57 protein-coding genes (1 of these 57 cut by a window edge) are annotated in these 56,005 nt (G+C 62.2%); 24 read left to right on the top strand and 33 right to left on the bottom strand.

Annotation, left to right across the window (positions count from 1 at the left end; genetic code table 11):
- Positions 1–293: hypothetical protein (locus Q0936_RS19460; protein WP_299296227.1), on the bottom strand; the 293-nt coding region annotated here is incomplete at its 3' end.
- Between the two features lie 100 nt (positions 294–393).
- Positions 394–1,065, bottom strand: coding sequence for a uroporphyrinogen-III synthase (locus Q0936_RS19465; RefSeq protein WP_299378365.1), 672 nt, complete (start codon positions 1,063–1,065; stop codon positions 394–396).
- Positions 1,066–1,147: 82 nt separating this feature from the next.
- Between Q0936_RS19465 and tsaD the strand changes: the two genes are divergently transcribed.
- The 5 genes from tsaD (at position 1,148) to Q0936_RS19490 (ending at position 4,330) form a co-directional block, all read left to right on the top strand.
- Complete coding sequence (gene tsaD / locus Q0936_RS19470; protein WP_299296223.1) at positions 1,148–2,242, top strand: tRNA (adenosine(37)-N6)-threonylcarbamoyltransferase complex transferase subunit TsaD; 1,095 nt, start codon at positions 1,148–1,150, stop codon at positions 2,240–2,242.
- Positions 2,239–3,177: an NAD(P)H-dependent glycerol-3-phosphate dehydrogenase gene (locus Q0936_RS19475; protein ID WP_299296221.1), complete on the top strand. Its 939-nt coding sequence runs from the start codon at positions 2,239–2,241 to the stop codon at positions 3,175–3,177. The genes tsaD and Q0936_RS19475 overlap by 4 nt, the downstream gene beginning before the upstream one ends.
- A 1-nt stretch (position 3,178) precedes the next feature.
- Positions 3,179–3,454: a YciI family protein gene (locus tag Q0936_RS19480; RefSeq protein WP_299139885.1), complete on the top strand. Its 276-nt coding sequence runs from the start codon at positions 3,179–3,181 to the stop codon at positions 3,452–3,454.
- Entirely contained in the window at positions 3,451–3,870 is a 420-nt protein-coding gene (locus Q0936_RS19485) for an EVE domain-containing protein (protein WP_299296219.1), read from the top strand. Before Q0936_RS19480 ends, Q0936_RS19485 begins: the two co-directional genes overlap by 4 nt.
- Before the next feature lie 61 nt (positions 3,871–3,931).
- Positions 3,932–4,330 (top strand): DUF1761 domain-containing protein, encoded by a 399-nt coding sequence (locus Q0936_RS19490; RefSeq protein WP_299296217.1) that lies wholly within the window; start codon positions 3,932–3,934, stop codon positions 4,328–4,330.
- Positions 4,331–4,559: 229 nt separating this feature from the next.
- On the opposite strand, the gene Q0936_RS19495 is transcribed toward Q0936_RS19490, so the two are convergent.
- The 12 genes from Q0936_RS19495 to Q0936_RS19550 all read right to left on the bottom strand — a co-directional run bounded on the left by Q0936_RS19495 (position 4,560) and on the right by Q0936_RS19550 (position 16,731).
- A complete protein-coding gene (locus tag Q0936_RS19495) occupies positions 4,560–4,901 on the bottom strand; it encodes a DUF2853 family protein (RefSeq protein WP_299296216.1) in 342 nt (113 codons plus the stop codon).
- A 177-nt stretch (positions 4,902–5,078) separates the two neighbouring features.
- The gene (locus Q0936_RS19500; RefSeq protein WP_299296214.1) at positions 5,079–5,663 is read right to left on the bottom strand and encodes a hypothetical protein; all 585 of its coding nucleotides are present in this window, start codon (positions 5,661–5,663) and stop codon (positions 5,079–5,081) included.
- 93 nt (positions 5,664–5,756) lie between these two features.
- Positions 5,757–6,446 (bottom strand): nitroreductase family protein, encoded by a 690-nt coding sequence (locus tag Q0936_RS19505; protein ID WP_299139898.1) that lies wholly within the window; start codon positions 6,444–6,446, stop codon positions 5,757–5,759.
- A gap of 110 nt (positions 6,447–6,556) precedes the next feature.
- Positions 6,557–8,974 carry a DNA topoisomerase (ATP-hydrolyzing) subunit B gene (gene gyrB / locus Q0936_RS19510; protein WP_299166162.1) on the bottom strand — a complete coding sequence of 806 codons (2,418 nt, stop codon included), beginning with the start codon at positions 8,972–8,974 and terminating at the stop codon, positions 6,557–6,559.
- An 80-nt stretch (positions 8,975–9,054) separates the two neighbouring features.
- Positions 9,055–9,675 carry a LysE family translocator gene (locus Q0936_RS19515; RefSeq protein ID WP_299296211.1) on the bottom strand — a complete coding sequence of 207 codons (621 nt, stop codon included), beginning with the start codon at positions 9,673–9,675 and terminating at the stop codon, positions 9,055–9,057.
- On the bottom strand, positions 9,672–10,772 hold the full coding sequence (gene recF, locus Q0936_RS19520; RefSeq protein ID WP_299296209.1) for a DNA replication/repair protein RecF: 1,101 nt from the start codon (positions 10,770–10,772) through the stop codon (positions 9,672–9,674). Before recF ends, Q0936_RS19515 begins: the two co-directional genes overlap by 4 nt.
- A 48-nt stretch (positions 10,773–10,820) precedes the next feature.
- Positions 10,821–11,939, bottom strand: coding sequence for a DNA polymerase III subunit beta (dnaN, locus tag Q0936_RS19525; protein WP_299166168.1), 1,119 nt, complete (start codon positions 11,937–11,939; stop codon positions 10,821–10,823).
- Between the two features lie 192 nt (positions 11,940–12,131).
- Complete coding sequence (dnaA, locus tag Q0936_RS19530) at positions 12,132–13,517, bottom strand: chromosomal replication initiator protein DnaA (protein WP_299296207.1); 1,386 nt, start codon at positions 13,515–13,517, stop codon at positions 12,132–12,134.
- A 486-nt stretch (positions 13,518–14,003) separates the two neighbouring features.
- Positions 14,004–14,267, bottom strand: a complete 264-nt coding sequence (gene rpsT / locus Q0936_RS19535; protein ID WP_299139909.1) for a 30S ribosomal protein S20 — start codon at positions 14,265–14,267, stop codon at positions 14,004–14,006.
- 89 nt (positions 14,268–14,356) lie between these two features.
- Complete coding sequence (locus Q0936_RS19540; protein WP_299139911.1) at positions 14,357–15,133, bottom strand: enoyl-CoA hydratase; 777 nt, start codon at positions 15,131–15,133, stop codon at positions 14,357–14,359.
- 63 nt (positions 15,134–15,196) lie between these two features.
- Positions 15,197–16,048, bottom strand: a complete 852-nt coding sequence (gene mutM, locus Q0936_RS19545) for a bifunctional DNA-formamidopyrimidine glycosylase/DNA-(apurinic or apyrimidinic site) lyase (RefSeq protein ID WP_299139914.1) — start codon at positions 16,046–16,048, stop codon at positions 15,197–15,199.
- 59 nt (positions 16,049–16,107) lie between these two features.
- Positions 16,108–16,731 (bottom strand): hypothetical protein, encoded by a 624-nt coding sequence (locus Q0936_RS19550; RefSeq protein WP_299296205.1) that lies wholly within the window; start codon positions 16,729–16,731, stop codon positions 16,108–16,110.
- A gap of 96 nt (positions 16,732–16,827) precedes the next feature.
- Here Q0936_RS19550 and ubiE point away from each other — a divergent pair, with 96 nt between their 5' ends.
- Together ubiE and ubiB are read left to right on the top strand one after the other, a co-directional pair.
- Positions 16,828–17,580, top strand: coding sequence for a bifunctional demethylmenaquinone methyltransferase/2-methoxy-6-polyprenyl-1,4-benzoquinol methylase UbiE (gene ubiE / locus Q0936_RS19555; RefSeq protein WP_299139918.1), 753 nt, complete (start codon positions 16,828–16,830; stop codon positions 17,578–17,580).
- Between the two features lie 94 nt (positions 17,581–17,674).
- Positions 17,675–19,207, top strand: a complete 1,533-nt coding sequence (gene ubiB, locus Q0936_RS19560) for a 2-polyprenylphenol 6-hydroxylase (RefSeq protein WP_299296203.1) — start codon at positions 17,675–17,677, stop codon at positions 19,205–19,207.
- 40 nt (positions 19,208–19,247) lie between these two features.
- Here ubiB and Q0936_RS19565 read toward each other — a convergent pair whose 3' ends face one another.
- Complete coding sequence (locus tag Q0936_RS19565) at positions 19,248–20,429, bottom strand: acetyl-CoA C-acyltransferase family protein (protein ID WP_299296201.1); 1,182 nt, start codon at positions 20,427–20,429, stop codon at positions 19,248–19,250.
- A gap of 95 nt (positions 20,430–20,524) precedes the next feature.
- Between Q0936_RS19565 and Q0936_RS19570 the strand changes: the two genes are divergently transcribed.
- The 3 genes from Q0936_RS19570 (at position 20,525) to tdh (ending at position 23,401) form a co-directional block, all read left to right on the top strand.
- Positions 20,525–21,085: an XRE family transcriptional regulator gene (locus tag Q0936_RS19570; RefSeq protein WP_299296199.1), complete on the top strand. Its 561-nt coding sequence runs from the start codon at positions 20,525–20,527 to the stop codon at positions 21,083–21,085.
- 94 nt (positions 21,086–21,179) lie between these two features.
- Positions 21,180–22,364, top strand: a complete 1,185-nt coding sequence (locus Q0936_RS19575) for a glycine C-acetyltransferase (protein ID WP_299296197.1) — start codon at positions 21,180–21,182, stop codon at positions 22,362–22,364.
- Positions 22,364–23,401 (top strand): L-threonine 3-dehydrogenase, encoded by a 1,038-nt coding sequence (gene tdh, locus Q0936_RS19580; RefSeq protein ID WP_299296194.1) that lies wholly within the window; start codon positions 22,364–22,366, stop codon positions 23,399–23,401. Before Q0936_RS19575 ends, tdh begins: the two co-directional genes overlap by 1 nt.
- 236 nt (positions 23,402–23,637) lie before the next feature.
- Here the strand turns inward: tdh and Q0936_RS19585 are convergent, their stop codons facing one another.
- The 4 genes from Q0936_RS19585 to Q0936_RS19600 all read right to left on the bottom strand — a co-directional run bounded on the left by Q0936_RS19585 (position 23,638) and on the right by Q0936_RS19600 (position 28,007).
- Positions 23,638–24,366: a metallophosphoesterase family protein gene (locus Q0936_RS19585; RefSeq protein WP_299296192.1), complete on the bottom strand. Its 729-nt coding sequence runs from the start codon at positions 24,364–24,366 to the stop codon at positions 23,638–23,640.
- A 40-nt stretch (positions 24,367–24,406) separates the two neighbouring features.
- Positions 24,407–25,162, bottom strand: coding sequence for a Stf0 family sulfotransferase (locus Q0936_RS19590; protein ID WP_299296191.1), 756 nt, complete (start codon positions 25,160–25,162; stop codon positions 24,407–24,409).
- Positions 25,163–25,205: 43 nt separating this feature from the next.
- Complete coding sequence (gene serA, locus Q0936_RS19595; protein WP_299296189.1) at positions 25,206–26,798, bottom strand: phosphoglycerate dehydrogenase; 1,593 nt, start codon at positions 26,796–26,798, stop codon at positions 25,206–25,208.
- Positions 26,799–26,864: 66 nt separating this feature from the next.
- Entirely contained in the window at positions 26,865–28,007 is a 1,143-nt protein-coding gene (locus Q0936_RS19600) for a phosphoserine transaminase (protein ID WP_299296187.1), read from the bottom strand.
- Positions 28,008–28,166: 159 nt separating this feature from the next.
- Between Q0936_RS19600 and serB the strand changes: the two genes are divergently transcribed.
- Positions 28,167–29,045 (top strand): phosphoserine phosphatase SerB, encoded by an 879-nt coding sequence (gene serB, locus Q0936_RS19605; protein WP_299296185.1) that lies wholly within the window; start codon positions 28,167–28,169, stop codon positions 29,043–29,045.
- Between the two features lie 7 nt (positions 29,046–29,052).
- Here serB and Q0936_RS19610 read toward each other — a convergent pair whose 3' ends face one another.
- A complete protein-coding gene (locus Q0936_RS19610; RefSeq protein ID WP_299296182.1) occupies positions 29,053–30,045 on the bottom strand; it encodes an asparaginase in 993 nt (330 codons plus the stop codon).
- A 176-nt stretch (positions 30,046–30,221) separates the two neighbouring features.
- Between Q0936_RS19610 and Q0936_RS19615 the strand changes: the two genes are divergently transcribed.
- From Q0936_RS19615 to Q0936_RS19630, 4 genes are all read left to right on the top strand, one after another.
- Positions 30,222–30,752, top strand: coding sequence for an invasion associated locus B family protein (locus Q0936_RS19615; protein ID WP_299139943.1), 531 nt, complete (start codon positions 30,222–30,224; stop codon positions 30,750–30,752).
- 203 nt (positions 30,753–30,955) lie between these two features.
- On the top strand, positions 30,956–32,131 hold the full coding sequence (gene rlmN / locus Q0936_RS19620) for a 23S rRNA (adenine(2503)-C(2))-methyltransferase RlmN (protein WP_299296179.1): 1,176 nt from the start codon (positions 30,956–30,958) through the stop codon (positions 32,129–32,131).
- 79 nt (positions 32,132–32,210) lie between these two features.
- Positions 32,211–33,011 (top strand): hypothetical protein, encoded by an 801-nt coding sequence (locus Q0936_RS19625; protein WP_299296177.1) that lies wholly within the window; start codon positions 32,211–32,213, stop codon positions 33,009–33,011.
- Between the two features lie 113 nt (positions 33,012–33,124).
- Positions 33,125–33,337: a hypothetical protein gene (locus Q0936_RS19630; RefSeq protein WP_299139951.1), complete on the top strand. Its 213-nt coding sequence runs from the start codon at positions 33,125–33,127 to the stop codon at positions 33,335–33,337.
- On the opposite strand, the gene Q0936_RS19635 is transcribed toward Q0936_RS19630, so the two are convergent.
- The 3 genes from Q0936_RS19635 to Q0936_RS19645 all read right to left on the bottom strand — a co-directional run bounded on the left by Q0936_RS19635 (position 33,338) and on the right by Q0936_RS19645 (position 35,945).
- Entirely contained in the window at positions 33,338–34,114 is a 777-nt protein-coding gene (locus tag Q0936_RS19635) for a creatininase family protein (protein WP_299296175.1), read from the bottom strand.
- Positions 34,111–35,031 carry a 2-oxoglutarate and iron-dependent oxygenase domain-containing protein gene (locus Q0936_RS19640; RefSeq protein WP_299296173.1) on the bottom strand — a complete coding sequence of 307 codons (921 nt, stop codon included), beginning with the start codon at positions 35,029–35,031 and terminating at the stop codon, positions 34,111–34,113. The genes Q0936_RS19635 and Q0936_RS19640 overlap by 4 nt, the downstream gene beginning before the upstream one ends.
- A gap of 71 nt (positions 35,032–35,102) precedes the next feature.
- Positions 35,103–35,945, bottom strand: a complete 843-nt coding sequence (locus tag Q0936_RS19645; RefSeq protein ID WP_299296171.1) for a TIGR00730 family Rossman fold protein — start codon at positions 35,943–35,945, stop codon at positions 35,103–35,105.
- Between the two features lie 122 nt (positions 35,946–36,067).
- On the opposite strand from Q0936_RS19645, the gene dapD reads away from it, so the two are divergent.
- Complete coding sequence (dapD, locus tag Q0936_RS19650; RefSeq protein WP_299139962.1) at positions 36,068–36,895, top strand: 2,3,4,5-tetrahydropyridine-2,6-dicarboxylate N-succinyltransferase; 828 nt, start codon at positions 36,068–36,070, stop codon at positions 36,893–36,895.
- A 15-nt stretch (positions 36,896–36,910) separates the two neighbouring features.
- Here the strand turns inward: dapD and Q0936_RS19655 are convergent, their stop codons facing one another.
- Positions 36,911–37,966 (bottom strand): transporter substrate-binding domain-containing protein, encoded by a 1,056-nt coding sequence (locus tag Q0936_RS19655; protein ID WP_299296170.1) that lies wholly within the window; start codon positions 37,964–37,966, stop codon positions 36,911–36,913.
- 153 nt (positions 37,967–38,119) lie between these two features.
- Between Q0936_RS19655 and Q0936_RS19660 the strand changes: the two genes are divergently transcribed.
- Positions 38,120–38,476: a hypothetical protein gene (locus Q0936_RS19660; RefSeq protein ID WP_299296168.1), complete on the top strand. Its 357-nt coding sequence runs from the start codon at positions 38,120–38,122 to the stop codon at positions 38,474–38,476.
- Here Q0936_RS19660 and Q0936_RS19665 read toward each other — a convergent pair.
- A complete protein-coding gene (locus Q0936_RS19665; protein ID WP_299296165.1) occupies positions 38,473–39,549 on the bottom strand; it encodes a Hint domain-containing protein in 1,077 nt (358 codons plus the stop codon). The two genes, Q0936_RS19660 and Q0936_RS19665, sit on opposite strands and share 4 nt — an antisense overlap.
- A complete protein-coding gene (locus Q0936_RS19670) occupies positions 39,546–41,147 on the bottom strand; it encodes a Hint domain-containing protein (RefSeq protein ID WP_299296163.1) in 1,602 nt (533 codons plus the stop codon). The genes Q0936_RS19665 and Q0936_RS19670 overlap by 4 nt, the downstream gene beginning before the upstream one ends.
- 243 nt (positions 41,148–41,390) lie before the next feature.
- Here Q0936_RS19670 and dapE point away from each other — a divergent pair, with 243 nt between their 5' ends.
- The 4 genes from dapE to rnr are packed head-to-tail and all read left to right on the top strand — an operon-like array spanning position 41,391 to position 45,805.
- The gene (gene dapE / locus Q0936_RS19675; protein ID WP_299296161.1) at positions 41,391–42,536 is read left to right on the top strand and encodes a succinyl-diaminopimelate desuccinylase; all 1,146 of its coding nucleotides are present in this window, start codon (positions 41,391–41,393) and stop codon (positions 42,534–42,536) included.
- Positions 42,533–42,955 carry a GNAT family N-acetyltransferase gene (locus Q0936_RS19680; RefSeq protein WP_299296158.1) on the top strand — a complete coding sequence of 141 codons (423 nt, stop codon included), beginning with the start codon at positions 42,533–42,535 and terminating at the stop codon, positions 42,953–42,955. Before dapE ends, Q0936_RS19680 begins: the two co-directional genes overlap by 4 nt.
- On the top strand, positions 42,952–43,521 hold the full coding sequence (locus tag Q0936_RS19685) for a TIGR04282 family arsenosugar biosynthesis glycosyltransferase (protein WP_299296155.1): 570 nt from the start codon (positions 42,952–42,954) through the stop codon (positions 43,519–43,521). The genes Q0936_RS19680 and Q0936_RS19685 overlap by 4 nt, the downstream gene beginning before the upstream one ends.
- Positions 43,522–43,552: 31 nt before the next feature.
- Positions 43,553–45,805, top strand: a complete 2,253-nt coding sequence (gene rnr, locus Q0936_RS19690; protein WP_299296153.1) for a ribonuclease R — start codon at positions 43,553–43,555, stop codon at positions 45,803–45,805.
- Here rnr and Q0936_RS19695 read toward each other — a convergent pair.
- Positions 45,802–46,494 carry a glutathione S-transferase family protein gene (locus Q0936_RS19695; protein WP_299296151.1) on the bottom strand — a complete coding sequence of 231 codons (693 nt, stop codon included), beginning with the start codon at positions 46,492–46,494 and terminating at the stop codon, positions 45,802–45,804. The genes rnr and Q0936_RS19695 overlap by 4 nt on opposite strands.
- A gap of 87 nt (positions 46,495–46,581) precedes the next feature.
- Here Q0936_RS19695 and Q0936_RS19700 point away from each other — a divergent pair, with 87 nt between their 5' ends.
- Both Q0936_RS19700 and Q0936_RS19705 read left to right on the top strand, forming a co-directional pair.
- Entirely contained in the window at positions 46,582–47,301 is a 720-nt protein-coding gene (locus Q0936_RS19700; RefSeq protein ID WP_299166189.1) for a YafY family protein, read from the top strand.
- Positions 47,302–47,358: 57 nt separating this feature from the next.
- Positions 47,359–48,726 carry a lytic murein transglycosylase gene (locus Q0936_RS19705; RefSeq protein ID WP_299296149.1) on the top strand — a complete coding sequence of 456 codons (1,368 nt, stop codon included), beginning with the start codon at positions 47,359–47,361 and terminating at the stop codon, positions 48,724–48,726.
- Positions 48,727–48,821: 95 nt separating this feature from the next.
- Here Q0936_RS19705 and Q0936_RS19710 read toward each other — a convergent pair whose 3' ends face one another.
- The 6 genes from Q0936_RS19710 to Q0936_RS19735 all read right to left on the bottom strand — a co-directional run bounded on the left by Q0936_RS19710 (position 48,822) and on the right by Q0936_RS19735 (position 55,646).
- Positions 48,822–49,706, bottom strand: coding sequence for an ABC transporter permease (locus Q0936_RS19710; RefSeq protein ID WP_299139989.1), 885 nt, complete (start codon positions 49,704–49,706; stop codon positions 48,822–48,824).
- 6 nt (positions 49,707–49,712) lie between these two features.
- Positions 49,713–51,347 (bottom strand): ABC transporter permease, encoded by a 1,635-nt coding sequence (locus tag Q0936_RS19715; RefSeq protein ID WP_299296147.1) that lies wholly within the window; start codon positions 51,345–51,347, stop codon positions 49,713–49,715.
- A gap of 3 nt (positions 51,348–51,350) precedes the next feature.
- A complete protein-coding gene (locus Q0936_RS19720; RefSeq protein ID WP_299139993.1) occupies positions 51,351–51,638 on the bottom strand; it encodes a DUF1330 domain-containing protein in 288 nt (95 codons plus the stop codon).
- A gap of 70 nt (positions 51,639–51,708) precedes the next feature.
- Positions 51,709–52,818, bottom strand: coding sequence for an extracellular solute-binding protein (locus Q0936_RS19725; protein ID WP_299296145.1), 1,110 nt, complete (start codon positions 52,816–52,818; stop codon positions 51,709–51,711).
- Between the two features lie 80 nt (positions 52,819–52,898).
- A complete protein-coding gene (locus Q0936_RS19730) occupies positions 52,899–53,999 on the bottom strand; it encodes an ABC transporter ATP-binding protein (protein ID WP_299139997.1) in 1,101 nt (366 codons plus the stop codon).
- 249 nt (positions 54,000–54,248) lie between these two features.
- Positions 54,249–55,646 carry an aspartate aminotransferase family protein gene (locus Q0936_RS19735; protein ID WP_299296143.1) on the bottom strand — a complete coding sequence of 466 codons (1,398 nt, stop codon included), beginning with the start codon at positions 55,644–55,646 and terminating at the stop codon, positions 54,249–54,251.
- Positions 55,647–55,795: 149 nt separating this feature from the next.
- On the opposite strand from Q0936_RS19735, the gene Q0936_RS19740 reads away from it, so the two are divergent.
- A protein-coding gene (locus Q0936_RS19740) for a polyamine ABC transporter substrate-binding protein (protein WP_299296141.1) crosses the window boundary here: on the top strand, positions 55,796–56,005 show its start. 873 nt of this gene lie beyond the right edge of the window; 210 of the gene's 1,083 nt are visible here — the first part of the coding sequence; its start codon is at positions 55,796–55,798; its stop codon lies beyond the right edge, outside the window.

Raw genomic sequence — 56,005 nt, forward strand, 5'->3', positions numbered from 1 at the left:
GGCTCAGGCTCAGGCTCAGGCTCAGGCTCAGGCTCAGGCTCAGGCTCAGGCTCAGGCTCAGGCTCAGGCTCAGGCTCGGTTGGCGTGTCCTCGGTCAACGGCTCGGTCACGTCTTCTGCGGTCGCATCATCCGGTTCAGCAGCAATATCCTCGGCGGGAACGGTATCTTGCGCGTCTGAAACACTGTCCGCGTCGATTTCGGTGGCTTCGGTCACATCCTTGGCGGTGCCGTCAATGACGTCCTTGTCGAAGTCTGCCTTGGACTTGTCACTCGGGCTTTTGCGTTTTGCCAAGGTCTTCCCCCTCCGAATCTGCGACGGCGGCGATTGCGCCACACTGATGTTTACTCTGCCGTCCCGCGCCCCTCAACCCGCAGAGGTCGAATACAGCGGCTCACAGCAATTCCGCGATGGCATCGCCCATTGCAGAAGCGTTTGGCGCGCGTGCGACAAAAACGCGGTCCTGCGCAACGGCGGTCATGCCTTCGGCGACCGCTGCGCTGATCGCCACCACATGGATGGATGTGGCGCGCGGCGCCGTATTGGCAAATTGCTGTGCCGTTCTGGGCGAGAAAAGGGGAACGATCACCTTGTTTTCCCGGCGGATGACATCCCGCGCCGCATCCGACAGCGCGACAAGCCGCTGATCATAGACAACGATGCCCGTGATGTTCAGTCCAGCCGATGACAGGTGTTCAACGATGTGTCCGCGCCTGTGTGCGCCCGCCAAATGATGCAACGGCGCCTGCGGTGCCATACGGGTCAGACTGGCAACAAGGCTTTGCGCATCTGTACCCACCTGTTGCGCGTCCCACCCGTGGCTGTGCGCCGCCTCGGTGGTGGCGGGACCCACACAATAGGCCACACGCCCGTTGCCCGCAGGTGCATGGCGCACGCCGTTTGCAGAGGTGAACACAGCGGCATCTGTCGCATCCATTTCGACCGCGGCGGGTATCGGCACAATGTCGATGAGCGGGCTAAACACGGGCAGCAACCGGGACTGCACCGCAGGTTCCAACCCGGCAAGGAATGCCTGCGCCGCGTCTATCGGGCGGGTGAGGATCATGGGGATCTGCGTGTTCTGTGCATTGTTTGCCACGGCCGAAACTGTTACCCGGACCCGCCCGCACGCGCAACGGAGCACGATCATGGATCGGCCAGTCACCCTTTTGGGAATTGAAAGCAGTTGTGACGACACTGCCGCCGCCATTGTGCGCGGCGTGCCCGGTGACATGCAGGTGCTGTCCTCTGTCGTGCTTGGTCAAACCGATCTGCATGCGGCCTTTGGCGGTGTTGTGCCAGAGATTGCCGCGCGCGCCCACGCAGAGCGGTTGGACATCAGTGTCATGGGTGCGTTGGAGCAGGCCAAAGTTGCGTTGACCGATCTTGATGGCATCGCCGTCACATGTGGTCCCGGCCTGATCGGTGGTGTTGTGTCGGGCGTGATGACGGCCAAGGGGATTTCTGCCGCGACCGGCCTGCCCATGTACGGCATCAACCATTTGGCCGGTCACGCGCTGACCCCGCGTTTGACCCATGGCGTCGCCTTTCCCTATTTGATGTTGCTGGTGTCCGGTGGGCATTGCCAATTCCTGATCGCCCACGGCCCGGACCGGTTTGAACGGTTGGGCGGCACCATTGACGACGCGCCGGGCGAGGCATTTGACAAAGTCGCGCGCCTGATTGGTCTGGGACAGCCCGGCGGTCCCGCGATCGAGGCCGCCGCGCATGACGGCGATGCCCGACGGTTCGCATTTCCCAGACCCCTGTCGAACAAGCCGGGTTGCGACATGAGCTTTTCCGGCCTCAAGACGGCTGTGTTGCGCGCCCGCGATGATCTGGTGGCTCAGGCCGGTGGGCTGCGCGCGCAGGATCAATTGGACCTCGCCGCCTCGTTCCAGGCCGCGGTGAGCGACAGCCTGACCGGCAAGAGCGCCCGCGCGTTGGAACAGTATTTGGCGCTGAAACCGTCCCATCCGACATTCTGTGTCGCCGGCGGCGTGGCGGCAAACATGAGCATTCGCGCTGGATTAGAGACGATTTCTGCCACTCATGGTGCCACCTTCCTCGCACCTCCGCTGGCCCTGTGTACCGACAACGCGGCGATGATCGCGGCGGCAGGCATCGAACAGATGCAAACACGCGCACCGGATGGCATGGGCCTGTCAGCACGGCCACGTATGCCGCTCGACACCCAAAGTGTGGCGATGCTGGGCTCTGGCAAAAAGGGCGCCAAAGCATGAGCGTTGCAGTGATCGGCGCTGGCGCGTTTGGTACCGCCTTGGCCGTTACTTTGGCACGCGTTCAACCCATCACACTCTGGGCGCGCGATGCCCGTGACATGGCTGCGCAGCGCGAGAATACGGCACGATTGCCGGGGGTGCGTTTCCCGGATGGCCTGAGTATTTCCGCTGAATTAGAGACTGCTTTGGCATGTGATGTGATCCTTTTGGCCGTTCCGATGCAGGGGTTGGGCGGCTTTGCCGATGCCCATGACCTCACCGGGAAAACGGTGGTGGCCTGCTGCAAGGGCATCGACATCACAACCGGGCGCGGCCCGTCTGCCATCCTGCACCAAGCGCAGCATATTGCCGTCCTGACTGGTCCCAGTTTCGCCGCCGACATCGCGGCGGGGTTGCCGACGGCGCTGACGCTGGCATGTGCTGATCCGGACGTAGCCGCACATCTCCAACAGACGTTGTCGACGCCAAGCCTGCGCTTGTACCGGACCGGCGACGTTGTGGGCGCGGAACTGGGTGGCGCGCTCAAGAACATCATCGCCATTGGTTGTGGCGCTGTGATGGGCGCAGGGCTGGGCGACAGCGCACGCGCCGCTTTGATGACGCGCGGTTTTGCCGAAATGCAGCGTGTCGCGGCGACTTTTGGCGCAGATGCAGAGACGTTGATGGGGCTGAGCGGGCTGGGCGATTTGACGCTCACGTGTACGTCAGATCAGTCGCGCAACTACCGTCTGGGCCTTGCCCTCGGGGCCGGTGCAGACTTTGATACCCGCATCACCGTCGAAGGGGCCGCCACGGCGCAGGCGCTGCGCAAGGTGGCACAGGAACGGAACCTGGATCTACCGGTGTGCAACGCAATTGCGGGCCTGGTGGACGGAACATTGGATATGACAAGGGCGATGGATCACTTGCTGGCGCGCCCGCTCAAGGAGGAATGACATGATCTTTGCATTGATGGCTTGGGACAAGGACGGCGCGCTGGACGTGCGCATGGAAAACCGCCCCGCACACCTCGACTATCTCAAAGGGTCGGACGCCGTGCGCAAGGCGGGTCCGTTTCTGGACGCGGATGGCAAACCCTGCGGATCGCTGATCGTGCTGGAACTGGACGATATGGCCGCCGCACAGGCCTGGGCCGACAACGATCCCTATGCCAAGGCGGGCCTGTTCCGCGAGGTGACCATCACCGCATGGAACCAGGTGATCGGCGCATGAACTATTGGCTGTTCAAATCCGAGCCCTCCACCTGGAGCTGGGATCAACAGGTGGCCAAAGGCGACGCAGGCGAGGAATGGGACGGCGTGCGCAACTATCAGGCCCGCAATTTCATGCGGACCATGGCCGTTGGCGACCGGGGGTTCTTTTACCACTCGCAGACCGAAAAGGCCGTCGTAGGCATCGTCGAGGTCATCGCCGAGGCGCATCCTGACAGCACGACCGACGATGACCGCTGGGACTGTGTGGACATCAAGGCGATTGGGCCTGTGAAAACGCCCGTGACGCTGGATATGGTCAAGACGGATGAACGTCTGGCTGACATGGCGCTGATCCGAAATTCGCGCCTGTCGGTTCAGCCGGTCACCCCGGAGGAATGGCGGATCGTCTGCGAAATGGCGGGTGTACCGCAATAATCCCTATGGATTTCCCGCATCCTCTGGCAAGTTGGCACTAAAATGCCAACAGGAGGGACAAATGGGATATTTGGCAGTGATCGTCGCCGGGATCGGCGGCTTTATGTTTGGGGCAATCTGGTACACGGTGCTGGCCAAACCGTGGATGGCGGCGTCTGGCGTCGCCTTGAACGAGGCGGGCACAGCACCCGCCAATCAGTCAAATCCGATTCCTTATATCACCAGCTTTGTCGGCGCGGTTGTCGTGGCTGGCATGATGCGCCACGTGTTTGTCCTGAGCGGGATCGACACATTCGGCGAGGGGCTGGTGTCCGGCTTTGGCGTTGGTCTGTTTTTGGTCACACCCTGGATCGCGACGTTCTACGCTTTTGGGGCTCGCCCGTTTCGACTGACCCTGATTGATGGTGGATACGCGACCTTTGGCTGTACCGTTATCGGCGCGGTTCTGATGCTGTTCTGAAAAGGAAAAAGGGTCTGACTGCACTCAGCCAGACCCCGTCTCACCCCATCGTGCACTCCACAGAGCCACCGCACGTATTGGTTAATTTCGGATCTGACCATTCTGGTCGGACACTCTCGTGATACGAGCATATCCGAAATATAGCAATTTTATTGTACCTTGCATTGCGCCGAAAACAGAAACACCCGCTTAACCAGCGGGTGTCTCAATATCCGGAATGTCCGTTGGCTCAGCCGTAGACGGCCTCTTTGCCAAAGTGCTTGGTCAGCATGTAGTAGACAACGGCGCGGTACTTGTTGCGCTCGGATTTGCCATAGGTCTCGATCACGGAATTGATCGCTTCCATGAGTTGCGGGCCGTCAGACAGGCCCAGCTTTTTCATCAGAAAGTTGTTTTTGACGGTTTCCAGTTCGGAAGGTTGGCTTCCGGCGACAGTCGACGCATCCGCGTTGTAGATCGCAGGGCCGCAGCCGATTGTGACCTTTGTCAAAAGGTCCATATCGGGCGTCATCCCGCATTTGTTTTTCAGATCGTCCGCGTATTGTGCGATCAAGTCGTCCCGTTTGCCCATATTTAGTCTCCCACCGTTTGGTCACGCCGATATGTTGTGATCGGCGCAAGGCATTGCGTCACTGTGCAGGCACGTTAACGGCAAAGTGATGTAGGACAAAGGAAATTTCGCGGGGAAAACCGCGCGCAACACGTCACCGCCGATGCGCGCGATAGTGCGGGGAATGACGCGGTGCCTCTAGCCGCGATTGATCTTGATCTCGGGTTTGGATGTAGGAATGGACGGATCGGTGTTCACCGGCTCGGCCTCAGGCGCTTTGTCATCCAGGGTAAAGCTCATCCCGCGGAAAAAGATCGACTTGGGTTCTGTCATCTCAACGGTCCGTTCAACCCATTCCGGCGAGAACGCATTGGCCCAGGTCATCGGATAGGCGTGGACAAGGTTATGCATACAGGTCAGCGCAATCCAGATGCCCGCCGTCTTGCAGGCCAGGTGTTCCTTGGACGACATGTTCAGCGCGTTGCGCAGCACAAAGGCAATGGCAAGCGCCAGCCCACCGTCCATCAACATGGTCAGGTCGGCATCACCATCGGGATCAGGCGCGCCGTTCATGTGGAACATCACATAACGGGACAGGATCACAGTCAGAATACCGACGAAACAGGCACCCACCAGCGATCCCGGATAAACCATGTTACGGACCCAATCCGGTGTCCGTCCCCTTGCGGCGCGTGCGGTCGCGGTCTGTTGTTCCTGCCTGTGGCCGTGCGTGTCGTTCAGCCGCGCCAACCGTTCTGCGAATATGTCTTGCCCATGTGCCATAATGCACCTCTTGGTTCCAATAACGCGACCAAGGTGATCGACATTGGTGACCAAAATTGGGCATGTCTCGGGAACAACCGTGGCGTGTGCTGGTCAGCGGACAGACAGGATTTCGTTCAGCGGTTTCTTGAGCTTGGCCACCGCAGGCACGGTCGCATCCTCTGCGGCGTGGCCAACCGCGATGATCATCGTGGCTTTTTCGCTGTCCGGACGGCCCAAAAGGTCGCCAAGGAATTTCATTGGGTTCGGTGTGTGCGTCAACGTCACCAATCCCGACATGTGCAGCGCAGTCAGCAACATGCCAGTGGCGATGCCGACGCTTTCGGGGACGTAGTAATTCTTGTACCGCGTGCCGTCATCAAAGGTGCCGTAGCGCTGGGCAAAAACGACGATCAGCCACGGCGCATCCTCCAGGTGAGGCTTGTGGTCATTGGTGCCGATCGGTTCCAGCGCTTTGATCCACTCGTCACTGGCGCCACCGGCATAGAACTTGCGCTCTTCCTCCTCGGCGGCGTCGCGGATCTGTTTCTTGATCGCGGGGTCCTGAATGGCCACGAAATGCCATGGCTGGTGATTGGCCCCAGACGGCGCAGTGCCTGCGGCTGACACGCAGGCCTCGATCACCGCCTGATCCACCGGGCGGGTGGAATAGTCGCGCACCGTGTGCCGCTTGGCCATCAAGTCGCGATAGGCTTCCGCCTGTTGCAGCATTTCTGCATCGCTCAGGTCCTGACGGTCGGGCAGGGGCAGTTGCGTGTATTCAAGCTGGTCTTTGGAGAACATGGCTCGTGTCCTTTCAGATGTTCCGCCCGGCGGAAACGCCGGGCAGCGCCCGACCTCCCCCACGGGAGGGCGCTTTACGCCCACCCGAGGTCGGGTGATGCCCTCAGGCCTTAGAAATCTAGGTTCTCGACACTCAAGGCATTCTGTTGGATGAACTCGCGCCGCGGCTCAACCACGTCGCCCATCAGCTTGGTGAACAGATCGTCCGCCTCTGCCATATCCTCGACCCGCACCTGCAACAGCGTGCGCGCATCCGGGTCCAGCGTCGTCTCCCACAACTGATCCGGGTTCATCTCGCCCAGACCCTTGTAGCGTTGCAGCGACAGACCGCGCTCCCCTTCTTCAAGGATCGCATCCAACAGGTCCATCGGCCCCATGATCAACTGGCTGCGATCTTTGCGGTGCAGCGTTGCGGGCAGGCCATAAACATCCTGCAAGGACTGCGTGAACGTCCCGGTCTTGCGCGCCTCACCGGACCGCAGCAACGGACCGTCCAGCGTTCGCACCTCTTCGACACCGCGCAGGATACGCGCCAACCGCACGCCCTTGTCCTGCGTGATCCGACCAACCCAGCCGCGCTCCCATTCCAGCGCAATCAGGTTCAGCCGCTCTGCCACTTTGTCGGCCACACCTTGCAGGTCGGCATCCACCGCGCCGGGCACAAACGCCCCGGCAATCGCCGCCTGTTCCAGAATGTGCCGCGGATAATGCGTCGGGAACGCCTGAAACACCCGCTTGAGCTGCCGCGCCTCTTCGACCACCCGCACAAGGTCCTGACCAACGATTTCTTCGCCATTGCCTTGGCGCAGCATCGCACCCTCGGTGCCCTGCTCGATCAGGTAATCCTCAAGTGCGGTCTGGTCCTTGAGGTACACCTCGGACTTGCCCCGCGCCACCTTGTAGAGCGGCGGCTGCGCGATATAGAGATACCCGCCCTCGATCAGCTCCGGCATCTGCCGATAGAAGAACGTCAGCAGCAGCGTCCGAATGTGCGCGCCGTCCACGTCCGCATCCGTCATGATGACGATCTTGTGGTAGCGCAGCTTCGAGATGTTGAACTCGTCCCGTCCAATCCCGGTCCCCAGTGCCATGACAAGGTTGCCGATCTCCTGACTGGACAGCATCCGGTCAAACCGCGCGCGTTCGACGTTCAGGATCTTGCCGCGCAGGGGCAACACCGCCTGCGTCCGTCGATCCCGACCCGTCTGTGCCGATCCACCAGCCGAGTCACCCTCGACGAGGAACACTTCGGTCTTGCTCGGGTCCTTCTCCGAACAATCCTTCAGCTTGCCGGCAAGGTAATTCACGTCCATCGCCGTCTTGCGCCGTGTGAGCTCACGCGCCTTGCGCGCCGCCTCACGGGCCAATGCGGCCTCGATGATCTTGCCAACGATAATCTTGGCCTCGTTCGGGTTCTCCTCGAACCACTCGGCCAGCTTTTCGTTCACAAGCCCCTCGACCGCCGGGCGCACTTCGGACGACACCAGCTTGTCCTTCGTCTGAGACGAGAACTTCGGATCAGGCACTTTCACCGACAGCACACAGGTCAGACCCTCGCGCGCGTCGTCGCCGGTAAAGTTCACCTTCTCCTTCTTCGCGATCCCGCTGGACTGGGCATAGTTGTTGATCGTCCGCGTCAGCGCGCCACGAAAGCCCGCCATATGCGTGCCGCCATCGCGCTGCGGGATGTTGTTGGTAAAGGGCAGGACGTTCTCGTGATAACTGTCGTTCCACCACATCGCGACCTCGACGCCAATCTCGTCACGCTCACCGGTGATGAAAATCGGCTCCGGCATGACGGACGATTTCGACCGGTCCAGATATTTCACGAATTCCTTGACGCCGCCCTCATAGAACAGCTCGGACCGCAGGTGTTCCACGGGCCGCTCATCCACCAGAATGATCCGCACACCCGAGTTCAGGAACGCCAGCTCGCGCAGACGCTTTTCCAACGTGTCGAAAGAGTATTCGAGGTTCGAAAACGTCTCGGTCGAGGCGAGAAACCGCACCTCGGTCCCGGTCCGTCCACCGGCGTCGCCAACAACCTTCAGATGCTCAACCGTGTCACCATGGGCAAAGCGCGCCACGTGTTCCTTGCCATCGCGCCAGATGCGCAAGTCCAGCGACACGGACAGGGCGTTCACAACCGACACACCCACACCGTGCAGACCGCCCGACACCTTATAGGAGTTGCTGTCGAACTTACCGCCCGCATGCAGTTGGGTCATGATAACCTCCGCCGCCGACACGCCCTCTTCCTCGTGAATCCCCACCGGAATCCCGCGCCCATTATCGCTGACAGACACTGATGAATCCGCGTGGATCGTCACCGTCACGGCGTCTGCATGACCGGCCAGCGCCTCGTCGATCCCGTTGTCGACAACCTCGTACACCATGTGGTGCAGACCGCTGCCGTCGTCCGTGTCACCTATATACATTCCCGGACGCTTGCGAACTGCCTCCAAGCCCTTGAGAACCTTGATAGAATCCGCGCCGTATTCTTCGGGGATTTGCTCGTTATCTGCCATGTATGGGCCCCTTGAGTGGTTGCACCAAATATACGGTTTTTCAGGGGGAATGTCACGCAACTGACACAAGATTTTGCGTGTCAGGTCAGGGGGATGATCAGGCCCACACAGATCAGCAAACCGCCCGCAATCAGGTTCATCCGGCGCAAGGCGCGGGCCGAGGTCAAAAGCCGCCGCGCCCGGTCGATAAACAGCGCCATGACAAGGTTTCCAACCAGCGGCACGACCATCGACAACAGGACAATGATCACCACGTCCCAAACGGTCAGCCGGGTCAGATCAAAGAACCCCGGCAGCATCCCCATATAGAACAGGATGGCCTTGGGATTGCCGAGGATCACCGCCAAACCCGCAAGGAACCCCGCCCACATACCAGGCCGCGTCAGGCGGTTGTCCGTATCGATGCCCTTGTCCGCACCGCGTATCACCAGCGCGCCCATCAGCAGGAAAATACCTGCCGCGACCCACTTCAATGCCGCCAGAAACCCGCCATAGACCGACAGGATCCACGTGATACCAAAGATCGCCAGCAGCGACCACAGCACGTCCCCCACCACAACGCCCAGCGCCAGCGGCCACGCCGCCTGAAACCCGCCTGACAGGCTGCGCGCGATCAGGCCAACCCAAACAGGGCCCGGCGTCAGGAACAGAACCGCCAGCGCGCCTGCATAGAGCGCGATGTCCCAAGGGGCCAATGTCACAGCGGCCTCGCCGTGCTCAGACCGTCCGTGTCGGTGACTTCGACATATTGCGCCCGGTCCCCCAGACTGTCGAACAACGCAGTCTCGGTCCCCGTCATCCACGCCTGTGCGCCCAGCGCGCAAATCTCATCGTACAGCGCCGCACGCCGGTCCGCGTCCAGATGCGCCGCCACCTCATCCAGCAACAACAGCGGCGGCGCCCCGAAATCCTGTGCCAGCGCTCGCGCATTGGCGAGGATCAACGACACCAGCAATGCCTTCTGCTCACCTGTGGAGCAGTCCTTGGCCGGAACACCCTTGGCCGCATAGGCCCCGTATAAATCTGCCCGGTGCGGGCCGATCAACGTCCGCCCGGCGGCCAGATCACGCATCCGCCCATCTGCCAGTGCCGCCCGCAGATCCTCAACTGTGTCCGGCATGCCCATCTCGCCGGGTTGCAGGGTCAGGTCCGCCGCAGGGAACGCGGTCTGCGCCCCGCTCTGCGCCGCGGCGAGGTCTGATAACGCCTGCAACCGGTTGGCATGAATGGCCGACCCCGTCTCCGCCAATCGCAATTCCAATGCGGCATACCAATGCGGGTCCCGCACCATGTCTTTCAGCAACCGGTTCCGCTCCCGCATCGCCTTGTCATATTCCAACGACACCTGCGCATGATCCGGAATAAACGACAGCGTCATGCGGTCCAGAAACCGCCGCCGCCCCTCGGCCCCTTCGATCCAAAGCCGGTCCATCGACGGAATTAGCCACAGCACCCGCGCAATGCGCCCCAAGGCCGTCTGCGCCGCAGCCTTGCCATCAATCTTCACCTGCCGCGCCGCACCCGCATCGGACCAGGTGTCGACCTCATGGACCTGGCTCAAAGACTGCAATACCCCCGACAGCTTCCACCCCAACGCCTCAGGCCGCCGCGCCATATCCTCCGCGGACGACCGGCGCAGACCACGCCCGGGCGAAAACAGCGACACCGCTTCTAGAATGTTGGTCTTGCCCGCACCGTTCGGCCCAAAAATCGCAACCGGACGCCCATCAAGCGCCAGCCGCGCCACCTTGTGTGACCTGAAATGCGACAGGGCCAGCGATGTCAGATGCAACACCACGACCGCCCCTTCATTGTTCTAAAAGTATGCCCGCCGGAGGCGAAAAGATCACACGCGCATCGGCATGACGACATAGACCGCCGACTGGTCGCTGCCTTCACGCATCAGGGTCGGATCACCGGACGAATTGAACATGAACACCGCGTTCTCGCGATCCACCTGGGATGCGATCTCCAGCAGGTATTTCGCGTTGAACCCGATCTCCAACCGCTCGTCCGCATAGGCCACGGCCAGCTCTTCTTCGGCGGCACCGCTGTCGGGCGCATTCACCGACAGGACCAACCGATCCTCGTCCAACTGCAACTTGACCGCGCGCGACCGTTCGGACGACACCGTGGCCACACGGTCCACAGCCTTGGCAAAATCGCTGGCATCAACCTCCAGCTTGCGCGTGTTGCCCACAGGGATAACGCGGGTGTAGTCGGGGAATGTCCCGTCGATCACCTTCGAGGTCAGCGTGATGTCCGGCGTGGCAAAGCGCACCTTGGTCTCAGACACCGACACGGCGATCTTCATCTCGTCATCATCCAGCAGCTTGCGCAACTCTCCCACGGTCTTGCGGGGCACGATCACGCCGGGCATATCCGCCGCACCTTCAGGCAGATCGCTGTCGATCCGTGCCAACCGGTGCCCATCCGTCGCCACACAGCGCAGCGCCTTACCGTCGTCGCCATCGGCCACGTGCATGTAAACGCCGTTCAGGTAATACCGCGTCTCTTCGGTCGAGATCGCAAATTTCGACTTGTCGAACAACCGGCGCAGCTTGGGCGCATCCACCGAGAAGTTCGAGGCATATTCCGACGACGCCATGACAGGAAAATCTTCCTTGGGCAGGGTCGCCAACGAGAAATTCGACCGACCCGCCTCAACCGTCAAACGCCCGGCCGCCGTGTCCGCCGTCAGCGTGACCAGCGCCCCATCGGGCAGCTTGCGCACAATCTCATGCAGGGTCGTCGCGGCTACGGTTGTCGCCCCGGCGCGCTCGACCTGTGCGGGCGCCTTGTCCACAACTTCGATATCCAGATCGGTCGCGCGGAATGTCACATCGGACCCTTCCGCCTCGATCAGCACGTTGGCCAGGATCGGAATGGTGTTGCGACGTTCGACCACGGATTGAGCCTGGCTGACCGCTTTCAGCAGCACACCGCGTTCAACACTGATTTTCATGGTCTGTCTCCCCACTCGCATCTGACCCGGACACCGGGACAGGCACCCTAGCCCAACGCGCCAGCATCACAAGTATTTTATTGCCACATAGATGCTTGTCGGGTGCGCACGCGGCGGCGTCAAGGCACGCAAAGCGCGAAAATGCAAAAGGGCGCCGGTTGGGGCGCCCTGTGTGGTCTGAATGCGGCAACACTAGGCTTCGAGGGCGCGCCGCAGCAATTCCAGATCTTCGGCAATCTGTCCGTCGGATTGCTTCAACTCTTCGATCCGACGCACGCCGTGCATGACCGTGGTGTGGTCACGCCCGCCAAAACGGCGGCCAATCTCAGGCAGGCTGCGCGATGTCAGATGCTTGGACAGATACATCGCCACCTGACGCGGACGCGCATAGCTGCGCAGACGCTTGGGGCCAATCATGTCGCTCAGACGGATGTTGTAGTGCTCGGACACTTTGCGCTGGATTTCCTCGACGGTGATCTTGCGTTCCGAGGCGCGCAATACGTCGGCCAGACAATCCTGCGTCAGGTCCATGTTGATCTTGCGACCCACAAGGCTGGCAAAGGCGAACAACCGGGTCAGCGCACCCTCCAGCACACGCACATTGGTCGAAATCCGATGGGCCAGAAATTCCAGCACGCCAGGCTCAACATTCAGATCGGAATAGACGATCTGCTGCTGCTCCACCTTGGACTGCAGAATGCCCAGACGCAGCTCGTAATCCGTGGGGTGCAGGTCCACGACCAGACCACACTGCAAACGCGACTTCACCCGGTCCTCAAGGTCCTTGATCTCACCGGGCGCGCGGTCGGCGCTGATGATGATCTGCTTGTTCTGATCCACCAGCGCGTTGAACGTGTGAAAGAACTCTTCCTGCGTGCTGTCTTTGCCGGCGATGAACTGAACGTCGTCCACCATCAGCACGTCGACAGAGCGGAACATCTCTTTAAAGTCCATCATCTTGCGATCGCGCAGGGCCTGCACAAAACGGTACATGAATTGCTCGGCGGACAGGTAGAGCACGTTGAGATCGGGGCGACGGCTCTGCAATTCCCAGGCGATGGCGTGCATCAGGTGCGTTTTGCCCAAACCAACGCCACCATAGAGGAACAGTGGGTTGAAAGTGACGGGACCACCTTCGGCGACGCGCTTGGCGGCGGCATGGGCCAGTTCGTTCGGTTTGCCGACGACAAAGCTGTCAAATGTGAAACGCTTGTCCAGTGGCGCGGCGGACAGAGCGGATTTCGTGGGCGTGTTCGAATGCGCATACGAAGAAGAAGACGGGGCAGAGGCTGCAGCTTCGGGCGCATCAATGGCAGAGGCGGGGCGCCCGGACGCATTGGCGGGCACGGCAAAGCTCAGGCGGCGCACGTCATGCGAATCCGATTTCAGTTCGTGCAGGATGAGGTCCGAAAAATTCTGGCTGACGTAGTTGCCCAAAAAGTTCGTGGGTACGTCAAATGTCGCGATACCATCCTGAAGTGCCCGGAACTCAAGCGGCTCGATCCAGTTGGTATAGTTGTTTTGTCCGACGGTCTTAAGCAGCCGTTGTCTCAGCTGTCCCCATTCTTGTTGTGTCATATGCGTCCTATGATCCCCGCTGCCTATCTCGCCCGGCGCCTTTGGCCCGCCGGTTGGCCTGTCCCAAGTCAAAGCAAATCTGAACCACCCCACTGCCTGATGGCGCAGGTCCGATTTACGTCGGTATTTTACAGATTAGGCGCCCCGTCGTGCCGGGGTCCCACCCCGGATAACGTGACATGCCGTCCGCACACCAAATTTTACGACAGGTTGGTCACCAGCATGACATGCCGTTCCCAAATGCAGTACGCACAAGGCGCATTTTCCGCTCCCTCCACCGTGGCAACTGACATTGCCGTGGCGCAGGGCCTGTCCCCCCAAGGCGATTCCTGATCGCATGTTCGGTGGTATCAATTTCGTCTGCGGGCCGTCCACAGAACTTCGATGTTGACTCACACAAGAATCGCAGCAGGCCTTGTTTTCATAGGAAAAACAAAAAAAGCGCCGCAAAAATGCGACGCTCCTGTGTCACAGCCAAGCAACACCTTAGCCGAGGGATTTCACCCGTGCCGACAGGCGGGACATTTTCCGCGAGGCGGTGTTCTTGTGATAAACACCCTTTGTTACACCGCGCATCAATTCAGGCTGTGCCGCCTTCAATGCTTCGGTTGCGGCGTCCTTGTCACCCGAGGCAATCGCCTCTTCGACACGGCGCAGGTATGTCCGGATGCGCGAACGACGCGCCTTGTTCACTTGAAAGCGTTTTTCGTTTTGACGGGCCCGCTTTTTGGCCTGAGGCGAATTTGCCATGTTATCTCGTCCCAATCTATTGGTGCGGTAGTTTCAGAAGTCGCGTCCATAGGCGCGACCGCGAAGCGAGTCAAGCCAATGCGCCGCCGTTACTTGTCGCGGAACTGCGCCTCGCGCTTTTCAAGGAAGGCGGCCATGCCTTCTTTCTGGTCTTCGGTGGCAAACAGCGCGTGGAACAGGCGCCGTTCAAACAACAAACCCTCGCGCAGCGGCACCTCGAACGACCGGTTCACCGATTCCTTGACCGCCATCACAGACATCATGGATTTCTCAGCGATCTTGGCCGCAGCCCCCATCGCTTCTTCCATCAGCTTCTTGGCGGGCACAACGCGGCTGACCAGCCCGGCGCGCTCTGCCTCCTGGGCATCCATGAAACGGCCCGTCAGGTTCATGTCCATCGACTTGGCCTTGCCCACCGCGCGGGTCAGACGCTGGCTGCCGCCGATGCCCGCCATAACGCCTAGGTTGATCTCGGGCTGGCCGAATTTCGCAGTGTCGGATGCAATGATAAAATCGCACATCATCGCCAACTCGCATCCACCGCCCAGCGCATAGCCGGACACCGCCGCAATCACCGGTTTGCGCACACGTGTGATGGCATCGGTTTCAGGACCAAACAGATCCTCGCTGAACACTTCGACATAGGACTTGTCCTTCATCATCGCGATGTCGGCCCCGGCGGCGAACGCCTTGTCCGACCCGGTGATCACGATGCACCGCACCTTGTCGTTGGCCTGAGCAGCACCCATGGCATCCGCCAGTTCGCGCATCAATTCATCATTCAGGGCATTCAACGCCTTGGGCCGGTTCAGGGTCACCTTGGCGATGTGGTCTTCGACGTCGACGATGATCGTCTCATAGGCCATGGGAATGCTTTCATCTGTTGCCGTTGAGGGCCGAGCATTACCATGCGCCCCGCCCGTTTCAAGCTATGATTGGCAGCACCTGCAATAGAAGGACGACCGCCCAGACTGCACAATCCGCGTGATATCAGACGAACACCCATCGGTACGACATGGTTCCCCCTCGCGGCCATAAACATCGAACCTGTGCTGGAAATATCCAAGCTCTCCATCGGCTTGGCGGAAATCCCGCAATGACGATCCACCGGCCTCTATCGCCTCGGCCAGCACGTCCCGAATGATCGGAACCAGCGCCGCAACACGGCCCGCCGCGATCCGCCCGGCCTTGCGAGTGGGGGAAATACCTGCCCGAAAAAGCGCCTCACACACATAGATATTGCCCAATCCCGCGACGATTCTCTGATCCAGCAGCGCGGATTTCACGGGTGTGTTCTTGCCCTCAAAGGCGGCAATCAGATGTTCCTCGCTGAACGCGTTGCCCAGCGGTTCGGGCCCCAGCACAGCCAACAGCTTGTGTTGGTCCGCCGTCGCCGTGTTCATCAGGTCCATCGCCCCGAACCGGCGCGGATCGTTGAAGGTGATGCGCGCACCGTTGTCCATATGCAGGACCACGTGGTCATGCTTTTCCGGCGCAGGGTGGTCATGCACGAACTGGCCCAATGGATCGCCCGACACCAACATCCGCCCCGACATGCCCAGATGGATCAACAGCGTCTCGCCAGACCCCAGATCGGCCAGGATGTATTTCGACCGCCGCCGCAGACCCAGCACCTGTTGCCCGGTCAAACGCGCCGCCATGCGTTCAGGGAACGGCCACCGCAAGTCGGGCCGGTTCACATCAGCCTGTGCAATCACGGCACCTTCCATGGCGGGGGTCAGACCACGACGAACAGTTTCAACTTCGGGCAATTCGGGCATCGGCAGACGGTCCTTGCTGGCAACCGCTCTGGGATAGGCCGCCGGGGCGCCGCATGCAATCAGTAGCCGTTGTCTTCCAACTGCTCGATCAGAAACGCCTTGAGCAGGTCATGCCCCTCAAGGAAACGCGGGATGCCAATGCGGCGCCCATCGTCAAAGTACAGCTTGTAGCCATCGCGTGTGTTCTTGGCGCTCGTCATCCGCGACAGATCAAAACGCCGCTGCATCAAGAGGCCGGATGTGCAGGTCATGTCGACCCCGTCCACAACCAAGCGGAACTTCCACATGTAGACCCCGCACCAGACGAGCATCCCGGCGATCAATAGATACATATCCAATGGCGTCTGTCCGGACAGGCCGGATGACAACTCGAGGTAGATCGCGAACCCGATCACAAAGGGCATCAAGGCAAGGTAGCCATACCGCCAACCCGCCGTCGCACGGAAAACGATCGCATCGCCCTCTTGCTGCGGCAGAGACCGCCCCACGGAAAAGATGGTGGCGATATTGTCCTCGGGATTGCCCACCGGCGAAAACGTCTCGATCCCCGCCTTGATCAGGCGAAAGATCAGGCTTTCGCCTTTGCGGATGTCCCGCTCACCGCCCAGATGCCCGCCGATGAACCGCTGCACCCGCGACATACCAAAGGAAACAAACACTAACAGGAGGATATAGCTAAGCATGGCCTGCGTCCTTTGCGCCGATTGACGATTTGTTTCTTGCCCCTCACCTATTTAAGGACAAATGAGACGATCAAGAGACGCAATTGGACCCTTTGCATGACTGAAGCGCCTGAGAAAAAGACCCATTTTGGGTTCACCGAAGTCCCCGAAGGCGAAAAGGCGGGCCGCGTGCAGGGCGTCTTTAACTCTGTTGCCTCCAAATATGACGTGATGAACGATGTGATGAGCGTCGGTATTCACCGCATCTGGAAAGAGGCGATGATGGACTGGCTTGCGCCCCGTCCCGGTCAGAAACTGCTCGATGTGGCGGGCGGTACCGGCGACATCTCGTTCAAGTTTCTGAAACGTGCAGGCCACGGCCACGCGACCGTTCTGGACCTGACCGAACCCATGCTGGTCGAGGGCCGCAAACGTGCCGAGGCCGATCAGATGCAGGACAGCCTTGATTGGGTGGTTGGCGATGCGATGGCGCTGCCCTTCGACGACAACACCTTTGACGTCTACACGATCAGCTTTGGCATCCGAAACGTGACCCGCCCCCAAGAGGCCCTGAACGAAGCCTACCGCGTTCTGAAACCCGGCGGGCGTCTGATGGTGCTTGAGTTCTCGCAACTGCCCAATGATGGCATGCAAAAGCTTTATGACCTCTACAGTTTCAACGTGATCCCCCGCATGGGCCAGATGATCGCGGGTGACCGTGACAGCTATCAGTACCTGGTCGAAAGCATCCGCCAGTTCCCGGATCAAGAGACGTTTCTGGGCATGGTTCGCACGGCGGGCTTTGAGAATGCCAAGTACCGCAACATGACAATGGGTGTGGCGTGCCTGCACTCCGGGTGGAAAATCTGATGTTTTTTCAACACTTGGTGGTTAACCGGGCGTTAACCACAAGTGTCCCCGCGGGGACACGCCCCAAAACATTTGTCCCCGCGGGGACAGCGGCATGAGAGGCCCGCACAATATCATCCGCCTGATCCGCACAGGCGCGACGCTCGAACGGACGGGCGCGATGAATGTTGTCCTCGACGCGTTCGAGGCACCACCCGCCCTCCGCTTTGTCGCCAAGGCGCTAGGCAAACCGTTCCAGTGGCTGGGCTACAAGGGCGATCCGTCCATGCCCCCCGCCACCCGCGCGCTGACAGCACTCGGCCCCGCCTACATCAAGTTCGGACAGGTCCTGTCGACCCGCCCTGATGTCGTGGGTGATGAGCTCGCCGTGCAACTGCGCGTCCTGCAAGACAAGCTGCCCCCCTTCTCGATCGAAGAAGCCAAGGCCGAAGTGCAGCGCGAATTGGGTCAGCCCGCCGACGAAGTGTTCTCTGCCTTCAGCGAACCGGTTGCCGCCGCCTCCATCGCGCAGGTGCACAAGGCGACGCTGGCCGATGGCGGTGACCAGGTTGCGGTCAAGGTGCTGCGCCCCAACATCGAACGCGCCTTCAAAAAGGACGTCGACGCCTTCTACCTCGCCGCCCGCATCGTCGAAATCTTTGCCCCCGGCGCGCGCCGCTTGCGCCCGTTGGAAGTGATCGAACACTTCGACGGCGTCGTGCAGGGTGAGTTGGACTTGCGCCTCGAATCCTCTGCCGCGGGTGAGTTCGCCGCCAACACTGAAAAAGATGCCGGTTTCGCTCTGCCGAAAATCCGCTGGGAATACTCCGCCCGCCGCGTGATGACGCTCGAATGGGCGGACGGCGTACCCATGGGCGACAACGCCGCCATCGATGCAGCAGGCCACAACCGCATCGACCTCGGCGAACGGGTGCTGAAACTCTTTCTCCTGCACGCCCTGCGCGACGGTTACTTCCACGCCGACATGCACCAGGGCAACCTCAAGGTCGCGCCCAACGGGGACATCATCGCCTACGATTTCGGGATCATGGGCCACATCGATGAATACACCCGCCGCGTCTACGCCGAGATTCTGTTCGGCTTTATCCGCAAGGACTACAAACGCGTCGCCGAAGTCCACTTTGAGGCAGGCTATGTGCCCGCCGACAAGGATGTCGATGAATTCGCGCGCGCCCTGCGCGCCGTGGGCGAGCCGATCTTTGGCATGGACGCGTCCAAGATCTCCATGGGCCGCTTGCTGAACTACCTCTTCGAAGTCACCGAACGCTTCGGCATGGAAACCCGCACCGAACTGATACTGCTGCAACGCACCATGGTCGTCGTCGAGGGCGTCGCGCGCTCCCTCAACCCCAACATCAACATCTGGCAGGTCGCCTCACCGGTCGTCACCGACTACATCCAGAAATCCATCGGCCCCAAGGCCGTGATCACGGACCTCTACAAAACCGCGCGCGTGCTCACCCGCTTTGGCCCACGCCTGCCGCGCCTTGTCGAACAGGCCCTGATCGCCCAATCCAACCCGGCCCCGGAAAAACACCGCGGCTTTTGGCGCTGGATCATCCTCACGGGCATCATCGGCCTGGCCGCAGGCGGCGGGCTGACGCTCCTGATCGAAGCGTTCGCCTGACACCTTCATTGTTCTTCAAATATGCAAACGCAACGCCGCCTCAGGCGATGCGTTCGATCGCCAGGGCGATCCCCTGACCACCGCCAATACACATGGTGATCAACGCCTTGGACCCCTGGATTCGCTCCAACTCATAGAGCGCCTTGACCGTTATGATCGCACCGGTCGCCCCCACCGGATGGCCCAACGCAATTGCACCACCATTGGGGTTCACGCGCGCCGGATCAAAGCCCAGATCATTCGACACCGCCAGCGCCTGCGCGGCAAAGGCCTCGTTCGATTCCACCACGTCAAAGTCACCGGCAGACAACCCCGTCCGGTCCAGCAGGTTGCGCACCGCCGGGATCGGCCCGATCCCCATTACTTCGGGGCGCACCCCCGCATGGGCATAACCCAGAACACGGGCACGTGGCGTCAGGCCGGCCTTCTCTGCCGCGTCCGCCGTGGCCAGCACAATCGCGCCCGCACCATCATTGATGCCAGACGCATTGCCCGCCGTCACCGACCCGTCTTTCTGAAACACCGGACGCAACCCGCCCAGCGCATCGAGGCTTGTCGCCTTGGGGTGCTCATCCGTGGCGAACTGTAGGGTGTCGCGTTTCACGCGCACCTCGACCGGGGCGATCTGGCTGTCGAACCGCCCGTCCGCGATGGCGGCTGCAGCGCGCTCCTGGCTTTGCATCGCAAAGGCGTCCTGATCCGCGCGGCTGATCCCGTGCTCGGCGGCCACGTTCTCTGCCGTCACCCCCATATGACCTGTGCCAAACGGACAGTTCAGCGCGCCCAGCATCATGTCGAGCGTGCGCACATCGCCCATCTTGGCGCCCCAGCGCTGGTCGGGAATGATAAAGGGCGAGCGCGACATGTTCTCGGCCCCGCCTGCCAGGCCAAAGTCGGCATCGCCCAGCATCAGAGACTGAATCACGCTCACAATCGCCTGAACGCCCGACCCGCACAGACGGTTCACATTCATCGCCGGTGTCGTGTCCGGCACACCCGCCTGCATCGCCGCCACGCGGGACAGGTACATGTCGCGCGGTTCGGTGTTGATCACGTGACCAAAGGCGACGTGGCCGATCTGTCCGCCTTCGACCCCGGACCGTTCCAGCGCCGCCTTGGCCGCCACGGTGCCCAGGTCGATGGGGCTGGTCCCGGCCAGCGATCCGCCGAATGTACCAATGGCGGTGCGCGCGCCGTCGAGTATAACGATGTCTTGGGTCATGGTGCTTTCTCCCTTTGGTCCGATATGGCCGGGGGCGCGGGTAAAGTCAGCCCCATGGCTTGACTTCGACGCAACGGCACGGGCATCTCTCCGTCATGACGGATGAAACAGACGCAATCTTGTCCCTGCTGCCCGCCCGCCTCAAGGAGGCACGGCGCGCGCAGGGTCTGTCGCTGGACGCGGTGGCCAAGCTGTCCGGTGTGAGCCGGTCCATGGTCAGCCAGATCGAGCGCGGCGAATCCTCGCCCACCATCGCGACGCTGTGGAACCTGACCCGCGCCTTGCAGGTGGATTTCGCGGGCCTACTGGACGAGGCCGCGGTTGAACGGATCGAGGTGCTGCGCACGGGTGATGTGCCGAACATCGAGAACCGGGGCGCGGGCTGCACCATCCGCATTCTCAGCCCGCCCGAAGATGCCGGGCGGCACGAGGTGTACGAGCTGCGGTTTATCGCTGGCGGCGCGCTGGACAGCCAACCCCACAGGCGCGGCGCGCGCGAGCATCTGACCGTGATCGAAGGCGCCTTGCAGGTCCAAAGCGGTGCGGCATCCGAGACCATAGGACCCGGTGACACCGCACGATACGCGGCGGATGTCGCGCACCGGATTGCGGCCGATGCACCTGCGCGGGCGTTTCTGGTGGTACAGGACGCATAAATCCGATTTCACGGATTTTTGTCCGATATTATGAAATCCTGTATTTCGGAATCTTATCCGACATGTTAGATACTCCGATCGAAGGAGCCCTGACATGACCCAAGCGTTTTTGACCGATGTTGCCGACACCCTCGCCCGGATCGAGGCCGATGGGATGATGAAACGCGAGCGCATGATCACCTCGCCCCAGGGCGGGCGGATCGATGTGGGTGACCGCGCGGTTCTGAACCTGTGTGCGAACAATTACCTCGGGTTGGCGGATCACCCCGATCTGGTGGCGGCGGCGCGCGGTGCGATGGACAGCCACGGGTTTGGCATGGCGAGCGTGCGGTTCATCTGCGGGACGCAGGACCTGCACCGCGAACTGGAGCAACGGCTGGCGCGGTTTCTGGGCAAGGACGATTCGATCCTCTTTGCCGCGTGTTTTGATGCGAATGGTGGGCTGTTCGAGCCGCTGTTCGGCCCCGAGGATGCGATTGTATCGGACGCGCTGAACCATGCGTCGATCATTGATGGCATCCGGCTGTGCAAGGCCAAGCGGTACCGCTATGCCAACTCCGATATGGCCGATCTGGAGGGGCAATTGCAGCTGGCCCGCGACGAGGGCGCGCGGCATGTGGTGATTGCGACGGACGGAGTTTTCTCCATGGATGGTTATCTGGCAAAGCTGCCTGAAATCAATGCGTTGGCGCAGAAATACGACGCACTTGTGATGGTGGATGATTGTCACGCCACGGGGTTCATGGGGCCGAAGGGCGCGGGCACCCCGGCCCACGCGGGTGTCGAGGTTGATCTGCTGACGGGCACGCTGGGCAAGGCGCTGGGCGGATCCATTGGCGGCTATATCGCGGGGCCGCAGCCCGTGATCGACCTGCTGCGCCAGCGCGCGCGGCCGTATCTTTTTTCCAACTCCTTGCCGCCCGCGATTGTGGCGGCGGGGATCGAGGCGATCCGGCTGGTCGAAGAGGGCGACGCCCTGCGTGCGCAGCTGTTCGACAACGCCGCCTATTGGCGTGCCGGGCTGACCGCGCTGGGGTTTGAACTGCTGCCCGGTGAGCATCCGATCATCCCCGTCATGCTGGGTGAGGCGCAGCTGGCGCAGGACATGGCCGCGCGGCTGTTTGACGAGGGTGTATATGTGTCCGGGTTCTTCTTTCCCGTGGTGCCGCGCGGGCAGGCGCGGATCAGGACGCAGATGAATGCGGCACTGACCCGTGCGGATCTGGACCGGGGGCTGGCGGCGTTCGAGACGGTCGGCACCGCGCTGGGGGTGATCTGATGCGGAACACGATGCTCGCGCTTGAGAAGACCCACGCACGCGAGGGGCTGTGGCAGGTGACGGCTCCGGTGCCGGAGATCGGCCCGGATGATGTGCTGATCCGGGTTAACAAGACCGGGATTTGCGGCACCGATATTCACATCTGGAACTGGGACGATTGGGCAGCCGATACCGTGCCGACACCGATGATCACCGGGCACGAGTTTGCCGGGGAGATCGTTGAAACAGGCTCAAACGTTGAGGGTTTGGCGTTGGGGCAGCGCTGTTCCGGCGAGGGGCATTTGATCGGCAAGACATCGCGCCAGAGCCGTGCGGGCAAGTTTCATCTGGACCCCGCCACGCGGGGGATCGGGGTGAATGAGCAGGGGGCCTTTGCTGAATACCTGCGCCTGCCTGCGTTCAACGTGGTGCCGTTGCCTGATGAGATCAGCGACGATATTGGCGCCATTCTGGACCCGCTGGGCAATGCGGTGCACACCGCCTTATCCTTTGATTTGATTGGAGAAGACGTGCTGATCACTGGGGCCGGGCCCATCGGGATCATGGCGGCGGCTGTGGCCCGGCATGTGGGTGCGCGCAATGTGGTGATCACGGATATCAACCCGGATCGTCTGGCGTTGGCAGCGCGTGTGGCGGACGTTGTGCCGGTCAATGTGGCCCAGGAAAACCTGGCCGATGTGATTCCGTGGCTGAAGATGACGCAAGGCTTTGACGTGGGTCTGGAGATGTCGGGCAATCAGGCCGCGCTGGATCAGATGGTCGAGGCGATGACCATGGGCGGGCGCATCGCGATGCTGGGGATTCCGCCGGGCAAGTCGCCGGTGGACTGGAGCCGGATCGTGTTCAAGGCGATCACGATCAAGGGCGTCTATGGCCGCGAGATTTTCGAGACCTGGTACAAGATGATCGCGATGTTGCAGAACGGGCTGGATGTGTCCGGTGTCATCACGCACAGGTTCAAGGCGTCGGAGTTCGAGGCCGGATTCGCCGCGATGAAATCGGGGTCGTCGGGCAAGGTTGTGCTGGATTGGACCTGAAGGGCGTGCGGTGCGTTAACCATGATCTTGCGCCGTAGGTGCGGGGCTGATCGTGCGTGGAAGTGTGCAGTTTGGCCGGGAAACTGTGCAGTTTTGATGCCGTATCCGGCGGGTGTTTCACGTCGATTTGGCGAAAACGTACAGTTTCGACCTGAAACCGCACGTTTTGCGAGCAGACGTCATAAATCACTGATTCTAAAGGTTAATCCGCGGCGGTATGTCGCGGATTGTTCGCGCTAGGGAAGGAGCGGCACGCGCCCCTCTGCCGTCAGGGTCCAGACCTTGCCCCCTTCGAACACGGCGGCGGTCAACGGCTTGCCATAGCCTGCGCCGGTGTCGAGGTTCACGCGGTTGCCGTAGTGCGTCGCCGCATCGACGGGCGTGTGGCCGTGCACGATCAGTTTGGGGTGCGGCCCGGTGTGATCGTGGAATTCCTTGCGGATCCAGAGCAGGTCTTCTTCGGTCTGGTCCTTGATCGCGACGCCGGGGCGGATGCCAGCGTGCACGAACATCAGGTCGCCGCGCACATGGGTCATCCGCAGATCACGGAGAAAGCTGAGGTGGCTGGCGGGAACGGCGGCCAGCGCGTCGGCCTGCACATCCTGTTCGCGCCTGCGCCCGCCCGCGTCGACGCCGTAGGACGCGAGTGTCGTGTCACCGCCAAGGCGCGGATGCAGCCAATACAGCTCGACCATCATGTAGGGGTCGTGGCGCAGCGGGTCGGACATGAACCAGTCGAACATGCGGTCATGGTTGCCCCTGAGGAACGTCCAGTTGCGCCCCGCATCGCGCCCGTCGATCAGCGTATCGATCACCGCGCGGCTGTCGGGGCCGCGGTCGGTGTAGTCGCCGAGAAAGACGACCTCCGCACCCGTCCCGCCATCGGTCTGGATCAGGTCCAGCACACGGTCCAGTTCGGCCTTTTGGCCGTGGATGTCGCCAATGGCATAGAGGGGGCTGGGCATAGGGGTACTCGGTTCTGGCTGCGGATGGGTAGGCAGACGCTTAGGCGAAATCGCCGCCTTTGGCGAGGACGTCGGCCCGGTAGCGCGCGGTCCAATTGTCGCTGGTGGCGTCGGCGAGTTTGCGGGTTGGGGGTGTGATGTCGTCCGCGATGTCCTGGTCGAGGCCCAGGTGGATGAGGATCATGCGCAGAGAAGTCTGCGGGTCGTCGACGAGCGTTTCGTAGGTGAGGGACCATGGCGTGATCCCGTGCGTCGAGAACCAGTTCAGCCAAGTGCGGTCAGACGCGGTAAAGGCGTTGATCTGAGCGGTGATGGCCTCCGCATCGTATCCGTCATCGCGGCTGGGCGTGATCCGTTCGAGGTCGGTGCCGTCAGCATTGCCGTGCCAGAGCCCGGTCTGTTCGGCGCGCAGGACCGAGATGGCCTGGGCCAGCTTGTCCGTGCGGCGGAGCCAGATGTAGCGGGTGGGTCCAAACGCGGCCTCGATCCGCTGGGGGTCGGTCGGGCCGTATTGCGCCAGCTTGTCCATAAGGAAAGCGCGGCTGTGATCCTGAAGGCGGATGCCGGTCAGACCGTGGGTGCCGGTCCCGTGCACGGCGGAGATTATGTCGGCGAGGGGAGCGTTATCCGGGAGGTCCATTCCACGGGCCCAACTGGAGATGTCGGGCCGGTGGAAATAGCTTTGTGGTGCACCTGCGACGCCCGTGGCGGCCAGCATTCCGCACAACATGGTGCTGCCTGAACGCGGGCTTGTGCACAGCATGTATGTGCGGGGTGCGGCCTGTAGGGTGCGCATTTACTGCGCACCTTTCGCTAGTGATGTGCCGCGAGGGCGCACCCTATGCCACATCGAATTCCAGCGGTTTGACCTGCGTGAACTGGCCTGTGCCTTCGAGCGTTTTGAGCACGTCCGCCGGGATCGGGTTGTCGACATAGAGAAGCGCGATGGCCTCGCCCCCGACGGCGGCACGGCCCAGGGTAAAGTTCGCGATGTTGACGCCGTTGTGGCCCATAGTGTTGCCCAAGAGGCCGATGATGCCCGGCACGTCCTCGTTCGTGGTGTAGAGCATGTGCGCGCCGATCTCGGCGTCGATGTTGATGCCCTTGATCTGGATAAAGCGCGGTTTGCCGTCCGAGAACACGGTGCCTGCGACCGACCGTTCGCGTTTGTCGGTCACAACTGTCACCTTGATATAGCCGTCGAAGGCACCGGATTTGTCCTGATTGGTGGTCGAGATCTGGATGCCGCGTTCCTTGGCGATGACGGGGGCGGAGACCATGTTTACGTCCGGGTTGGCGCGTTTCATGATGCCCGCGACCACGCCGCAGTTCAGCGCCTCGAGGTTCATTTCGGACACGACGCCGTCATAGAGGATGTTGATCGCCGTGATCGGCTCGTCCGTCATCTGGCCGATAAAGCTGCCCAGGTGGCCGGCGAGCTTGACCCAGGGGCCCATGACCTTGGCCTCTTCGGCCGTGACGGAGGGCATGTTGAGGGCGTTTTCGACCGCACCGGTGAGCAGGTAGTTGGCCATCTGCTCGGCCACTTGCAGGGCGACGTTTTCCTGCGCCTCGGTGGTGGCGGCGCCCAGGTGGGGTGTGACAACCACGTTGGGCAGGTTGAAGAGCGCGTTTTCCTTGGCGGGTTCTTCGGCGAAGACGTCAAAGGCGGCACCGGCGACGTGGCCGGATTTGAGTGCTTCGGCAAGTGCTGCTTCGTCCACGAGGCCGCCGCGGGCGCAGTTGATGATGCGCACACCGGGTTTCATCATCGCGATGCGTTCGGCGGTGATCATGTTGGCGGTCTGTTCGGTCTTGGGGACGTGCAGGGTGATGAAGTCGGCGCGCTTGATCAGGTCGTCGAGTTCGACCTTTTCCACGCCCATCTTGTCGGCCTTTTCCTCGCCCAGGAAGGGGTCAAAGGCCAGCACTTTCATCTTGAGGCCGCGGGCGCGGTCGCAGACGATGCCGCCGATATTGCCCGCACCGATGACGCCCAGCGTCTTGCCGGTCAATTCGGTGCCCATGAACTTGGACTTTTCCCACTTGCCCGCGTGGGTGGAGGAGGAGGCCTCGGGGATTTGGCGGGCGACGGCGAACATCATGGCGATGGCGTGTTCGGCGGTGGTGATCATATTGCCGAAGGGCGTATTCATGACGATCACGCCTTTTTTGCTGGCGGCGTCCTTGTCGATGTTGTCGGTGCCGATGCCTGCGCGGCCGATGACCTTGAGGTTGGTGGCGTTCTTGAGGATCGTCGGGGTCACGCGTGTGGCGGAACGGATGGCGAGGCCGTCATATTGGCCGATTACTTCGGCCAGCTTGTCCTTGTCCTTGCCAAGATCGGGTTCGAAGTCGACCTCGATGCCGCGGTCGCGGAAGATCTGAACGGCGGCTTCGGAGAGTTTGTCGGAGATGAGTACTTTGGGCATTTTCTTGTCCTTGCGGGTGGCGGGGTGAACCCCGCCCTACGGATGAAAAGAGGGGTAGGGCGGGCTTCAGCCCGCCGCGATTTCGGCCTCGAAGGCGTGGGCGAGCCAGGGGAGCATCGCCTGGATGTCCGATGTTTCCACCGTCCCGCCGCACCAGATGCGCAGGCCCGGAGGGGCGTCGCGGTAGGCGCCGATGTCGAGCGCCACGTTTTCATCCGCGAGCCGTTTGGCCACGGCCTTGGCGAATGCCGCGCCGTCGGTGATCCGGTCGTCGGTAAACTTGAGGCAGACGGATGTTGTAGACCGTGTCGCAGGATCAACGGCGAGGTTGTCGATCCAGTCGTGCGCGTCGCAGAAATCCCAGATCGCCTGCGCATTGGCATCTGCACGGGCGATGAGGCCCTTGAGCCCGCCCACGTTGCGCGCCCAGTTCAGCGAGAACAGGTAATCCTCAACCGCCAGCATCGAGGGCGTGTTGATCGTTTCGCCGACAAAGATCCCTTCGATCAGCTTGCCGCCCTTGGTCAGGCGGAAGATTTTGGGCAGGGGCCATGCGGGCGTGTAGTTTTCCAGCCGTTCCACCGCGCGGGGCGACAGGATCAGCATGCCGTGCGCCGCCTCGCCGCCCAGCACCTTTTGCCAGCTGAAGGTCGTCACATCCAGCTTGTCCCAGGGCAAGTCCATGGCAAAGGCGGCAGAGGTCGCATCGCAGAGCGTCAGCCCTGCGCGGTCGGCGGGGATCGCGTCGCCGTTTGCCATGCGCACGCCGGAGGTGGTGCCGTTCCAGGTAAAGCAGACATCGTTGTCGTAGTTCAGGGCGGCCATATCCACGATCTCGCCATAGGCGGCGGTGTGGACGGTGTGTTCGATTTTCAGCTGTTTGGCCACGTCGGTGACCCAGCCTGCGCCAAAGCTTTCCCAGGCGACCATGTCGGCGTGGCGTTCGCCCAAGAGCGACCACATCGCCATCTCATAGGCGCCGGTGTCGGAGGCGGGCACAATGCCGATGCGGTAGTCGGCGGGCACGCCGAGGATGTCGCGGGTGTCTTCGATGGCCTGCTTGAGCTTGGCCTTGCCCACAGCCGCACGGTGCGAGCGGCCAAGGGGCGCATCAGCCAGAGCGGTCAGATTGTGGGTGGGGGGTTTGGCACAGGGGCCAGAGGAAAAACGCGGATTGGCCGGCCGCGTCGCCGGTTGTGTCATAGCCATGTCTGCTATCCTTACAGATAATCGCCCTTCGTTGGGGAAGGGTGTCCCACCGCCGGATGTATGGAGGTTGGTGGGGTGGTGCAACCGGGAAAGCAGAGCTATAGCGCCGCTTGAACATTAAATTGCGACATCTGCGTCGCCTATCGGAAACGACACCATATGTTTGTTTGCACGCTTTTGACCGACCCGTCGAACCCGGCGCTGGACCCCGCATTGATCGACAACCTGCGCAATGCGTGGGGCGGTGGCGATGTGCAGTGGTTGGCTGTGGATGAGGCAGCGGCCTTTGCGCTGGAGCGCGTTCCGGACAATCAGTGGGAGGTTTGGTCGGACCTGCAGGCGCTGGGCGTTGATTTGGTGGTTTTGCCCGCCGAAGGGCGGCGCAAAAAGATGCTGTTGGCGGATATGGACAGCACGATGATCCAGCAGGAGTGCATCGATGAGCTGGCCGATGTCGCCGGAGTGGGCGCGCGGGTCAAGGACATCACGGCGCGGGCCATGAACGGCGAGCTGGATTTCGAGGCGGCCATTCGTGAGCGGGTTGGATTGCTCGCCGATTTGCCGGAGGCGGTGATTGGGCAGGTGCTGGAGACGCGGATCACCTTGATGCCCGGTGGCCCTGCCTTGTTGGCGACGATGAAGGCGCATGGTGCCTATGCGGCGTTGGTGTCGGGCGGTTTCACCGCCTTTACCGCGGCTGTTGCGGCCAAGCTGGGGTTTGATGAGAACCGGGCCAACACGTTGGTGACCGACAATGGTGTTTTGACCGGTGAGGTGGGCGTGCCGATCCTGGGTCAGCAGGCCAAGGTGGATGCCTTGGAAGAGATCACGGCGCGCCTTGGGATTGCGCAGGCGGATGTTCTGGCCGTGGGGGACGGGGCCAATGATCTGGGCATGTTGGGTCGCGCAGGCATGGGCGTTGCGCTGCATGCCAAGCCTGCGGTTGCGGCGCAGTGTGATGTGCGTGTGAACTTTGGTGACCTGACGGCGCTGTTGTATTTGCAGGGCTATGCCAAGTCCGAGTTTGTGACGCCCTAGCGCGCCGTCACAGCAGGGTTGGCGCGGCGCGCAGTGCGCCGGTGGTCAGCCCATCCCAGTTCTGGATCGGGCCGTTGGTATAGGCCAGCGCCTCGGGATGATCGGGGTCAAGCGCGCCCAGTTTCACGAGGATTTGGGCAATGGCACATTCGCTGGCGCGGGTGGCGCCATCCGTGATCTTAAGTGCGACGCCAAGTTTCTGTTCGGGCAGCATGGCGACAAAGTACCCTTCGGCCCCTGTTTTGATCGCGGTGCCGTTGTTCATGGCCCGCATCAGGCGGGTGCAGGCGCGCCCTTCGCCTGCGACGAGGTCGGGGTGCAGCGCCATGGCATTGCGCAACTGGCCCTGGGGGCTGTCATTGTCGGCGCTGGCATAGCGGGCCATGGCGCGGGCCATGCCGTGCATTGTGGCGGCGTAGTTGGGGGCCGAGCAGCCGTCGACGCCGAAACCGGGGGAGGTTTCGCCGGTCATTTCTTCGAACGCCTCGAGGCAGGCGGTTTGGACCGGGTGGGCCGGATCGACATAGTCGGGGCCTGCGTCCAGATGTTTGCCCAGCGTCAGAAAGCCCGCGTGTTTGCCGGAACAGTTGTTGTGGATGCGGCAGGGCGCCTCATGCGCGCGGATCATCGCGTCACGCACATCGTCGTCGCGGGACACCTGCGGGCCGCAGCGGAAATCGTCGTCAACGCAGCCGATGTGGTCGAGCCATGCGCCGACCTTTTGGCTGTGGATAGCGGCCCCCTGATGCGAGGCGCAGGCCAGTGCCAGGTGTTCGGGTGTCAGCCCGTTTGCGGCGGCGGCACCGCTGCGCAGCAGGGGCAGCGCCTGGATCATCTTGGAGGATGAGCGGGGCAGGACCATGGCGTCGGGATTGCCCCAGGATTGCACGATTTGGCCGGTGTCATCGCAGATCACTGCGTGGCCCTGGTGCGCGCTTTCGAGGAAGGGGCCACGCCAGACTTCGGCCAATGTTACGGCTCCGTGGGCTGGATGCGTCATCTTTTCCCTCACTTCTGCGCGAAATCCCGCCAATTCGGGTTTCCTGCATCGCGCGTTTCGCGCTAATGTGCCACTTGTCGAGAAGAATTGCCGTCCTTGCAAGAGAATGCGCCGAAAATGGCGCGCCCGAGGTGCGGTGCAGGTGTTGAGGTTTGGACAGCTTGGAGGCTGTGACTATGGGAATGATCAAGAATTTCGTGGTGGGTTTGGGCGTATTGTCGCTGACCGCGGGCATGGGCCTTGCGCAGGAGCAGAGCACCAACCGTGTCGCGGCCAAGACCGACTGGAGCGTGTTCGTCGAGGACAACCCGACCGAGTGCTGGGGCGTGGCCACACCCAAGGAAACGGTGAACACCCGCGAGGGCCGCGTTGTGGCGGCGACCCGTGGGCAGATCCTGTTGATGGTGTTCTATCGTCCAAGCGCCGGGGCCAAGGGGCAGGTTGCCTTTACCGGCGGCTATCCGTTCCGGTCCGGGTCGACCGTGAACATCAACATCAGCGGCAACGAGTTCGAGCTGTTCACCGATGGTGAGTGGGCGTGGCCCGCAACCGTTGCGGATGACGCCAAGATCGTGACCGCCATGAAGCGTGGTGCGGAGGCCGTCGTTACCGGCATTTCCGGGCGCGGTACAACGACGACCGATACGTTTTCCTTGCTTGGGTTTACGGCTGCGGTTGAGGATGCCGAGGGCCGCTGCGGCGGCTGAGGCGTGATACCGGTGTGACTGTGCAGCAGGTCAGTGTCGCGACGCATTGAACCGTTGAGGGGGCCAGCCCCCGCCCTTCGGGCCCCCCGGAGTTTATTTGGCAAGATGAGGGGAGCGGTGGCGTTCCAATCGCCCGGCGAATCCTTTTGATTGTCGGCGGGTTTCCTATATAGGGGCGCATCACCCCAGGACTGGATACCGCTATGGCTGACGCGCCGATCACGCAGGATGTATTGACGATCCCCCGGAAATTGCCGGAGGGGCCTGTGAACCTTGTTGGTATGACCCGCGCGGCGATGCGGGAGGCGTTGATTGCGCAGGGCACGCCGGAGAAGCAGGCGAAGATGCGCGTGGGCCAGATCTGGCAGTGGATATACCAGTGGGGCGTGCGCGATTTCGCGGAGATGACGAACCTGTCCAAGGCGTATCGTGCGCAATTGGCTGAGACGTTTGTGATCGAGATCCCGGAAGTGGTGTCCAAGCAGGTCAGCACTGATGGCACCCGCAAGTGGCTGGTGCGGATTGCGGGGGGCCATGAGGTCGAGGTTGTCTACATCCCCGAGGAGGGGCGCGGGACGCTGTGCATTTCGTCTCAGGTCGGGTGCACGCTGACCTGTTCGTTCTGTCACACGGGCACGCAAAAGCTGGTGCGGAACCTGACCGCCGGAGAGATCATCGGTCAGGTCATGATGGCGCGCGACGATCTGGACGAGTGGCCGGTGCCCGGTGCGCCCAAGGACGAGACGCGGCTGTTGTCGAACATCGTGCTGATGGGCATGGGTGAGCCGCTCTATAATTTTGAGAACGTGCGCGACGCGATGAAGATCGCGATGGACGAGGAAGGCATTCAGCTGAGCCGTCGCCGCATCACCCTGTCCACCAGCGGTGTGGTGCCGGAGATCGAGCGCACGGCAAACGAGATTGGCTGCCAGTTGGCGGTGTCCTTCCACGCGACCACGGACGAGGTGCGCGACAAGCTGGTGCCGATCAACAAGCGCTGGAACATCGATGTGCTGCTGGAGGCGTTGCGCGCCTATCCGCGCGGGCGCAATTCGGAGCGTATCACCTTTGAATACGTGATGCTGGACGGGGTGAATGACAGCGATGCGGATGCGCATCGTCTGGTCAAGCTGATCGAGGGGATTCCCGCCAAGATCAACCTGATCCCGTTCAACGAATGGCCCGGCGCGCCCTACAAACGGTCGTCGAACAACCGCATCCGCGCCTTTGCCAACATTGTCTATCAGGCGGGCTATGCCAGCCCGATCCGCACGCCGCGGGGCGAGGACATCATGGCGGCCTGCGGGCAGCTGAAGTCGGCCACGGAACGGGCGCGGAAGTCGCGCAAGGAAATCGCAGCCGAGGCCGGCCTGAGCTAAATTTCCCACATAATTGTGGTTTGCGCGGCGGCGCTGGTTTTGTTTCCATGGTGGATATTGTCACCATGGGAATTGAACGATGAAACTTGGAAAACTGGAATTCGACCTTGAGCCGTTTGAGACGGGTGTGGGCGGCATGGGTGGCGGACACGTGCCGTTTTATCCGCGCACCGATCCGCGCTGGTTGGCGTCCTTTGCCCTGAGCCAGGAATCGCGTTGGACCGTTCTGGAATACGACTGCGTCAGCCAGACGGAAAAACGCCGCAAGATAGACGCGCAGGGCCGGTTGCAGATTGGTGCGGTTCTGGTGATTTACGGTACCGGGACCGCCACCAAACCGCCCACACGTCAGAGCAAGGTTGATCTGTTCAAGGCGCTGATTACTCAGTCCGGTTTGCAGAACGTGGCCAAGCTGGATGACGCGGTGAACACTGCTATTGGGTTGGACAGCATTGCGGTGCCGTTGGCCAAGATCAAAAGCCGGTATTCCAAGACGACGAGCTATCAGGTGGATGTGGACGTCGACATGGCCGCGTTTGAATTGAAACCCAAGGGCGTGAAGCTGCCGGGGGCTGTCTATCTGCTGGTGCCGATCCGGGCGCATTTTGACTCATTTTCACCGGGGGTCTGTGTGGATGGCACGTTCCATCCGTATCTCAATGGAAACGAGTTCTTTGAGGAGCAGACTGTCAATCTGAGCAAGGACCTGGGCAAGGACCTGCAAAAGGCCGAGCGGAAAAAGCGGAAGAAAGCGTTGGAAGAGCTGCTGAAGGAATTTGAGGGCGCGCTGGGCGACAAGCTGCAGGAGGCGCGGCGGGATCAGATCAAGGAAGACATTGAACGCATCCAGCGGGAGATCGAGGAGCTGTCGAAACGCTGAGACTGTTCCCAAGCGCGCCACAATTGGCCCCAATAATTTCCAGATCGTGAACGATTGATGCCACGCTGACCGGCAAATGTGCCTCCAGTCGAAATCCAACTGGAGTGGAAAACATGTCGATCTTTATTTCACAGGACCGTTTTGCCGAGGCGCAGGTTCTTGATCTTGTCAGCCGTGAGCGGGCCAAGGCGTTGTCGCGTCGCGAGTGGAAGCACCGTCTGGCGGGCTATGGGTATGGCATCCGTGAGACATCCGCCGGGGATGTTGTGGAAACGCTGCCGCATGGTGTGGCTGTGTGCACGTTGCCTGCGGCGCTGTCGGCCTGATCAATCGTCTGAAAAGAGCGGTGTGGATTTGACCCTGTAGAGCAGGTCGATGAACCCCGCGACCTGGTGCTGTGCCGTTGCGCGCCCCTTGTCCGCTGTGGCGAGGCTGGCATCGCCAACGACGCCTGCATCATTGAGGTCGGATGCGATCCAGCCATAGCTGATCGGTCCGATGGGCGAGAGTGCCGTTGTTTCCGCCGAGGAGCGGAAGTTGCGTGCCGCCGTCATGTCGACTGTGTCGGGGCGGAAGGCAAGCATGAGTGACGTTTCCACGTCGCCGCCGTGGAGGCCGTAGGTGTCTTCGGCTGATGAATAGAGGCCATCGGGCGCGCCAAAGCTGCCCCATTGGCATTTGACGGCCAGCATATTGGCCTGCACGCGCAATTCCCGCGCGAGGATCGAGATCAGGTCAAGGTTGCCGCCGTGGCTGTTGACGATGACGATCTTGCGGATGCCTGCCCGCGCCACCGACAGGCCCAGTTCCGTCCATGCCGCCAGCGCCGTTGTGGCCGTCAGGGTCAGGGTGCCCTGTGCCCAGAGATGTTCGTTGGATTTGCCGACCGCCTGTATGGGCAGGATGCGCACGTCCAGATCGTCGGGGCAGGTGGCGCGGAACGTGTCCAGCATGCCATCCGCGATCATCGTGTCGGTGCCCACGGGCAGGTGCGGCCCGTGCTGTTCAATGGCGGCGGTGGGCAGGATGGCGATGGTGTCCATCGGGGTGATGTCGGCAAATTCGTGGGCGCGGTGGTCGGCCCAGTCGAGGCGGCGGGTCATTGGAGATCCTTTGGGGCGTAGGTCGCGTCGAGGCGAGACATCAGGTAGTCCGCCGCGCGGATGGGCGCGTATTTGGGCGTGCCGGTGCCGGGCAGGGCCTGGACCACGGTGTCGGGGTTCGCCTCGATGAACATGGCGACGGACCGGCGGCGGCGTTTGGGCGGGATGACCCGGTGCGGGGTGGAGACGTAGATGTCGTTTGTCCAGCGCATCATGCAGTCGCCGATATTCACCACATAGGCGTCCGGCACGTGCGGTACGTCGATCCAGTCGCCGCCGCGGGGGCGGACCTGTAGGCCCGGTTCGCCGTCGGTCATCAGCAGGGTGATCGCGCCGTAGTCGGTGTGGGCGCCTGCGCCGATTTCGTTGTCAGCGCCGGTGCCGGGTGGATAGCTGAGCAGGCGCAGGGCGGAGAGCGGATCGTGGAAAGACGGGGTGAAGTGGTCCGAAGCCAGCCCCAGATCGCGGGCGATGACGCGCAGGAGGGAGATGCCCAGATTTTGCGCGGCGTCGTAGTAGGCGCGCATCGTTTCGGCAAAGCCCGGCAGGTCGGGCCATTGGTTCACCCCGCGAAAGGGTTCGCCCGCAACGACGCGGGGGTCGTCGGTGGGCAGGTCGAGGCCGATGTTGAAGGTCTCCTTGGTGTCGACCTGTGCGGTGGTCTCGTCGAGGCTTTCGTCGCCGGGTTTGGCCCAACCGCGAAAATGAGGGGTGTTGAGGATGGACACGCGCGCCTTGTCTTGCTGCGGCAGGGCAAAGAACGCATCGGCCTGTGCGAACACCTGAGCCCGCAGGGCGTCCGGCACCGTGTGGTTTTGCAGCACGAAGAACCCGGTGTCGCGGCAGGCGGTGCCGACGCGTTTGGCAAAGCCTGCGGGGTCGGCGGCGTTTTCGGACCAGTCGATCAGGGGAATCATACGCGGACCTTTGGCAAGGGGTGGACGGGCGATATGGTCCACCCTTGCCCCGCGTTTGGCAAGCGTCCGGATCAGCGGCCCGGCACGGCCCCGCGTTTTTCGGTGGGGCCCCAAGTGTCGATGATTTCGATCGCTTCCTCAGCGGTGTCGACAAAGCGGAAGAGGTCCAGATCGTCGGCCGAGATCGTGCCGGCATCCGACAGCGCATCCCAGTTGATGATGCTTTCCCAGAACGCACGGCCAAAGAGCAGGAAGGGGACACGCTCCATCCGCCCGGTCTGGATCAGGGTCAGGGCCTCGAACAATTCGTCCAGCGTGCCGAACCCGCCGGGAAAGACGCTGATGGCGCGGGCGCGCATGAGGAAGTGCATCTTGCGAATGGCGAAGTAGTGGAAATTGAAGCTGAGGTCGGGGGTGACATAGGCGTTGGGGGCCTGTTCAAACGGCAGCACGATGTTGAGCCCGATGGACGCGCCGCCCGCGTCGACCGCGCCGCGGTTGCCCGCCTCCATCACGCCGGGGCCGCCGCCGGTGACGACGACGTTTTCGGTGCCGCCACTGGCGATGGATTTTTCCGTCATCAGGCGGGCGAATGTGCGCGCCTCGTCATAGTAGTGCGACAGGTCGGCCAGCGTTTTGGTGCGGGCCGTTTCCTTGTGTTCCGGGTCGGGGATACGCGCGCCGCCAAAGAGGACGATGGTGGATTTGATCCCCGCCTCGTTCATCAGCATCTCGGGCTTGAGCAATTCCAGTTGCAGCCGCACGGGCCGCAATTCGTCCCGGCAGAGGAATTCGTCATCGGCAAAGGCCAGCGCGTAGGCGGGCGACCGGGTCTGGGGCGTGTCTGGCACGCCTTCGGCGGCTTTGCGGTCCGTGTGTGCATCGCGAAACGGGCTGCGGTGATCGTCTTTCATTTACTCGTGCTCCCTGAGGCTTAGGTAAGGGGTAACGCGGCCTGCGCGGCTTGCCCAGATGTGATTGCATGGGCGCACGTATTGTTGTCTAAGCGCGTCGATCATTTTGGAGGGACCACGGCATGTCCAATGCACAGCTTGAAACGGCCATCGAAGCAGCCTGGGAGGCGCGCGACACCATCACGCCCGCCACGACAGGCGAGACGCGCGAGGCCATCGAAGACACGCTGAACGCGCTGGACAGTGGCAAGCTGCGCGTGGCCGAAAAGCAGGACAGCGGCGACTGGCACGTGAACCAGTGGGCCAAGAAGGCCGTGTTGCTGGGGTTCCGCATCAAGGACATGGAACAGCAGGACGGTGGCCCGCAGGGCGGCGGCTGGTGGGACAAGGTCGACAGCAAGTTCAAGGGCTGGGGCGACGACCAGTGGAAAGAGGCCGGTTTCCGGGCCGTGCCCAACTGTGTGGTCCGCAAGTCGGCTTTCATCGCACCGGGCGTGGTGCTGATGCCGTCGTTCGTGAACCTTGGCGCCTATGTGGACGAAGGCACGATGGTTGATACGTGGGCCACGGTTGGGTCCTGTGCGCAGATCGGCAAGAACGTGCACCTCAGCGGTGGCGTGGGTATTGGCGGCGTGCTGGAGCCGATGCAGGCGGGTCCGACCATCATCGAGGACAACTGTTTCATCGGGGCGCGGTCCGAAGTCGTTGAAGGCTGCATCGTGCGCGAAGGGTCTGTGTTGGGCATGGGTGTGTTCATTGGCCAGTCGACCAAGATCGTGGACCGCGAAACCGGCACAGTGATGTACGGCGAAGTGCCCAGCGGGTCGGTTGTCGTGGCCGGGTCCATGCCGTCGAAGAACGGTGTGAACCTTTATTGCGCGGTGATCGTCAAGCGCGTGGACGAGCGCACCCGGTCCAAGACGTCGATCAACGAGCTGTTGCGCGACTAAGGCGGTGGGGCGCGGTCAGCGCCCTGCCTCGAACCATTTCAGATAGAGTTCGTCATACTGGCCCGATTCCTGCAACCGCAGCAGGGCCACGTTGATCTGTTCACGCAGGGCGCTGCCCTGGGGCAGGGCGATGCCGTAATCCTCGGGGCGGAACACCCGGTCCACCAGCCGCGCCTGTCCGCGCCCTTCGTTTGCGACGTAGTAGGCCAAGAGCGGGCTGTCGAAGACGATGGCGTCCAGTTCGCCGTCCTCGAACGCCCAGAGCAGAGCCGAGAAATCAAAGAACGTCCGGTGTGGAATTTCGCGTTGTGCGAGGAATTCGCTGGAGGTCGAGCCGGTGGTGGTGGCAACCTCGCGCCCTTCGAGGTCACTGATGCTGTCGATCTGATCGCCCAGTGCGCGCACGGTCATCACCGTGGTGATATTGGCCACAAAGAACGACACGATGAACAGGCTGGAGATCACCATCAGCACGGCAAAGAGCCGCCCGAGGCCTGAGCGCGGCACGTTCTGTTCAAAGCCGCCGTTCACCACAAGGTTCAGCGCGTACCAGAAGGCAGGAAACATCGCCTCGCCTGCGCCGCGGTCGAAATAGGGCTGTTTGTTGCGTTCGAACACCCACATCAGCATGCCCATCCCCATGAGCAGACCCAGAGCCACCAGCAGGGCAATGCCCAGTTCGCGGTTCAGGATTGCGCCCAGGAGGCTGGGCGCGTTGTCGTCCACGGGGATCATGATCTGCAGGCCGCTGCGAAAGATCGGCAGGGAGAAATCCATGACCGCCTCGCGTGCGCCGGTGATCGAGATGTTGGCGATGGCCCCGTCGACTGCGCTTGTTTCCACATCGTTCAGCATCTCGGTGAAACCGGTTTTCATCTCGAATTCCACCTCTGCGCCGATCTCGCGGCCGATGGTGCGCATCAGGTCCACACTGAACCCGTCGATGCCGTTCGGTGTATTGAAGGCAAAGGGCGGGCGTTCCACCGTCGAAAACGTGAGCAATGTGGACTGTGCGATGGCTGGCACCGTCAGCGTGACAAAGCAGAGGATGGAAAACAGCAAGGTGCGCATGTGAGACGTCCTGACGACCATATCGCAGTGTGGACTAGGCCAGATGTAGCGTGCATCCAAGTCACCTTTGAGTTTGAGCCATAGTTTGGGCTGCACTGCTTCTTTTTCGGCACAGCGCGTTGTATGGCAGGTTCGAATGCGGGAGTATGCGCAATGGCACAGGCGAAATCGGACAAGAAGACACCCAAAAAACCGCAACAGGTGTACACCCTGCTGGTTCAGATTGGGCGCAAGGACGGTGATGGTCTGCCTGATGGTGCCACTGGTGCCGCGCTGATGTGCTTTTCCAGCGGTGTGGATGAGGCGGAAGCCGTGCGCGAGACGGTTGCCCTGCTGAAACAGGCGGACACGGCACCGTTGGACGTGACGGGTTACGGGACGTTGGCCGAGCGCGAGGCCGAAGGTCACGAGATCAGCGATGATGAGCGTGCGTTGATGCAGCGCGCGTCGGATGAGAACGCGGTCATCGTGGCGCAGGTCACGCCGTTCTTCGGAGACGAGGACGCTTAGGCGGCGCGTTGGTCGATCAGGGTGATCGCCTCGAACGGGTCCAGCACCTGATGGATCGGGCGGGCATGTTCGGGCAGCAGCCTGCTGGGGACATTGGCCAGAATACTGGCACCAAGCCGCGCCTTGTGCCGCCGTATGCGCCCGATATAGAGACTTTCCAGCGCACAACCGGCGGCAACGATCACCTCGTGACCGGGCAGAACCAGTTGCACATAGTCTGCCACATTCGCGGGTGCTGACCATGTGGCGGCAAAGCCGTTGACGAGGTGCCGCGCGGGGACCAGCACGGCCTCTTGGCCAAAGATGTATTCCACCTCGGAGCCTTGCAGGACCAGCCGTTGTTCGGGTGCCACGACGATATCACGGGTCAGGCCAAAGTAGGGCGCATGCAGGCGCACCGGTGCGAAACTGCCACGTGCGGGGACGCTGGTGCGGACGGTGTGCAGCACGGGAACGATGTCGCCGGTATTTGTCAGAACGGTATCACCGCGCTGGAGCGTTTTGGCGGGGCGGTATCCGCCGGGTGTGGCAATCGGGGTTTCGGGGTGCAGTGTCGGCATTGGTCCCACGGGTGCGATGTCTGTGGCGACGGCGCCAAAGATCACCTCTTTGGACAGGGTGCGCGCGGCGTGGTTCAGCATGAGGCCTCGCAGGTCGTCCGTTCGTTGGGGGCGGGGGGCGTGGACCTGATTGGTGACAACGCGCGCGCGCTCGGGCTGTTCGAGAGCTAACCGGGCCCAACCGTTGGGCGTGTCCCAGGCATAGGTCACGCGCAAGGTGTGCGCACGGCCATCGCCGGTCCAGCGGATCGCCGCGTGGATGATGTCGTCGTGTTGGCGGTGCACCATCGCGATGCCACCGCCCGGAATGGCGCGAAAAACCAGTTCGCGCGCCCAGGGCACGTTTTCCGCAATCCCCAAGAGGTCATGCGGCCGCATATGCCCGGCCACTTGTGTCTCGAACATCAAAGTGCCGCGTTCCAACAGGGCCGCGACCGGGGCCGCGCCGCGTGGTTTGAACCCCTTGGGTGAAAACCGGCCGTCCAGGTGATCTGCCAGCCCGATCCAGTTCATGCGGCGGCCCGTGCTTTGCGCCAGAGGTCAGCCTCGTATCTGCGCAGAGTACGCCGCGCCGCCGGGCTGTAGCCATCGCCGGTCTGGGGATCGAGTTCCGGGAAGATGGCACAGATTTCGGCCACGATCTCGCGTTCAAAGCTCTTGGTTGTTTGCGGTCCGGGCAGGAAGCTCTCGGTGGCGAGGCCGCCGGAGAACACCACCTGGTGCTTGTCAAACATGAGGTGGACATAGGTCACGGTGCCGCCGACCTGCCGGGTGACAGAGCGGTCGTTGACCAGATCCTTGGCCGCCACGAGCACTTCGCGTTCGCCAAAGAGCAGTTCGGCGAGGCTGTCGCGGATCATGACGCGGTGCAGGGGCGATACCATCACATCCGCATGCGCCCCAAACGTGTTGGCGCGGATCAGGATGGGGGCGAAATCGGCTTCGGCGGCGACGGTGCGTGTGCCAACCCACCTGAGCGGTTGCGCGCCGTCGTCCTGGGTCATCACCAGATCGCCGCATTGCAGGTTTTCGACCGGGACATCGCCGTTGGCGGTGGCAATCATCGTTCCCGCCACGAAACAGGGGATCGAGGTCGCGTTGACAAAGCCGGTGTCGGTGTCGACGCCATCCGTCACGGTGTAGGTGAAGTTGAAGTCTTCTTCGTCGCCGTCACCGACGACGGTAAATTCGCCGTTCGGCCCAAGCGTGACCTGTTGCCCGGTTGGCAGGGTGATGGTGGTGCCGATGCCGGTGACGGGGTCATAGCTGACGGCCTGGCCGTTGATATGGGTGATGGTCAGCGTGGTGCCCGGTTGGCTGACATCGTTGTCGAGCACGTTGAACGACGTTGTCCCATCGGGGTAGACGTTCACGTCATCCGACAGCGCCACGAGGTTCGTCTGAACGCTGTCACCGGCGATGAGCAGGTTGGAGTCGTATTGGTTGTCGCTGACATCCGCGATGCCGATGCGGATCGAATTCACGACATTGGGCTGGACCACCATGGTCAGGGTCAGCGTGATCGTGAACCCGTCCATTTCGGTGTTGTAGTCGTCGTTCATATTGTCGACGAACATGTTGATGTTGTTGGTCGTGTTGATGTTGCCGGGGTCGGTGTCGCCGTTGCCCACGTCCATCTCGACGAACTGTCCGTTGACCCAGACGCCCACGAAATCCTGAAAGACCGAATTCTGGAATTCCGGGTATTCCTCGGAGCTGAAGACGAACTGCATCGTCATCACGTTGCCCGTCGGGATGAAATCCACATCCAGATAGGACGCGTCAAAGGTGCGCGCACCCGCAGCCGCGTTGAACTGGCTGTTGTTGTTCTGGCCGGACGTGTTGGTTGTTGTGCTGTTGGACTGGTTCGAGGACCCGGAGGAGTTGGTAAAATCCTCGACCTCGCCCGTGGACAGGATCACGCCCGTGTCGCTGGGCGTGACGCCGGGTGACACGCTGTCGCCGTTGGAATAGATGCCCGCGCTGTCGATGTCGCCGGTGTAGGAGGACGACACCACCTGTACCCCGTTGCCGAAGATGGCGTTTGCCATATCCGTCGCGTCCACGCCTTCGCGCACTGTTTGGATCGGAAGTTCCGATGCTGCTACCATAGTCTGCCCACCCCAAAGTTGACGGCAGAACGCAAGCAGCGCACGCGGTTCACCCACGTGTCTCGGTGTGCTGTTTTTTGCACTTTTACTGGCCGCGCGTTGGCGACCGGACTGCTGATACCCTGCCTCGGGTCATATTATTGCACCCACCCTAGCACAGCTATTCACGGGCTGTTAACTCTCTTGTCGGTGCAAGGGGCTGGAATCGCGTCCTTTTCGCCACAACCTATTGTAGGAGCCACCATGACCCCCGTTGATCCCGTTGCCTTGACCGCCGATCTGGTGCGGTGCCCGTCTGTCACCCCTGCGGATGAGGGTGCGCTGGATGTGCTGCATGATCTGCTTGAGGGGGCCGGGTTTGACTGTGCCTGGGCGGATCGGGGCGGTATTCGCAACCTCTTTGCCCGCTGGGGCGCGCAGGGGCACGGGCGCACGTTCGGGTTCAATGGGCACACGGATGTGGTGCCGATTGGGGATGCGGATGCGTGGACGCAGGCGCCCTTTGGTGCCGATATCGTGGATGGAGTCATGTACGGGCGCGGCACGACGGATATGAAGTCGGGCGTTGCCGCCTTTGCCGCGGCGGCGGTGGATTTCGTGCGGGACACGCCGCCCGACGGGGCCATCATCATCGCCATCACGGGCGACGAGGAAGGCGACGCGCAGGATGGCACGACCGCGCTGCTCGCGCATATGGATCAGGCGGGCGAGGCGATGTCGGTCTGTCTGGTAGGCGAGCCGACCTGCCCCGAGACCATGGGCGAGATGATGAAGATCGGGCGGCGCGGGTCGATGACCGCGTGGTTCAGCGTCACGGGCGTGCAGGGGCATTCGGCCTATCCGCATAGGGCCAAAAACCCGCTGCCGCCGATGATGCGGTTGATGGATCAGTTGGCGAGCCATGAGCTGGACGCGGGCAACGACCACTTTGACGCCTCGACGCTGGCGGTGGTCACGGTGGACACGGGCAATCCGGCGACCAATGTGATCCCAGCGCAGGCGACAGCGGCGGTCAACATCCGGTTCAACGACATCCATTCCGGCGACAGCCTGACCGCGTGGTTGCAGGCGCAGGCCGATGCGGTGGCCGTGGCTTACGGTGTCGAGATCGAGATGCGGGTGAAGGTGTCGGGCGAAAGTTTCCTGACCCCGCCCGGTGATCTGTCGGACATCGTGGCCGCCGCCGTGACCGCAGAGACGGGTGTGACCCCGGTGCTGAGCACATCGGGCGGCACCTCGGATGCAAGGTTTATCAAAGATCACTGCCCGGTGGTGGAGTTCGGCCTGGTGGGGCAGTCGATGCACAAGGTGGATGAACACGTGCGGGTCGCGCATATTCACCAGCTCAAGGGGGTCTATGCGCGGATATTGCGGGACTATTTCGCATGAACTGGGTGATTGAACAGACGGATGATCTGGCCACCTGCCTTGAGCTGCGGCGCGTCGTGTTCATGGAGGAGCAGGGCGTCAGCGAGGCCGATGAGCGCGATGGGCGCGACGGCGATGCGCTGCACGTGCTGGCGACGCGGGACGGTGTGGCGCTGGGCTGTGCGCGTATTCTGGTTGCGGAGGGGGTGGCCAAGATCGGGCGGGTCTGTGTGCTGCAAGAGGCGCGGGGCACGGGGCTGGGGGCGGCGATCATCACCGTGTGCCTTGATGTGGCGCGAGCGCAGCCGGGCGTGACGCGGGCGAAACTGGGCGCGCAGGTTCATGCGCTGGCGTTCTATGAAAAGCTGGGGTTTGCCGCCTTTGGCCCCGTCTATGACGATGCGGGGATTCCGCACCGGGACATGGACCGCGATTTGTGAGGCCCACACTTGTCATCATGGTCAAGGTGCCGCGCCCCGGTCGGGTCAAGACGCGGCTGGGCCGGGACATTGGCATGACCGCTGCGGCGTGGTGGTTTCGCCATCAGGTGCGCCGCCTGTTGCGCCGGATCGAGGACCCGCGTTGGGACACGGTGCTGGCGGTGGCACCGGACGCCGAGGGGCTGCAATCGCGGGTCTGGCCCGCGCGGTTCACCCGCTGGGCGCAAGGGCGCGGGTCGCTTGGCGATCGGATGATCCGCATGATGCGGCAAGCGGGCGGGCCGGTCTGTGTGATCGGTGCGGATATTCCCGGTGTCACCCGGCAGCGGGTGGCCGAGGCCTTTGCCGCGCTGGGCAACCATGACGCCGTGTTCGGGCCGGCGCCCGATGGAGGATATTGGCTGATCGGGGTGAAAACAGGCTCTAAGCTGGGCAAAAGCGCCCTTGATGGGGTGCGGTGGTCGACGGAACATGCGCTGGCCGACAGCCGTGCGGCGATGGATCTGCCGCGTGTGGCGGTTGTGCAGACGCTTGCGGATGTGGACACCGCCTACGATTTGCCATGACGGCCCCAGACCCGCGTGATACCCAGAACGCATGACGCGTATCCCCACAAAACCCGAGATCCTCGACTGGATTTCCGCCAATCCGACCCTGACCGCCAAGCGTGACATCGCCAAGGCGTTCGGCATCAAGGGCGCGGCGCGGATCGACCTTAAACGCATCCTCAAGGAGCTTGAGGCCGAGGGGCATCTGGAAAAGCGCAAGAAGACCTATCAGGACCCCGACCGCCTGCCGCCTGTGAGCGTGTTGCAGGTGGTGGAGCCGGATGCGGACGGGGACCTGTTTGCCCGCCCGATGGAGTGGCACGGCACGGGGGTCGAGCCGCGCATCCTGATCGTGCCGCGCGCGTCCGACCCGGCGCTGGGCGCGGGGGACCGCATCCTGGCGCGGCTGACGCTGGTGCAGGGGGATGACCACCATTACGAGGCGCGGCTGATCCGGCGGATCGGGACCAACCCGCGCCGCGTTCTGGGTGTCTTTCGCAAGGGGGCCGAGGGCGGGCGGATCGTGCCCGTGGACAAGGGCAGTGACCGCGAGTGGACCGTTGCGGCGGATGCGACCGGCGGTGCCAAGGATGGGGAGCTGGTCGAGGCCGAACAGGCGGGGCCCAAGACGCGCATCGGCCTGCCGCGTGCGCGGATCGTGGACCGGCTGGGTGACCCATCAGCGCCCAAGGCGGTGTCGCTGATTGCGATCCATGAACACGGCATACCGGACAGTTTCCCCGACGATGTGGTGGCCGAGGCGGATGCGCAGAAACCTGCGGGCCTGAAGGGGCGCGAGGACCTGCGCGAGATGCCGTTGGTCACGATTGACCCGTGGGATGCGCGCGACCATGACGACGCGTGCTATGCCCATGCGGATGAGGACCCCAAGAACGCGGGCGGGCATGTGATCTGGGTCGCGATCGCGGATGTGGCGGCCTATGTCACGCCTGGCTCTGCGCTGGACCGCGAGGCGCGCAAGCGGGGGAACTCCACCTATTTCCCCGACCGTGTGGTGCCGATGCTGCCGGATCGGTTGTCGGGCGACCTGTGTTCGTTGCACGAGGGTGTGCCGCGCGCCTGTATCGCCGTGCGGATGCAGATCGACGCGCAGGGCGAAAAGATCGGGCACAGCTTTCACCGGGGGTTGATGCGGTCGCCTGCGTCACTGAATTACGAAGAGGTACAGGCCGCCATGGATGGCGCGCCGAATGACCGCACTGCGCTCTTGTTAGAGCCTGTTTTGAAGCCTTTGTACGCCGCCTATGCCGCGCTGGTCGAGGCGCGCAGGAAGCGGCAGCCGCTGGAGTTGGACCTGCCGGAGCGGCAGATCGTGCTGGACGACGATGGCACCGTGCGGTCGGTGAATTTCAAGGACCGGCTGGATGCCCACCGGTTGATCGAAGAGTTCATGGTGCTAGCCAATGTTGCCGCCGCCGAGACGCTGATCGCCAAATCGCAGCCGTTGCTATTCCGTGTCCACGAGGAGCCGTCGCCCGACAAGCTGGATGCGCTGCGCGAGACGGCGCAGGCGGCAGGGTTGAATTTGGCCAAGGGACAGGTGCTGAAGACCGCGCATCTGAACCGGTTGCTGGCGCAGGCGTCCGAGACCGAGGATGCGGAGTTGATCAATATCTCGACCCTGCGGTCGATGACGCAGGCCTATTACGGGCCGCAGAATTTCGGGCATTTCGGGTTGGCGCTGAAGAGTTACGCGCATTTCACATCGCCCATCCGGCGCTATGCCGACCTGATCGTGCACCGCGCGCTGATCACGGCGCATGGCTGGGGTAAGGACGGGCTGCGGGCAGAGGATGCGGAGGGGTTGGAGAAGACCGGCACGCATATCTCGGACACCGAGCGCCGGTCGATGGTCGCCGAACGGGACACGACCGACCGCTACCTTGCCGCGTACCTGAGCGAACGGGTGGGCGACGAGATGGAGGGGCGAATCTCGGGCATCGCGAAGTTCGGGATTTTTGTGAAGCTGGACGACAGCGGGGCCGATGGGTTGGTGCCGATGCGGGCGATCGGGGCGGAGTATTTCCACTATGACCGCGAGGCGAACACGCTGATGGGGTCGGACACGGGCATGATCATCAGCCTGGGTCAGCGCGCCACCGTGCGTCTGGCCGAGGCGGTGCCGGTGACGGGTGGCATTGCGCTGGAGCTGCTGGCGCTGGACGGGCAATCGCTGCCCAAGGGGCGGCAATCGCCTGCGGGGCGCAGCCCGCGCCGCAAGGCGGTGAAGTCCAAGCGGCGCAGTGACAAGGCCAAGCGCAAGGTCAGTCGCAAGCGTTAGCCCAGGGCCTCGGCCACGCGGGCCATGTATTGCGTCAGGATCAGATCCTCTCGCACACGGCGCGACAGGGCGGTGCCGCCCGGTGTGCCTGCCATGGCGCCCAGCATCGCCGCGACGCTGGCATCTGCCGCCGTGGGGGTGGGGCCGAAGAGGAACGGCCCGTGCCACAGACGGTCGGTGATGGCCTGCAAATCCGGTTCGATCCGGTCCAGCCGTTCGCCCGCGGTCAGTCGCCCGAGACCTTGGGTGTCCATCCCCTTGAGCAGCATCCGGCGGATGCCACGGGTGATCCAGTTGCGGATCAGGGCGGGGATGGCGGAGAAATATGTGTCTCTAACCAGGGGCCAAACGGCCTTGTCGCCCCAACGGTCCATGACGATGTGGAAGTACATGTGTTCTTCGGCCATGCGGATAAAGGCGCGGCTGGTGGCGCGGTCAAGATCGCTGAGACCTTCGTCAAAGCGGGCGCCGTGCTCTTCGAGCCAGGTGCGGATGTTGTCGCTGTCGCCGATGATCTCGCCATCGACCCAGAGCGCGGGCAGTTTGCCCTTGGGCCAGTTGCGGGGATCGGGCGTGTCCTTGCGCTGCCAGGGCAGGCCGGACAGGTTCAGCAGGTACAGCGCCTTGACGCAGAAGGGGCTGCCGCTGGGTTGGCCAAAGGCGGGGGGATAGGTGACCAAGGTAAGCATCGGTGTCTCCGTATGAGAAAACTGTGGACCCAGTGATTAACGATGCCTGTTGTCAATTCCTGACAGTACGTGTGCTATGGTGAGGACATGACACGTACACACCGCCTGTTCCAATTGATGCAGACCCTGCGCCGGATGACGCCGCCCGTGACCGCGCAGGCGCTGGCCCATGACATGGATGTGTCGCTGCGCACGATCTACCGCGACATTGACGAATTGCGCGGGCTTGGTGCGGTGATTGATGGGGAGGCGGGGTTTGGGTTTACCCTGATCGAGGATGCGACGCTGCCGCCCCTGGGGTTTGAGGATGACGAGCTGGAGGCGCTGGTTCTGGGGCTGCGGGATGTGGCGGTGATTGCCGATCCGGCGCTGGCCAAGGCGGCGACATCCGCGCTGGCCAAGATACAGGCGCGGGTGCCGCCGAAACAGGCGCACCGGCTGAAACACGCGGTGCTGGATGCGCGCCGGTATTGGCGGCCCGAGCCGCCGCGCATCGATGTCGTGGACCTGCGGCAGGCGGCGTGGGACGAGGTCAGCGTGCGCTTTGCCTATGAGGACGCCAAGGGCGACCAGACCGAGCGCAAGGTCAAGCCGCTGGGCATCGTGTACATGGAAAATACCAACGTATTATTGGCCTGGTGCCACCTGCGCGAGGATTTCCGGATGTTCCGGTTGGACCGCATGGATGATCTGGTTGTGACCGACGACAGCTTTCGCCCGCACCGTGTGCCATTGCTGCGCGATCATCTGGCCCGGATTCGCGAAGAGGTGGATCATGTGGCGAAGGACCGCGCGCGCGCGGATTGATCCCTTTCGTGGCGGCGCTATTGTCGCTAGATTGGAAACAACGCGAAACAAGCGACCATGAGGCACAATATGCGGTGGGCAGTCACCCTTGGCGCGATGTGCAGCGCCGTTTTCCTTGCACAGACCGCGGCGGCGCAATCCGTCGACCAGTCGAAACGGCCCGAGTTGCGGCCCGGATTCGGCGACGTCACGCGTGCGGATCCGGCACCTGTGCTGGCCTTTGCCAGTGCGCCGATCATCCGGCCGCAGTTGCGCCCGTTGGCGGTTGCAGAACCTGCGCCGCCGCCAGTGCAGAAGACCGCCGAGGATGCGGGATTTCAGCGTTGGGTGCAGGGGTTTCGGGGACGTGCATTGGCCCAGGGGATCAATCCGTCGGTATTTGACCGTGCCTTTCGCGGGGTGCGGTACGACCCTGAGGTGATCAAGCGGGATCGCAACCAGTCCGAATTTACCAAGACGATCTGGGATTATCTGGCCAGTGCGGCGTCCGACAAACGGGTGCGCAATGGCAAGAATGCGCTGCGCAAGCATCGTCGCACGCTGGACGCCATCGAGGCGCGGTACGGTGTGGAGAAAGAGGTGGTCGTGGCCGTTTGGGGCCTCGAGAGCGGCTATGGCGAATTTCGTGGCAAGGACGATGTGATCCAGAGCCTTGCGACGCTGTCCTATGACGGGCGACGCGGCAAGTTTTTCGAGGGGCAGTTGGTGGCCGCGTTGAAAATTATCCAGAACGGCGACACCAGCCCGCGCAACATGACCGGGTCCTGGGCCGGGGCGATGGGGCATACGCAGTTTATTCCGACGTCGTACCTGGCCTATGCGGTGGATTTCACCGGGGACGGGCGGCGCGACATCTGGTCGAACGATCCCACGGATGCCTTGGCGTCGACAGCGGCGTATCTCAAGCGGTTTGGGTGGCAGAAGGGCCAGCCCTGGGGCGTAGAAGTGAAGCTGCCGCAGGGGTTCAACTATGGTCTGGCCAGCCGCAAGATCACCAAGTCACCGGCGGAATGGGCCAATCTGGGTGTGCGCGGTGTCGATGGGCGCGCGGTGCCGAACTATGGTGCGGGGTCGATCCTGTTGCCGGCGGGCGGGCGCGGTGTGGCGTTCATGGTGTTCCGGAACTTTGCCGTGATCGAGCGGTATAATGCGGCTGATGCCTATGTGATTGGCGTGGGGCATCTGAGTGACCGGATAAAGGGTGGTGCGCCTTTGGTGGGCAATTGGCCCGAGGGCGAGCGGCCCCTGACCTTGCGTGAGCGCAAGGAGTTGCAGCGGCGGTTGACCCGCGCGGGCTATGACACCCAAGGGGTGGACGGCAAGGTGGGGCCCAACACGTTGAAGGCGGTGCGTGCCTATCAACAGAGCCTTGGCCTGCCTGCGGACGGGTTTGCGACGCTGAGCCTGCTCAAGCGGTTGCGGTGATCCTGCGGACGCCCATGCCGGGCGACACGATGCTTTAGGGGGCTCCGCCCCCGTCCTTGCGGACTCCCCCGAGGTATTTTCGGCGAAAGGAAGGGTTAGCCCGGTGACATGCCGCGCAGGCGTTCGCTGCGGCGGCGGAGGAGTTCGACCGTTGTCAGTAGGGCGATGGAGATCACCACGAGGATGGTGGCCACGGCGAGGATTGTCGGGCTGATTTGTTCGCGCAGGCCGATGAACATTTGCCAGGGCAGGGTTTTCTGGCTGGCGGAGCCGACGAAGAGGACGACGACCACCTCGTCGAAGGAGGTGATGAAGGCGAAGAGGCCGCCCGAGATCACACCCGGCAGGATGAGTGGCATCTGGATGCGGAAGAAGGTGGTGACGGGACCGGCGCCCATGTTGGCGGCAGCGCGGGTGAGGGAGCGGTCGAAGCCCACCAGTGTGGCCGTGACGGTGATGATGACGAAAGGGATGCCGAGGACCGCGTGGGCGAGGATGACCTTGACGTAGCCCACGAAGCCCTTGTTCAGGCCCAGGACGCTTTCCATCCAGTTGCCCAAGGACGAGTAGAAGAAGAACATGCCCGTGGCCGAGATGATCAGCGGGACGATCATAGGTGAGATCAGGATGGCCATGATCGTGCCTTTGAACGGCACGTGGGATTGGCTGAGGCCTATGGCGGCGAGGGTGCCGAGGCTGACCGAGATGACAGTTGCGATGGGGGCGATGATCAGCGAGTTTTTCAGCGCCAGTTGCCATTGCGGGTTGGTGAAGAAATCCTCGTAGTGTTTGAGGCTGTAGCCCGCGGGATCAAGGCGCAGCATTTCCGGCGTGAAGGTGAAGAAATCCTGTGCGTTGAAGGACAGGGGCATGACCACCACGATGGGTGCCACGAGGAAGAAGAAGATCAGCCCGCAGATCACCCGGAAGCTGTAGTACCAGATGCGCTGACCCAGCGTGGCGTATGGAGGAAGGCCCATGGTCTGTTATCCCAGCTTGACGTTGTCGATGCCCACGATCTTGTCATAGGCCCAGTAGAGCACCAGCACGGCGGCCAGCAGGATCGAGCCCAAGGCGGCGGCGAGGCCCCAGTTGAGCGAGGACGAGATGTGGTAGGCGATGCGGTTCGAGATGAACACGCCCTTGGTGCCGCCGACGATTTCGGGGGTGATGTAGTACCCGATGGCGAGGATGAAGACGAGGATCGAACCCGCGCCGATGCCGGGCACCGATTGCGGGAAATAGACCCGCCAGAAGGCTGTCCAGTTTGTAGCGCCCAGTGATTTGGCAGCGCGCAGGTAGGAGGGCTGGATTGTCTGCATGACCGAGTACATCGGCAGGATCATGAAGGGCAGCAGGATGTGCGTCATGGCGACGATTGTGCCGAACTGGTTGTTGATCATGATCAGTCGGTTGGCGTCGTCCACCAGCCCGATCCACACAAGCACGTCGTTGATGACGCCCTGTTGTTGCAGCATGACCTTCCAAGCGGAGGTCCGCACCAGAAGCGAGGTCCAGAAGGGCAGGAGCACGAGGATCAGCAGCATGTTGGCCTTGCGCATCGGCAGGTTGGCCAGCAGCCACGCGACGGGGTAACCAAGCGCGATGCAGGAGAAGGTGATCAGCAGCGACATCCAGATGGTGCGGCCAAAGAGCTTGAGCAGGATCTGCTTGTCATCCGGCTGCCAGGCGATGCCTTCGGGCGTTTTCTGGGCATCGACGGCGTTCAGAAAATAGCCGCCGGTATAGGTGCTGGAATGGGTCTGGATAGTTTGCCAAGGGATGATGGTTGCCCAGTCTTCGTCCATATCGACGAAGGCCGTGGTAAAGTCGGGCGTCGGCAGGTCGGCGGATTGTGCCGCGCGCAGCAGGTCGGCGCCGGGGCCGGAATAGGTGGACAGGTCTGCGGTTTGCAGGTCAGTGGCGAGGGCGACGGGCAGAGCCTCCCACGGGTCGCGGGTGGCGGGATCGCGATCCTTTTGGGTGGCCTCGAACACGGCCCAGGCGGTGTAGGCGCGGGCGGTTTTTGGCAGAAGCTGTACGATGTCCGCGCGGGGCGCGAAGTTGACGTCGCCTTCGGTCGGGTTGTCGGTCAGAGCGGCGACGCGGGCGCGTTGGGTGGCGAGCAGCGCGGTGTCGGCGGGGGTGCCGTTGAAGATGGCGTACCAGGTTTCGCCGTCTTTCCAGTCGCCATTCAGTTTTTCGAGCGGTTTCTGGATGTCCTTGCCCAGATCATCCAGCTTGCGCCCGGATTGGCGGAACAGGGACGACAGGCCGGTTTGTTCATAGTTCAGCCGTGTGCCGAGACGGGTGTGCCGTTTGGCCTCGGCGGCGATGAACATGTCGAAATACATCGCCTCGAACACCGGTTCGTCCGGGACCTCGCCGGTGGCCGCATCCCACGAGGCGAGTTCCTGCACGGTGTAGGGCAGGGTGTTCTGGACAATCTCGTTTTCGATCGACCGGAACAGCATCGAGGCAATCGGCACGATGAAGGTGATCAGCACAAAGATCAGCAGGGGCGCGATCAGCATCAAGGCGCGCAGTTTCTGACGGCGCAGGGCGCGCGCAAGGCTGCGTTTGAGGGGGGTGCCGTCGGCGGCCAGCATGGTTTCGGCCATGGGTCAGGTTCCTTCGACGATAACAACGCTACTGTCAGAAGCAGCCAGCCGAATTTTCAAGTTTTCAGTATATTCGGGATCGGCATATGCGGTTTGTGCCGCCTCGAAAGAGGGAAATTCGATGATGACGTGCCGGTCATACGGCTGTCCTTCAGGGGCTTTTGATGCGCCGCCACGGACCAAATAGGTACCGCCATATTTCGAAAATATCGCGTCGTTCTTGGATGCATACTCTTTGTATGCGTCGGGGTCTGTCACCGAAACGTGGGCCATAATGTAACCTTTGGGCATGGTGGTCGCCTCCGTCCCGGTGTGTTGGTTTGGTGTGAGGCGGGCCGATTGGCCCACCCCGTTTCTCGTATTATTTGGCCAGCCACGCCTGGAATTTGGCGTCGATGTCATCGCGGTAGTCCGCCCAGAACTCGTAGTTGTAGAGGAACGTGTTCTTGGCGTTCTCTGGGTCGGTTGGCATGTGTGGTGCCATGTCGATGCCCAGGGATTCGTGCTTGCCGACCAGCGGAGCGGAGGACAGGCGGGCCGGGCCGTACGAGATGTACTTGGCCTGATCTGCCAGACGCTGCGTGTCTGTCGCGAACTTGACGAAGTCCAGTGCGCGGGCCTGACGCTCGGGGCTCAGACCCGTGGGGATGATCCAACCGTCAAGGTCGAACACCTGTGCGTCCCAGAGCATGCCGATGGGCTGCTTCTGCTCTTCGATGGCGGCGAACAGGCGACCGTTATAGGTCGAACCCATGATGACTTCGCCGTCAGCCAGCAGCTGGGGCGTGTCGGCACCGGCGGACCACCAGATCACGTCGTCCTTGATGGTGTCGAGCTTGGCCAGAGCCTGATCCTGACCTTCGGCTGTGCCCAGAACGTCATAGACGTCTTCTTTGGCGACGCCATCACAGAGCAGGGCCCATTCCATGTTGTTGATCGGACGCTTTTCCAGCGAACGCTTGCCGGGGTAGGCGTCGGTGTCGAACACGGCGCAGACGGATGTCGGTGCTGTGTCGCCGACCAGATCGGTGCGGTAGCCGAATGTTGTCGAATACACGATCTGCGGGATGAAGCAGTCGGAGACCAGCAGGTCGCCGAAGTCATCGGACGCGGATGTACCATCAGGGGCTGCGGCCAGTTGCTCGTCCGCGTCGATTTCCAGCGCGAGGCCTTCGTCGCACAGGCGGATCGCGTCGGCGGCCACAACGTCAACGACGTCCCATGTGACATTGCCCGCTTCGTTCATGGCGCGCAGTTTGGCCACGGCTTCGGCCGAGCTTTCGTCCCAAACGGCGGAAACGCCGGGGTTGTTCGCGATGTAGGGTGCGACATAGGCGTTTTGCTGGCTGGACTGGTAGGCGCCGCCCCAGCTGACGAGTGTCATGTCGCTGGCCATATGACCGTCGGCAAATGCGGTGCCCGAAGCAACCGTCAGCGCCGTTGTGGCAAGAAGGGTCTTGGTGAGTTTCATGGTATTACTCCCACTGTTTACGCCCGTGTTTGAGTGTGGAAGGCCGGACGTCGGGCGTCGCCCCGGCCTTCTTGACGTGCTCAGGCGTCGAGCGCCCTGCAATCGTTTGGCATCCACCCGATGTCGATCTGTGTGCCTGGTGTCAGGCGGATCTGGTCGGGGGCATTCCGTGTCTTGATGACGAAATCATCGTTTCCGGCCACGCGCAGACGGGTGCGGAAGATGTCGCCCATATAGATGAACTCGAGCACTTCGGCCTTGAGCGTATGTGCATCGGGGTTGAGACGCGTTTTGTCCATCTCGACCCGTTCGGGCCGGATGGAGACGCGCGTGCGCTGGCCCACTTCAGTGACGTTGATCGGTTTGGCGTCGATGATGCTGCCGTCATCCAGGCGGACCTCGCAGGTGTCGCCCTTGATCTTTTCGATCACGCCCAGGAGCGTGTTATTCTCGCCGATGAACTGCGCGACAAAGCTGTTCTGCGGCTCTTCATAGAGCTGATCCGGCGGGGCCAGTTGCTGAATGCGGCCATCGTCGAACACGGCGACGCGGTCCGACATGGTCAGTGCCTCGGTCTGGTCGTGGGTCACATACACGGTGGTGATGCCCAGATCATGCGCCAGGCGGGTGATCTCGAATTGCAGGGTTTCGCGCAGCTGTTTGTCGAGCGCGCCCAGCGGTTCGTCCATCAGCACCAGTTCGGGTTCAAACACCAGCGCGCGGGCCAGGGCGATCCGCTGTTGCTGACCCCCCGAAAGCTGAGCGGGACGGCGACCGGCAAAATCCTGCATCTGCACCATGCCGAGGGCGCGCATGATCTTTTCCTCGCGCTCGGATTTGCCGATCTTGCGGACCTCAAGCGGAAAGCTGAGGTTTTCGGCCACGGTCATGTGCGGGAACAGCGCATAGTTCTGGAACACCATGCCGATGCCGCGCTTGTGCGGCGGGATGTTGTTGATCGACGTCCCGCCCAGCCGGATATCGCCATGCGTGGCGGTTTCGAACCCGGCCAGCATCATCAGGCAAGTTGTCTTGCCCGACCCCGATGGCCCGAGCATGGTCAGGAACTCACCTTTGGGCATCGACAGGTTCAGGTCTTTGACGACGAGAATCTCGCCGTCATAGCTTTTCTGCACGCGTTCGAATTCAACGAACGCCTGATCAGTCGCAGTATCAGCCAATTCTGGCTCCCCGTTTTTTTGTCGGCAGTTGATTGCCGTTCGCGACATGTAAAACTGGACCTACCCCATGTTGCAACATCGAAGGTGCGAATTTCAGCGCCGATCCTGCAATCTGGTCGATTTCACTGCGAAAACAGGGAAATTTGGTTCATTGTATTGCGTCATTCGCGGGCAGAGTTGTCGAAAAGGCAAAGGTTGCATTTCAAACAGGTGAATATCTGGACCGATGAAGGCGGGTTTTGACAAGGCCTAGGCGGCGGGTTTCAGCATGTCGCCGTCTTTCAACTGGGCGTAACATTCGTCCAGCGCGGTGCGGGCGCGGCGACCCAATTCTGCGATCTCTTCGGGGGTGATGACCAGTGGCGGCGAGATCACCATGCGGTCATAGACGTGGCGCATGATGAGGTTGTTGGCAAAGCAGCGCTCGCGGCACATGAACCCGGCGGTGCCTGCGTCCATGGCAAACTTGGCGCGGCTGTCTTTGTGCGGGGTAAGGGCCAGCGACCCCATCATGCCCACGATTGTCGTCTCGCCCACCAGCGGGTGATCGGCCAGACCGTGCCACATTTCGTGCAAGGCGGGCATGGCAACGTCGCGGACGTGGTCGAGCACATGTTCCTCTTCGAGGATGCGGAGGTTTTCAAGCGCCACGGCCGATGCGACCGGGTGGCCGGAATAGGTATATCCGTGGTTGAATTCGCCCGAGCCAATGACCTCGGCCACCTCGTCGCAGACGATGGACCCGCCGATGGGCTGGTAGCCGGAGCTGAGGCCCTTGGCGATGGTCATGATGTGCGGCTTGATGCCCAGGGTCTGCGAGCCGAACCAGTTGCCGGTGCGGCCAAAGCCGCAGATGACCTCGTCCGCGATCAGGAGGATGTCGTATTTGTCGCAGATGCGCTGGATTTCCGGCCAATAGGTGCCGGGCGGGATGATAACGCCGCCCGCGCCCTGTATGGGTTCAGCGATAAAGGCGGCGATGCGGTCCTCGCCGTGCGCGAGAATCGCCTGTTCCAACTGCTGCGCGCGGGCCAGACCAAAGTCCTCTGGCGTCATGTCGCCGCCTTCGGACCACCAGTTGGGTTGATCGATGTGCACAATGTCGGGGATCGGCATGCCGCCCTGTTCGTGCATCGGGGTCATGCCGCCCAGGCTGCCTGAGCCAACGGAGGACCCGTGATAGGCGTTCTTGCGGCTGATGATGATGGATTTTGAGGGCTTGCCCTTGGTCGCCCAATAGGTGCGGACCATGCGGATGTTGGTGTCGTTCGCCTCGGAGCCCGACCCGGCAAAGAACACGTGGTTCAGGTCGCCCGGCGCCAGTTCCGCGATCTTTTGCGCCAGCGCGATGGCGGGCACGTGGGTCGTCTGGAAAAACGTGTTGTAATAGGGCAGTTCGCGCATCTGGCGCGCGGCGACATCGGCCAGTTCGGACCGGCCATAGCCGATGTTCACGCACCACAAGCCCGCCATGCCATCGAGGATCTCGTTCCCTTCGCTGTCGTTCAGGTACACGCCCTTGGCCCGCGTGATGACGCGCGCCCCCTTTTCCGCCAGCTCACCGCCCGCGGTGAACGGGTGCATGTGATGTGCCGCGTCCAGCGCCTGAAGCTCTGACGTGGGCAGGTGGTTGGTGATGGTGGCCATGGAAACCTCGGGTGTTTGAGAACATGCCGAGAATATGGGCAACCGCGTCGCCGTCAATCCAGCATCTGCAATGTCGCTGGACGCATGGGACAAAAGTTGGTTTCATGCACGCTGACCCGGGCCTACCGGGCGTGATACGGGAGTACACCATGAAAAAGATGATGCTGAGCACTGTGGCGATCGTGGCCCTGACGGGTGCGGCGATGGCCGACGAAGTGCGCGTTTACAACTGGTCCGACTATATTGACGAAGAGTTGCTGACCAAGTTCGAAGAAGAGACCGGCCTGAAGCTGATCTATGACGTGTTCGACAGCAACGAAGTGCTGGAAACCAAGATGCTGGCCGGGTCCTCTGGTTAT

Origin of the sequence: uncultured Tateyamaria sp., assembly GCF_947488715.1 — a bacterium.
Classification (GTDB): domain Bacteria; phylum Pseudomonadota; class Alphaproteobacteria; order Rhodobacterales; family Rhodobacteraceae; genus Tateyamaria.

Coding starts and splice junctions, on each gene's coding strand:
- Q0936_RS19485 (WP_299296219.1), top strand. CDS start 3,451: ATGAACTATTGGCTGTTCAAATCCGAGCCCTCCACCTGGAGCTGGGAT.
- dapE (WP_299296161.1), top strand. CDS start 41,391: ATGACCCCCGTTGATCCCGTTGCCTTGACCGCCGATCTGGTGCGGTGC.
- Q0936_RS19720 (WP_299139993.1), bottom strand. CDS start 51,638: ATGCCCAAAGGTTACATTATGGCCCACGTTTCGGTGACAGACCCCGAC.
- dapD (WP_299139962.1), top strand. CDS start 36,068: ATGTCCAATGCACAGCTTGAAACGGCCATCGAAGCAGCCTGGGAGGCG.
- Q0936_RS19695 (WP_299296151.1), bottom strand. CDS start 46,494: ATGCTTACCTTGGTCACCTATCCCCCCGCCTTTGGCCAACCCAGCGGC.
- mutM (WP_299139914.1), bottom strand. CDS start 16,048: ATGCCCGAATTGCCCGAAGTTGAAACTGTTCGTCGTGGTCTGACCCCC.
- Q0936_RS19540 (WP_299139911.1), bottom strand. CDS start 15,133: ATGGCCTATGAGACGATCATCGTCGACGTCGAAGACCACATCGCCAAG.
- Q0936_RS19475 (WP_299296221.1), top strand. CDS start 2,239: ATGAGCGTTGCAGTGATCGGCGCTGGCGCGTTTGGTACCGCCTTGGCC.
- tdh (WP_299296194.1), top strand. CDS start 22,364: ATGCGGAACACGATGCTCGCGCTTGAGAAGACCCACGCACGCGAGGGG.
- Q0936_RS19735 (WP_299296143.1), bottom strand. CDS start 55,646: ATGGCCACCATCACCAACCACCTGCCCACGTCAGAGCTTCAGGCGCTG.
- dnaN (WP_299166168.1), bottom strand. CDS start 11,939: ATGAAAATCAGTGTTGAACGCGGTGTGCTGCTGAAAGCGGTCAGCCAG.
- Q0936_RS19655 (WP_299296170.1), bottom strand. CDS start 37,966: ATGCGCACCTTGCTGTTTTCCATCCTCTGCTTTGTCACGCTGACGGTG.
- serB (WP_299296185.1), top strand. CDS start 28,167: ATGTTTGTTTGCACGCTTTTGACCGACCCGTCGAACCCGGCGCTGGAC.
- Q0936_RS19585 (WP_299296192.1), bottom strand. CDS start 24,366: ATGCCCAGCCCCCTCTATGCCATTGGCGACATCCACGGCCAAAAGGCC.
- Q0936_RS19645 (WP_299296171.1), bottom strand. CDS start 35,945: ATGAAAGACGATCACCGCAGCCCGTTTCGCGATGCACACACGGACCGC.
- Q0936_RS19550 (WP_299296205.1), bottom strand. CDS start 16,731: ATGCTTAGCTATATCCTCCTGTTAGTGTTTGTTTCCTTTGGTATGTCG.
- Q0936_RS19665 (WP_299296165.1), bottom strand. CDS start 39,549: ATGAACTGGATCGGGCTGGCAGATCACCTGGACGGCCGGTTTTCACCC.
- Q0936_RS19615 (WP_299139943.1), top strand. CDS start 30,222: ATGGGAATGATCAAGAATTTCGTGGTGGGTTTGGGCGTATTGTCGCTG.
- Q0936_RS19490 (WP_299296217.1), top strand. CDS start 3,932: ATGGGATATTTGGCAGTGATCGTCGCCGGGATCGGCGGCTTTATGTTT.
- Q0936_RS19610 (WP_299296182.1), bottom strand. CDS start 30,045: ATGACGCATCCAGCCCACGGAGCCGTAACATTGGCCGAAGTCTGGCGT.
- Q0936_RS19500 (WP_299296214.1), bottom strand. CDS start 5,663: ATGGCACATGGGCAAGACATATTCGCAGAACGGTTGGCGCGGCTGAAC.
- tsaD (WP_299296223.1), top strand. CDS start 1,148: ATGGATCGGCCAGTCACCCTTTTGGGAATTGAAAGCAGTTGTGACGAC.
- Q0936_RS19465 (WP_299378365.1), bottom strand. CDS start 1,065: ATGATCCTCACCCGCCCGATAGACGCGGCGCAGGCATTCCTTGCCGGG.
- rlmN (WP_299296179.1), top strand. CDS start 30,956: ATGGCTGACGCGCCGATCACGCAGGATGTATTGACGATCCCCCGGAAA.
- Q0936_RS19660 (WP_299296168.1), top strand. CDS start 38,120: ATGGCACAGGCGAAATCGGACAAGAAGACACCCAAAAAACCGCAACAG.
- serA (WP_299296189.1), bottom strand. CDS start 26,798: ATGCCCAAAGTACTCATCTCCGACAAACTCTCCGAAGCCGCCGTTCAG.
- Q0936_RS19565 (WP_299296201.1), bottom strand. CDS start 20,429: ATGACCCAAGACATCGTTATACTCGACGGCGCGCGCACCGCCATTGGT.
- rnr (WP_299296153.1), top strand. CDS start 43,553: ATGACGCGTATCCCCACAAAACCCGAGATCCTCGACTGGATTTCCGCC.
- Q0936_RS19480 (WP_299139885.1), top strand. CDS start 3,179: ATGATCTTTGCATTGATGGCTTGGGACAAGGACGGCGCGCTGGACGTG.
- Q0936_RS19680 (WP_299296158.1), top strand. CDS start 42,533: ATGAACTGGGTGATTGAACAGACGGATGATCTGGCCACCTGCCTTGAG.
- Q0936_RS19570 (WP_299296199.1), top strand. CDS start 20,525: ATGACGGATGAAACAGACGCAATCTTGTCCCTGCTGCCCGCCCGCCTC.
- rpsT (WP_299139909.1), bottom strand. CDS start 14,267: ATGGCAAATTCGCCTCAGGCCAAAAAGCGGGCCCGTCAAAACGAAAAA.
- Q0936_RS19630 (WP_299139951.1), top strand. CDS start 33,125: ATGTCGATCTTTATTTCACAGGACCGTTTTGCCGAGGCGCAGGTTCTT.
- Q0936_RS19705 (WP_299296149.1), top strand. CDS start 47,359: ATGAGGCACAATATGCGGTGGGCAGTCACCCTTGGCGCGATGTGCAGC.
- dnaA (WP_299296207.1), bottom strand. CDS start 13,517: ATGACACAACAAGAATGGGGACAGCTGAGACAACGGCTGCTTAAGACC.
- ubiB (WP_299296203.1), top strand. CDS start 17,675: ATGAGAGGCCCGCACAATATCATCCGCCTGATCCGCACAGGCGCGACG.
- Q0936_RS19625 (WP_299296177.1), top strand. CDS start 32,211: ATGAAACTTGGAAAACTGGAATTCGACCTTGAGCCGTTTGAGACGGGT.
- Q0936_RS19710 (WP_299139989.1), bottom strand. CDS start 49,706: ATGGGCCTTCCTCCATACGCCACGCTGGGTCAGCGCATCTGGTACTAC.
- Q0936_RS19635 (WP_299296175.1), bottom strand. CDS start 34,114: ATGACCCGCCGCCTCGACTGGGCCGACCACCGCGCCCACGAATTTGCC.
- Q0936_RS19600 (WP_299296187.1), bottom strand. CDS start 28,007: ATGGCTATGACACAACCGGCGACGCGGCCGGCCAATCCGCGTTTTTCC.
- Q0936_RS19715 (WP_299296147.1), bottom strand. CDS start 51,347: ATGGCCGAAACCATGCTGGCCGCCGACGGCACCCCCCTCAAACGCAGC.
- Q0936_RS19505 (WP_299139898.1), bottom strand. CDS start 6,446: ATGTTCTCCAAAGACCAGCTTGAATACACGCAACTGCCCCTGCCCGAC.
- Q0936_RS19590 (WP_299296191.1), bottom strand. CDS start 25,162: ATGCGCACCCTACAGGCCGCACCCCGCACATACATGCTGTGCACAAGC.
- Q0936_RS19495 (WP_299296216.1), bottom strand. CDS start 4,901: ATGGGCAAACGGGACGACTTGATCGCACAATACGCGGACGATCTGAAA.
- Q0936_RS19700 (WP_299166189.1), top strand. CDS start 46,582: ATGACACGTACACACCGCCTGTTCCAATTGATGCAGACCCTGCGCCGG.
- gyrB (WP_299166162.1), bottom strand. CDS start 8,974: ATGGCAGATAACGAGCAAATCCCCGAAGAATACGGCGCGGATTCTATC.
- Q0936_RS19575 (WP_299296197.1), top strand. CDS start 21,180: ATGACCCAAGCGTTTTTGACCGATGTTGCCGACACCCTCGCCCGGATC.
- Q0936_RS19640 (WP_299296173.1), bottom strand. CDS start 35,031: ATGATTCCCCTGATCGACTGGTCCGAAAACGCCGCCGACCCCGCAGGC.
- Q0936_RS19725 (WP_299296145.1), bottom strand. CDS start 52,818: ATGAAACTCACCAAGACCCTTCTTGCCACAACGGCGCTGACGGTTGCT.
- ubiE (WP_299139918.1), top strand. CDS start 16,828: ATGACTGAAGCGCCTGAGAAAAAGACCCATTTTGGGTTCACCGAAGTC.
- Q0936_RS19670 (WP_299296163.1), bottom strand. CDS start 41,147: ATGGTAGCAGCATCGGAACTTCCGATCCAAACAGTGCGCGAAGGCGTG.